The organism is Ruegeria sp. CDSC081 (assembly GCF_059610485.1).
Map to the genome: position 1 here is coordinate 57,672 of NZ_JBXWNS010000002.1, position 57,671 is coordinate 115,342.

The 57,671-nt window shown below is 57.1% G+C and carries 49 protein-coding genes and 1 pseudogene (2 of these 50 cut by a window edge); 20 read left to right on the forward strand and 30 right to left on the reverse strand.

Annotated features, from left to right (window positions below):
- The 12 genes from fdhF to AC2FH9_RS03325 form a co-directional block, all read right to left on the reverse strand.
- Nucleotides 1-724, reverse strand: partial view of a formate dehydrogenase subunit alpha gene (gene fdhF / locus AC2FH9_RS03270; RefSeq protein WP_496870758.1) — the beginning only. 2,060 nt of this gene lie to the left of the window's left edge; 724 of the gene's 2,784 nt are visible here — the first part of the coding sequence; it begins with the start codon at nt 722-724; its stop codon lies off the left edge, out of view.
- A gap of 13 nt (nt 725-737) precedes the next feature.
- On the reverse strand, nt 738-2,441 hold the full coding sequence (locus AC2FH9_RS03275) for an NAD(P)H-dependent oxidoreductase subunit E (RefSeq protein WP_496870763.1): 1,704 nt from the start codon (nt 2,439-2,441) through the stop codon (nt 738-740).
- A gap of 85 nt (nt 2,442-2,526) precedes the next feature.
- Nucleotides 2,527-3,408, reverse strand: a complete 882-nt coding sequence (locus tag AC2FH9_RS03280) for a LysR family transcriptional regulator (RefSeq protein WP_142640095.1) — start codon at nt 3,406-3,408, stop codon at nt 2,527-2,529.
- A gap of 282 nt (nt 3,409-3,690) precedes the next feature.
- Nucleotides 3,691-5,472 (reverse strand): thiamine pyrophosphate-binding protein, encoded by a 1,782-nt coding sequence (locus tag AC2FH9_RS03285; protein ID WP_496749198.1) that lies wholly within the window; start codon nt 5,470-5,472, stop codon nt 3,691-3,693.
- Complete coding sequence (locus AC2FH9_RS03290; protein ID WP_496870766.1) at nt 5,472-6,881, reverse strand: aldehyde dehydrogenase family protein; 1,410 nt, start codon at nt 6,879-6,881, stop codon at nt 5,472-5,474. Before AC2FH9_RS03290 ends, AC2FH9_RS03285 begins: the two co-directional genes overlap by 1 nt.
- Complete coding sequence (locus tag AC2FH9_RS03295) at nt 6,862-7,791, reverse strand: sugar phosphate isomerase/epimerase family protein (RefSeq protein WP_496870768.1); 930 nt, start codon at nt 7,789-7,791, stop codon at nt 6,862-6,864. The genes AC2FH9_RS03290 and AC2FH9_RS03295 overlap by 20 nt, the downstream gene beginning before the upstream one ends.
- A 435-nt stretch (nt 7,792-8,226) precedes the next feature.
- A complete protein-coding gene (locus tag AC2FH9_RS03300; protein ID WP_496749201.1) occupies nt 8,227-9,063 on the reverse strand; it encodes a citryl-CoA lyase in 837 nt (278 codons plus the stop codon).
- Nucleotides 9,060-10,952, reverse strand: coding sequence for a bifunctional sugar phosphate isomerase/epimerase/4-hydroxyphenylpyruvate dioxygenase family protein (locus AC2FH9_RS03305; RefSeq protein WP_496870770.1), 1,893 nt, complete (start codon nt 10,950-10,952; stop codon nt 9,060-9,062). Before AC2FH9_RS03305 ends, AC2FH9_RS03300 begins: the two co-directional genes overlap by 4 nt.
- Nucleotides 10,952-12,247, reverse strand: coding sequence for a TRAP transporter large permease (locus tag AC2FH9_RS03310; RefSeq protein ID WP_496870771.1), 1,296 nt, complete (start codon nt 12,245-12,247; stop codon nt 10,952-10,954). The genes AC2FH9_RS03305 and AC2FH9_RS03310 overlap by 1 nt, the downstream gene beginning before the upstream one ends.
- The gene (locus AC2FH9_RS03315; protein ID WP_496692302.1) at nt 12,244-12,819 is read right to left on the reverse strand and encodes a TRAP transporter small permease; all 576 of its coding nucleotides are present in this window, start codon (nt 12,817-12,819) and stop codon (nt 12,244-12,246) included. Before AC2FH9_RS03315 ends, AC2FH9_RS03310 begins: the two co-directional genes overlap by 4 nt.
- 30 nt (nt 12,820-12,849) lie before the next feature.
- Entirely contained in the window at nt 12,850-13,860 is a 1,011-nt protein-coding gene (dctP, locus tag AC2FH9_RS03320) for a TRAP transporter substrate-binding protein DctP (protein WP_496749203.1), read from the reverse strand.
- 100 nt (nt 13,861-13,960) lie between these two features.
- The gene (locus AC2FH9_RS03325; protein ID WP_496749204.1) at nt 13,961-15,043 is read right to left on the reverse strand and encodes a Gfo/Idh/MocA family protein; all 1,083 of its coding nucleotides are present in this window, start codon (nt 15,041-15,043) and stop codon (nt 13,961-13,963) included.
- Between the two features lie 209 nt (nt 15,044-15,252).
- Between AC2FH9_RS03325 and AC2FH9_RS03330 the strand changes: the two genes are divergently transcribed.
- Entirely contained in the window at nt 15,253-15,906 is a 654-nt protein-coding gene (locus AC2FH9_RS03330) for a GntR family transcriptional regulator (RefSeq protein ID WP_496692299.1), read from the forward strand.
- Between the two features lie 374 nt (nt 15,907-16,280).
- On the opposite strand, the gene AC2FH9_RS03335 is transcribed toward AC2FH9_RS03330, so the two are convergent.
- From AC2FH9_RS03335 to AC2FH9_RS03355, 5 genes are read right to left on the reverse strand one after another with little or no spacing between them, the layout of a single operon-like run.
- The gene (locus AC2FH9_RS03335) at nt 16,281-16,655 is read right to left on the reverse strand and encodes a nuclear transport factor 2 family protein (protein ID WP_142638874.1); all 375 of its coding nucleotides are present in this window, start codon (nt 16,653-16,655) and stop codon (nt 16,281-16,283) included.
- Nucleotides 16,652-17,548 carry an alpha/beta hydrolase gene (locus AC2FH9_RS03340; protein WP_496709668.1) on the reverse strand — a complete coding sequence of 299 codons (897 nt, stop codon included), beginning with the start codon at nt 17,546-17,548 and terminating at the stop codon, nt 16,652-16,654. Before AC2FH9_RS03340 ends, AC2FH9_RS03335 begins: the two co-directional genes overlap by 4 nt.
- Nucleotides 17,545-18,027 (reverse strand): flavin reductase family protein, encoded by a 483-nt coding sequence (locus tag AC2FH9_RS03345; protein ID WP_281973656.1) that lies wholly within the window; start codon nt 18,025-18,027, stop codon nt 17,545-17,547. The genes AC2FH9_RS03340 and AC2FH9_RS03345 overlap by 4 nt, the downstream gene beginning before the upstream one ends.
- Nucleotides 18,027-18,704: a glutathione S-transferase family protein gene (locus tag AC2FH9_RS03350; RefSeq protein ID WP_496870775.1), complete on the reverse strand. Its 678-nt coding sequence runs from the start codon at nt 18,702-18,704 to the stop codon at nt 18,027-18,029. The genes AC2FH9_RS03345 and AC2FH9_RS03350 overlap by 1 nt, the downstream gene beginning before the upstream one ends.
- Nucleotides 18,697-19,887, reverse strand: coding sequence for an LLM class flavin-dependent oxidoreductase (locus AC2FH9_RS03355; RefSeq protein WP_496692295.1), 1,191 nt, complete (start codon nt 19,885-19,887; stop codon nt 18,697-18,699). Before AC2FH9_RS03355 ends, AC2FH9_RS03350 begins: the two co-directional genes overlap by 8 nt.
- Before the next feature lie 101 nt (nt 19,888-19,988).
- Here AC2FH9_RS03355 and AC2FH9_RS03360 point away from each other — a divergent pair, with 101 nt between their 5' ends.
- Together AC2FH9_RS03360 and curA are read left to right on the forward strand one after the other, a co-directional pair.
- Nucleotides 19,989-20,606 carry a helix-turn-helix domain-containing protein gene (locus AC2FH9_RS03360; RefSeq protein ID WP_496692294.1) on the forward strand — a complete coding sequence of 206 codons (618 nt, stop codon included), beginning with the start codon at nt 19,989-19,991 and terminating at the stop codon, nt 20,604-20,606.
- A 658-nt stretch (nt 20,607-21,264) separates the two neighbouring features.
- Nucleotides 21,265-22,296, forward strand: coding sequence for an NADPH-dependent curcumin/dihydrocurcumin reductase (gene curA, locus AC2FH9_RS03365; RefSeq protein ID WP_496749205.1), 1,032 nt, complete (start codon nt 21,265-21,267; stop codon nt 22,294-22,296).
- A gap of 678 nt (nt 22,297-22,974) precedes the next feature.
- On the opposite strand, the gene AC2FH9_RS03370 is transcribed toward curA, so the two are convergent.
- Nucleotides 22,975-23,211: a hypothetical protein gene (locus AC2FH9_RS03370; RefSeq protein ID WP_496870777.1), complete on the reverse strand. Its 237-nt coding sequence runs from the start codon at nt 23,209-23,211 to the stop codon at nt 22,975-22,977.
- A gap of 321 nt (nt 23,212-23,532) precedes the next feature.
- On the opposite strand from AC2FH9_RS03370, the gene AC2FH9_RS03375 reads away from it, so the two are divergent.
- The 4 genes from AC2FH9_RS03375 (at nt 23,533) to AC2FH9_RS03390 (ending at nt 28,693) form a co-directional block, all read left to right on the forward strand.
- Nucleotides 23,533-25,164 carry an arylsulfatase gene (locus tag AC2FH9_RS03375; RefSeq protein ID WP_496679361.1) on the forward strand — a complete coding sequence of 544 codons (1,632 nt, stop codon included), beginning with the start codon at nt 23,533-23,535 and terminating at the stop codon, nt 25,162-25,164.
- A gap of 97 nt (nt 25,165-25,261) precedes the next feature.
- On the forward strand, nt 25,262-26,239 hold the full coding sequence (locus AC2FH9_RS03380; protein WP_496749207.1) for an HAD family hydrolase: 978 nt from the start codon (nt 25,262-25,264) through the stop codon (nt 26,237-26,239).
- A 56-nt stretch (nt 26,240-26,295) separates the two neighbouring features.
- Entirely contained in the window at nt 26,296-28,239 is a 1,944-nt protein-coding gene (locus AC2FH9_RS03385; RefSeq protein ID WP_496749208.1) for a cytochrome c3 family protein, read from the forward strand.
- Between the two features lie 145 nt (nt 28,240-28,384).
- Nucleotides 28,385-28,693, forward strand: coding sequence for a hypothetical protein (locus AC2FH9_RS03390; RefSeq protein ID WP_496749426.1), 309 nt, complete (start codon nt 28,385-28,387; stop codon nt 28,691-28,693).
- On the opposite strand, the pseudogene AC2FH9_RS03395 reads toward AC2FH9_RS03390, so the two are convergent.
- Both AC2FH9_RS03395 and AC2FH9_RS03400 read right to left on the reverse strand, forming a co-directional pair.
- Nucleotides 28,679-29,296 (reverse strand): annotated as a pseudogene (locus AC2FH9_RS03395) (tyrosine-type recombinase/integrase); the annotation flags it as partial. The gene AC2FH9_RS03390 and the pseudogene AC2FH9_RS03395 overlap by 15 nt on opposite strands.
- A gap of 340 nt (nt 29,297-29,636) precedes the next feature.
- Nucleotides 29,637-31,919: an adenosylcobalamin-dependent ribonucleoside-diphosphate reductase gene (locus tag AC2FH9_RS03400; protein ID WP_496870779.1), complete on the reverse strand. Its 2,283-nt coding sequence runs from the start codon at nt 31,917-31,919 to the stop codon at nt 29,637-29,639.
- Between the two features lie 128 nt (nt 31,920-32,047).
- On the opposite strand from AC2FH9_RS03400, the gene AC2FH9_RS03405 reads away from it, so the two are divergent.
- Nucleotides 32,048-32,479 (forward strand): DUF1489 family protein, encoded by a 432-nt coding sequence (locus AC2FH9_RS03405; protein WP_281973647.1) that lies wholly within the window; start codon nt 32,048-32,050, stop codon nt 32,477-32,479.
- Here AC2FH9_RS03405 and hisG read toward each other — a convergent pair whose 3' ends face one another.
- From hisG to hisS, 3 genes are read right to left on the reverse strand one after another with little or no spacing between them, the layout of a single operon-like run.
- Nucleotides 32,480-33,169, reverse strand: coding sequence for an ATP phosphoribosyltransferase (hisG, locus tag AC2FH9_RS03410; RefSeq protein ID WP_271952535.1), 690 nt, complete (start codon nt 33,167-33,169; stop codon nt 32,480-32,482).
- Complete coding sequence (locus tag AC2FH9_RS03415) at nt 33,166-34,254, reverse strand: ATP phosphoribosyltransferase regulatory subunit (RefSeq protein WP_496870780.1); 1,089 nt, start codon at nt 34,252-34,254, stop codon at nt 33,166-33,168. Before AC2FH9_RS03415 ends, hisG begins: the two co-directional genes overlap by 4 nt.
- A gap of 3 nt (nt 34,255-34,257) precedes the next feature.
- Nucleotides 34,258-35,745 (reverse strand): histidine--tRNA ligase, encoded by a 1,488-nt coding sequence (gene hisS, locus AC2FH9_RS03420; RefSeq protein WP_496870782.1) that lies wholly within the window; start codon nt 35,743-35,745, stop codon nt 34,258-34,260.
- Nucleotides 35,746-35,873: 128 nt separating this feature from the next.
- Between hisS and AC2FH9_RS03425 the strand changes: the two genes are divergently transcribed.
- The gene (locus AC2FH9_RS03425) at nt 35,874-36,068 is read left to right on the forward strand and encodes a SlyX family protein (RefSeq protein WP_142638896.1); all 195 of its coding nucleotides are present in this window, start codon (nt 35,874-35,876) and stop codon (nt 36,066-36,068) included.
- Between the two features lie 4 nt (nt 36,069-36,072).
- Here AC2FH9_RS03425 and AC2FH9_RS03430 read toward each other — a convergent pair whose 3' ends face one another.
- The 3 genes from AC2FH9_RS03430 to dnaE form a co-directional block, all read right to left on the reverse strand.
- A complete protein-coding gene (locus tag AC2FH9_RS03430; RefSeq protein WP_496870783.1) occupies nt 36,073-36,426 on the reverse strand; it encodes a hypothetical protein in 354 nt (117 codons plus the stop codon).
- 20 nt (nt 36,427-36,446) lie between these two features.
- Nucleotides 36,447-36,659, reverse strand: a complete 213-nt coding sequence (locus AC2FH9_RS03435) for a YMGG-like glycine zipper-containing protein (protein ID WP_496679382.1) — start codon at nt 36,657-36,659, stop codon at nt 36,447-36,449.
- An 89-nt stretch (nt 36,660-36,748) separates the two neighbouring features.
- Entirely contained in the window at nt 36,749-40,249 is a 3,501-nt protein-coding gene (gene dnaE, locus AC2FH9_RS03440) for a DNA polymerase III subunit alpha (RefSeq protein WP_496870785.1), read from the reverse strand.
- A gap of 343 nt (nt 40,250-40,592) precedes the next feature.
- Here dnaE and xdhA point away from each other — a divergent pair, with 343 nt between their 5' ends.
- From xdhA to AC2FH9_RS03480, 8 genes are all read left to right on the forward strand, one after another.
- The gene (xdhA, locus tag AC2FH9_RS03445; protein WP_496870786.1) at nt 40,593-41,954 is read left to right on the forward strand and encodes a xanthine dehydrogenase small subunit; all 1,362 of its coding nucleotides are present in this window, start codon (nt 40,593-40,595) and stop codon (nt 41,952-41,954) included.
- A complete protein-coding gene (gene xdhB / locus AC2FH9_RS03450; protein ID WP_496709678.1) occupies nt 41,951-44,275 on the forward strand; it encodes a xanthine dehydrogenase molybdopterin binding subunit in 2,325 nt (774 codons plus the stop codon). Before xdhA ends, xdhB begins: the two co-directional genes overlap by 4 nt.
- A complete protein-coding gene (xdhC, locus tag AC2FH9_RS03455; protein ID WP_496793080.1) occupies nt 44,275-45,210 on the forward strand; it encodes a xanthine dehydrogenase accessory protein XdhC in 936 nt (311 codons plus the stop codon). The genes xdhB and xdhC overlap by 1 nt, the downstream gene beginning before the upstream one ends.
- Nucleotides 45,207-46,724 (forward strand): ABC transporter ATP-binding protein, encoded by a 1,518-nt coding sequence (locus AC2FH9_RS03460; RefSeq protein WP_142638946.1) that lies wholly within the window; start codon nt 45,207-45,209, stop codon nt 46,722-46,724. Before xdhC ends, AC2FH9_RS03460 begins: the two co-directional genes overlap by 4 nt.
- A 35-nt stretch (nt 46,725-46,759) precedes the next feature.
- Entirely contained in the window at nt 46,760-47,842 is a 1,083-nt protein-coding gene (locus tag AC2FH9_RS03465) for an ABC transporter permease (RefSeq protein WP_142638948.1), read from the forward strand.
- Nucleotides 47,843-47,844: 2 nt separating this feature from the next.
- Entirely contained in the window at nt 47,845-48,765 is a 921-nt protein-coding gene (locus AC2FH9_RS03470) for an ABC transporter permease (RefSeq protein ID WP_142638949.1), read from the forward strand.
- A 34-nt stretch (nt 48,766-48,799) separates the two neighbouring features.
- Nucleotides 48,800-49,873, forward strand: a complete 1,074-nt coding sequence (locus tag AC2FH9_RS03475; protein ID WP_281973637.1) for a BMP family ABC transporter substrate-binding protein — start codon at nt 48,800-48,802, stop codon at nt 49,871-49,873.
- 145 nt (nt 49,874-50,018) lie between these two features.
- Nucleotides 50,019-50,777: a nuclear transport factor 2 family protein gene (locus tag AC2FH9_RS03480; protein WP_496870790.1), complete on the forward strand. Its 759-nt coding sequence runs from the start codon at nt 50,019-50,021 to the stop codon at nt 50,775-50,777.
- A gap of 15 nt (nt 50,778-50,792) precedes the next feature.
- Here the strand turns inward: AC2FH9_RS03480 and AC2FH9_RS03485 are convergent, their stop codons facing one another.
- Complete coding sequence (locus AC2FH9_RS03485) at nt 50,793-52,025, reverse strand: HlyD family secretion protein (protein WP_496870792.1); 1,233 nt, start codon at nt 52,023-52,025, stop codon at nt 50,793-50,795.
- Between the two features lie 3 nt (nt 52,026-52,028).
- Nucleotides 52,029-52,433: a hypothetical protein gene (locus AC2FH9_RS03490; protein ID WP_142638956.1), complete on the reverse strand. Its 405-nt coding sequence runs from the start codon at nt 52,431-52,433 to the stop codon at nt 52,029-52,031.
- Between the two features lie 145 nt (nt 52,434-52,578).
- Between AC2FH9_RS03490 and AC2FH9_RS03495 the strand changes: the two genes are divergently transcribed.
- The 3 genes from AC2FH9_RS03495 to AC2FH9_RS03505 all read left to right on the forward strand — a co-directional run bounded on the left by AC2FH9_RS03495 (nt 52,579) and on the right by AC2FH9_RS03505 (nt 54,700).
- Nucleotides 52,579-53,646, forward strand: a complete 1,068-nt coding sequence (locus AC2FH9_RS03495; protein WP_496870793.1) for an NAD(P)/FAD-dependent oxidoreductase — start codon at nt 52,579-52,581, stop codon at nt 53,644-53,646.
- Nucleotides 53,643-54,296 (forward strand): DUF938 domain-containing protein, encoded by a 654-nt coding sequence (locus tag AC2FH9_RS03500; protein WP_496870795.1) that lies wholly within the window; start codon nt 53,643-53,645, stop codon nt 54,294-54,296. Before AC2FH9_RS03495 ends, AC2FH9_RS03500 begins: the two co-directional genes overlap by 4 nt.
- Nucleotides 54,297-54,364: 68 nt before the next feature.
- On the forward strand, nt 54,365-54,700 hold the full coding sequence (locus tag AC2FH9_RS03505; RefSeq protein WP_496787506.1) for a carboxymuconolactone decarboxylase family protein: 336 nt from the start codon (nt 54,365-54,367) through the stop codon (nt 54,698-54,700).
- Between the two features lie 65 nt (nt 54,701-54,765).
- Here AC2FH9_RS03505 and AC2FH9_RS03510 read toward each other — a convergent pair whose 3' ends face one another.
- The gene (locus AC2FH9_RS03510) at nt 54,766-57,273 is read right to left on the reverse strand and encodes a GcvT family protein (protein WP_496870796.1); all 2,508 of its coding nucleotides are present in this window, start codon (nt 57,271-57,273) and stop codon (nt 54,766-54,768) included.
- A 141-nt stretch (nt 57,274-57,414) separates the two neighbouring features.
- Nucleotides 57,415-57,671 carry the 3' end of a hypothetical protein gene (locus AC2FH9_RS03515; protein WP_496870798.1) on the reverse strand. Its footprint extends 1,090 nt past the window's final position, so the window shows 257 of its 1,347 coding nt (coding positions 1,091-1,347); the start codon falls outside the window, past its right edge; it ends in the stop codon at nt 57,415-57,417.

Sequence of the window (57,671 nt, forward strand, 5' to 3'; positions counted from 1 at the left end):
CGCCGCAGAACGGGCAGACGCTTTCGGTCTCGGAATCATAATCCTTGCTGTCGCCCTGCTGCTTTTCGTCCAACACAGTGGCTGGCATCAATGCACCGGTCGGACAGGCCTGAACGCATTCACCACAGGCTACACAAGTAGAATCGCCCATCGGGTCGTTCTGATCGAACACCACCTGCGCAGTGTGACCACGCCCGGCCATCCCGATCACATCATTGACCTGCACATCCCGGCAGGCCCGGACGCAGAGGTTGCAGTTGATGCAAGCATCCAGATTAACCCGCATCGCGATATGGCTGTCATCCAGCAACGGGATTTTCCCAGGCTCTTTGGCCGGGAACCGGCTGTCGCTGACATCGTTCAGCGCGGCCATATCCCAGAAATGGCTCGAAGCATCATGCGCGACCTCAGGCTGATCAGCTACCAGCAGTTCCATGACCATTGCGCGCGATTTCTCGGCCCGGTCGCTGTCGGTCTTGACCACCATGCCCTCGGCGGCGGGGCGGATGCACGAGGCGACCAGAGTACGCTCCCCCTCGACCTCGACCATACAGGCGCGGCAGTTGCCGTCTGGTGTGTAACCCGGTGCAGGTTTGTGACACAGGTGCGGGATGATCAGGCCTTGGCCGTTGGCCGCGTCCCAGATCGTGGTGCCCTCGGGCACGGTGACGTCATCGCCGTTCAGATTGAAGGTGACGGTCTTGGTTGGGCTTGCATCAAGCATGGCTCTGTCTCCCTCAGATTTCGTCAGCGAAGTGTTTCATGACCAAGCGGATCGGGTTCGGGGCCGCCTGCCCCAGACCGCAGATCGAGGCATCGCCCATGACCTGACACAGGTCTTCCAGTAAATCCTGGTCCCACGTGTCAGCCTGCATCAGCTTAACCGCCTTTTCGCAGCCCGCCCGGCAGGGCGTGCACTGGCCACAGCTTTCATCTTCGAAGAACCGCAGCATGTTCAGCGCCGCATCGCGGGCAGTGTCCTGATCGGACAGAACCACCACGGCGGCGGATCCGATAAAGGTGCCATGTGGCTGCAGCGTGTCAAAATCCAATGGGATATCGTCCATCGACGCAGGCAGCAGACCCGAGGATGGACCGCCGGGCTGATACGCCTTGAAAGTCTGCCCTTCGACCATGCCACCAGCGGCCTCAATCACGTCCAAAATGGTCGAACCCGCCGGCAGCAGGTAAACACCCGGCTTGGCCACCCGCCCCGAGATTGAATAGCTGCGCAGGCCCTTGCGACCATTTTTTTCGACAGAGTTCAGAATCAGCGGCCCTTCGCGGCAGATTTTCGACACCCAATAGAGCGTCTCGACATTGTGCACCAAGGTCGGACGGTTAAAGACCCCAACCTGCGCCACAAACGGAGGCCGGTGACGCGGCAAGCCTTTCTTGCCTTCGATCGACTCGATCATCGCGGATTCTTCGCCGCATATATAGGCACCGGCACCCCGGCGCAGATCGATATATCCCTTTTCAACCAGGCCAGCTTGTTCCAGCTCGGCAATCTCGCGGCGTAGAATTTCCAGCACCGCCGGATATTCATCGCGCATGTAGATAAAGCAGGTCTCGGCCTCTACCGCCCAGGCAGCTATCAGCATGCCTTCAAGGAAGACATGCGGCGTGCGCTCGAGGTAGTAGCGATCTTTGAACGTGCCAGGCTCGCCTTCATCGCCATTCACGGCCAGATAGCGGGTGCCTTCGTTCATGCGAACGAAGCCCCATTTCTTGCCGGACGGGAAGCCAGCACCACCCAGACCGCGCAAGCCCGAGGACAGGATGTCTTCCTGTACTTTCTCCCAATCACCGCTCTCGCGCAGCTCTTTCAGCTTGGCATAGCCGCCGTTTGCTTCATATGCCGCAAAGGTTTCATAGGCGGGCAAATGGGCGTGGGTATCATCCGCAGCAATCGCAGCCTGCACCTTTTCAGGGGTGGCATGGTCGATATGGTTATGCCCGATCTCCAGCACAGGCGCAGTATCGCAACGACCCATGCAAGGCGCACGCAGGACACGGACGTTGGAAGGATCAAGACCGTCTTCCAACGCCTTTTGCAACTGCTGGGCACCGGCCATTTCGCAGGACAGGGAATCGCAGACGCGGATGGTCAGCGAGGGGGGCGGTGTTTCATCCTCTTTCACCACATCGAAATGGGCATAGAAGGTGGCGGTCTCGTAGATCTCGGCCTGACCGATGCGCATCTCGACGGCCAGCGCAGCAATATGATCGGCGCTGATATGGCCATGCGCATCCTGAATCAGATGCAGAAATTCGATCAGCAGGTCGCGGCGGCGGGGACGATCGCCCAGCAGGCGCGTGATCTCGGCCTGTGCCTCATCCGTGAACTGACGGCCTTTGGGCGTGTGCCGCCCCTTGCCTTTACCTGACTTCCAGACGCCCTTGGGTGCGCCTGATGGCTTGGTATCTAATGGTGCCATGATGCCCTCCGATTCAGGCCCCGTGTCTCATCAGACTAGCATATCGTCAAATCGCATATTTCAATCGCACGATAACGACACCTTATCACCGCAAAGACGTCACCACCGCGCGCAACGCTCCAACCGTTGGCAGTTCCGGATCGCGTGTCAAGGTCGCCAGACAGATAGGTTTGCTGACCACCGGATCGACCAAAGGCAGAACCTTTGTTCCCTTCAGATCCCCCAACGCCCGTACCAACACGCGTGGCACCACTGTGGCCGCCAATCCCTCACGCGCCATAACCATTGAGGCAGTGAACCCGCTGGTTTCCGCGACCACATGAGGATGCAGGCCCTGTTCGGCGAAAATCCGGTCTAATATGCGGCGGTTCTGCATCTGCGGTTCAAGTAGGCTGACCGGAAATTCGGCGACCCGCGCCCAGGGAATTGGCCCCGTTTCGTCTGTCATATGAGACGGGATCAACAGGACATAGGTTTCTTCATACAGCGACTGTACCTGCCGCAAATCGGTGCCGATACTGTCGCCATATGTGATGCCCGCATCCAGACTGCCTTCGTCCAGCCGATGTTGAATGGCCGTAGCCGACATCGTTTCGATCCGAGTGATGATGCGCGGATGCGCCTGCTGCAGACGCTTGATCAACCGGCCCGTAAAGGCGATTGCGGTCGGGATCACGCCCAGTATCAGAGTCCCCGTGATTTCCCCCTTTGCCGCCTGTACCTGCTGTTCCAAGGCCTTGGTGTCGTCCAGAATGCGCCGCGCCCGCTGGACGATCATCTCGCCCTCTTCGGTCAGGCCCTGAAACCGGTTGGCGCGGCGGACGATGGACACGCCCAACCGATCCTCTAGGTTGCGAATACGCATTGAAAACGCAGGCTGGGAAATCCCGCATTCCTCGGCTGCCTTTGCAAAATGCCGGTGCCGCGCCAAAGCGCTGAGCAGTTGCAGGTCGCGGATTTCGATCATGTGGCGGCATCACTCATATCAGGTCGGTGCCGACACTAGCGGAATTCCTTGGGATGAGGAAAGCAGGAGTTAAACCCGGCCCCTCAACTCCGCATTCAACATCATGCGCCAAACGTTGCCACGCAATGTTTGAAGGACCCCGGCGCTTTGGAGGTGTTCCTCTTTTTGTAGCCCGCTACTGGTGATGCTGTTTGATTTTTCTTCGCTCACCTCTGCGAGAATGAAACCACTGCAGGCCTGTTCGAGGCACACCCCCGGTGAGGCATTCCTCGAACAGGCTTTTCACGTCGCAACGTGGGATACATCTTTGTCTGGTGAGTATATGTCCAAGATGTTCCAATGTCCGGTCGTTGGTGTCGGGTTATTGATCATTGGGACATCAAGAACAGTGGGTTTGCCGCTGGCTATCGCCGCTTCCAATGCGGGCAACAGCTCGTCAGCAGCGCCCAGCCTGTGCCCCTCTGCGCCGTAGGCCCGTGCAATTTCTGCATAACCCGGTCCGTTGGCCGGCGCTTCGGCCGACCCTGGGAAGGTTGTACCATAGGTCAAACCGTAATGCGCCTTCTGAAGACCTGCGATCGTGCCGAAGGCGTTGTTGTTCATAACCAGCCAGATGATACCCAGATCAAGCTCGACCGCAGTCGCAAGCATCGACGGGTTTTGGCCGAAACCACCATCACCAACCAGGCTGATCACCACACGATCAGGTGCTGCCAGCTTCGCGCCGATCGCGCCCGGAGGGCCAAAACCCATTGTAGCAAAACCACCTGGGGTCAGGATCGAACCGGGTGTCAGGATATCGAATTGTTGTCCGACGCCGTTCTTATTCCATCCGACATCCGTTGTGATGATGGCATCCTCGGGCAGTGCCTTGCGGGTATCTGCCAGAATACGCTCGGGCATCATCGGAAACGCTGATGAGGTGGCCATTTCCACATTGCGTGCTTTGAAGCCCATCCGGAAATCAGCAATCTTTTGTTCAACGGCGGGGCGCTTGAAACCGCCCGGATACATTTTGCGGGCAACCCGGCTGAGGACGCGCAACGCAGCCTTGGCATCCGCAACAACGCCGATCTCGGTTGGATAGTTCCGGCCGATCTCTTGCGGTTCGATGTCGATATGAATGACCTTCGATCCGGGAATATTGAACGTGTAGCCAGGGTACCAACTTGAACAATCAGCCTCTTTGAACCGTGTTCCCACGGCAAAGATGTAGTCCGCGTTCAGGCAAGACTGATTAACCAACTCGGTGCCCCAAAACCCGGTCATTCCCAAAACAAGCGGATGGTCGTCCCGCAGGGCGCCTTTACCCATCAAGGAATGCGCGACGGGCAGTCCCATGTGTTCAACGAACTCGCGCAGTTCCTCGCTGGCCTGTGCCAGTAGGATACCACCTCCTACATATGCGACTGGGTTTTCGGCTTTAGCCAACGCTTCGACAATCTCGCGCGCTGTCTCGTCGTCAATCGACGGTTTCTTGAGCGCGCGCGTGTTGTCGCGGATACGGTCGAAACTGTCCGCGGGGATCACCTCTGAAAAAATGTCCATAGGGACATTGACCAGCACCGGCCCGGGCTGGCCACTTTCGGCCAGATGGAACGCCTTCTCCAGTATCTCAGCCATCAGGTCTGCGCGGTCCACCCGCCAGGCGCGTTTGACAAAGGGGCGATAAATCTCCCACTGGGCAGCGTCCGCGTGCAGGTTAACCTCCTGATGCGGATGCTTGCCATAGTAATGCGTAGGAATGTCACCCGCGATCACGACCATGGGGATACAATCCAACGCCGCATTGGCGACCCCGGTGGCGCAATTAGTTAGTCCCGGGGAGAGATGGGACAACACCACCGAAGCCTTGCCCGTCACGCGCGCATAAGCGTCCGCCGCGTGGCTGGCGATCTGTTCGTGCCGCACAGTTACGAAATCAATGGGACTTTCCGCCAGCGCGGCCAGAACCGCGATATTCGTGTGCCCGCACAGGCCGAATACGTGCTTGACCTCACGGCGTTCGAAAAAGTCAACGATATGTTCGGCAACGGTTTTGCTTTCCAGTTTCGCTCCGTCCATCACGCGACCTCCTGTCCGTAGAACTCACCGAACAGCTCCGGCTCCGAGGGGCGATCCTCAGGCGTAGGACGACTGACCCAAGTGTAGTTCATCATATGTTTCATGGTGACGTTTTCATTGGTGATGTTCCCGCCCCAGATGCCGCAGCCGAGGCTGCTGGTCATAGGCATGCCATTGGTCCAAGCACCAGCGTTGGCCTTGGACTGAGGCTGTCGAACCATCATGCGGCTGACCGGAGCCAGACGCGCCAACCGGTCGATGTGATCGTCATTATGGCTATAAATCCCGCAGGAATGGCCCTTACCTCCGGTGTTATAGATCTGGCTGACCGTTTCCAGCGCGTCATCGAATGTGTCGAAGTGATATAGCGCCATCAGCGTGGTCAGTTTTTCCTTGGAGAACTTGTGCTGCGGCCCGATTTGCCCCTGATTTTCAACCATCAGAAACTTGCGATCTTCTGGGATGTTAAAACCGGCGACTTTGGCCGTTTGCTGAGGCGGACAGGCGATGGTCGGGAACGTACGGTTACCCTTTTCATCCCACATGGCCGCTTCGAGCATGGCCTTCTCTACGCCAGAACAAAGATAACCACCTTCGGCTTCAAGCGCCTTGACCATATCATCGTAAACCGAGCGCTGGATGATAATGTTGCCATCTGCCGAACAACCAGACCCAAAGTCAGACGTCTTTGAAATCCGTGTATTTTGGGCAGCGATATCCAGATCCGCAGTTTCATCAATGACGATAGACGAATTGCCTGCGCCGACACCGTAAGCCGGACGCCCTGAACTATAGGCCGCTTTAACCATCGGCTTCCCACCTGTTGCCAGCGTCAGATCACAAATCTCCATCAGGTGCTGGGTAAGAGGGATCGAAGGTTTGCGGATCGATTGGAACAAGTCTTCCGGGGCTCCTGCTGCTCGACAGGCTGCGCGCATAACCTCGACCATTTCATAGGTCGTGACTGCTGTGCGTGGATGCGGGCTGAAGATGACCGCATTACGGGCGTTAGCGGCGGAAACACCGGTCACCGGTGGTGTCATCGCCGGGTTTGTCATTGGGATCAGGGATGCGATCACACCCGCAGGCTTGGCGTATTTCACCAGGCCTTTTTCCTCATCAACCTCGACGATCCCAGTCGACGGGGTGCGCAGGACATCGCGCAGTACCATGTGTATTTTGAACCGCTTTGCAGGGCGTCCTTCGCGGTCACCAATGCCGCTTTCGTCCACCCCCTGCTGAGCCAATCGCGTAAAGGTTTTTTCGTTCCCCGCGTACCACGCTGTGGCCTGAGACAGACGGTCCAGCCTGTCCTGTTCCCAATCCTCGATTTTGGCCATGGCCGCGCGGGCACGTTCCAACATATCAGCCGCCAGTCGGCGGTCGTCTTCAGTGAGCTCTTTGCCCATGATGATCCTCTTGGTGTTTTAGAATTGCTGCATTGGGCATGCGGCGCTGAGATCGCGCCTCACCGAATGTTCGCTTGGCGTGGCTCAGACAGCGACGCGCGTGCTCTTCGTATCCCAACTCGGCCACGCGGCTTTGGTTGGGCAGTTCAATGGAATAGTCGACAGGGGGCATCCGCTCGATGACGCCGGTGAAATCAATCCAACCTTCACCGGGATAAAGCCGCGCATCGCGGGCCAGTTGGATCATGCCCTCACGCGTATCCGCGATGCCTGGTAGACAGTCAGAGATATGCAGAAAGTGAAACAGGTCCGAAGGGACGTGCAGCAGTTCTCCCAGATCCACCCGACTTAGGTGCAGATAAAGCGTATCGACCAGAATACCGCCATTCGGCTGATCGGAGGCGCGGACAATATCCAGCGCCTCGTCCAGTGTACGCAGGCGTGAAAAGCTGGGGAACTCCAGATCGACCGTCAGCCCGTAGGGCGCGGCCAGTTCGCAGGTCTCGGAATAGACGTCAATCAGGAAGTCGCGATCATCGCGGGTGTTGGTCCACGCGCTCATGATCATGCGCTTTGCACCAAGCTCTCCGCCTATTTCCAAAGAGGGTTCAAAACTGCGCGGGTCGACATCTTCGGTGATGCGCGCAAGCTCGACATCAAGAACTTTCAAACCCGTAGTAGAAAGAGCGGTATTGGTGGCCTGCACCTGTGCCCTGTCGATCGGGGATTGAGTAAACTCACCGGGCACATGCATCGGAATGAAACGCGGGCTGACGGCATCGTAACCGGCCCGGGCAGCAATGTAGACTAGCTCGGGCGGCGTGCAGCCGATCAGCGTCAGATGCGCCAAGGAATAGAGAGAGGGGCATGAGCCGGCCTCTTCGGGTTTCACCATGAACGACAGCTCCATACGTCTGCGAATCTAATTTTTATCATACTTAGTAAAAAATATCTGATATTTTTTAAAATATCAACTCTTAGCGACGCGGCTTAAACTGAAACCACCGGACGGGCTCCCGGTCGGGTTTAATCATTTTTTTACAAAAGCTTATATGATGATCCAATCGCTCTGAACTGGCGAGGCCCCACAGAGGCATCGTGAAATCGGACGCGTCTGCGCCGTGATCATCACCGGGATAGGCAAGCCAATCAGCCGGAACCCTGGCGCCATCAAGGCGCGCAGGCTCTGGCGATGCCGTATTGATCGGCCTTGGTGCGGCTTTCTGAAGAATCGAGGCTGCCGCAGATCATGACTTTGGCATTGGGAATTATTGAATGTGGTTTTAGATCGACATCGTTTATACGACCAACGCCAACAGGGCCGGCCCGGAAAGATCTAGATGTCTCACATCTCATCATTCCTGTCTTCGTAGAGGGGTAAGTAATTCGGGGGCATAGGGCCTTTGTTCCGACCGCCCTGGTTCATCTGTTCCCAGGCGTGGGCAAGAATTCCAACCGAACGGGACAAGCAAAACAGCCCCCGCGACAGGGGCGCGGGAAAGCCAAGTTCGCAAAAGATCACGGCTGTCGCGCCATCGATGTTCATCGCAATCGGCCGACCGCCCCGTTGACGACCAAGTTCGGCCTGAACCCCTTCTCCGATGTCTGCAAAGCGACCTGAAACGGTGCCATCATTTGCCGCATTGCGAACGAGCTGCATCAGCCGGGGTGCACGCGGATCGACGGGCTTGTGAAACCGGTGTCCGAAACCTGAAACGATCTTGCCGTAAGTCTCGCGCCAACTGTCCAGACCATTCCGAACAGCATCATTCAGCGATGCCCCGGCATCTATGCGATCGGCGATATCATAATAAAGCTCGGCGCACTGCTCGCCTGCTCCGCCATGTACATCGCCCAGCATATTCACTGCAGTCGCGATCGCATTATTGAGACCTACTCCACAAGTAGCAGCCATACGCGCAGCCGCAATCGAGGGAGCCTGCGGGCCGTGATCCACACCTGCGACCAGAGCGGCCTCAAACAGGCGCGCCTGAGCATCGCCCGGCAGATCGCCTCGCACCATCATCCAGATCATCTGCGGAAAGGATACATTCCCGATCAGGTCCTCTATGGCGTTGCCACGAAATGCGATGTACCCGGGCTTCATATCGATGATGGAGGTGCGCCACCATTGGCGAACGGCGCGCTCATCACTTGTCATGTTTTCATCCAGCGCGCTCATGGCGTTTGCACCTCTTTCGCCGCCTGAGTTTTCCTTTGCGCGGCGAGGCGAATAGGGGCGTTGCGCGCGCCAAAACCTGCATAACCAGCGCGGCGTTCAACGATTTCAAAGAAAAAACCGTTGAAAACGGGACGGCTATAGATCTGAAAATACTCTGCTCCCCCCGCGCGATCATAGAGGATATTGCCCCCATGCAGTTGGGTGATCAGGTCGTCACTCACCCCAAAAGTCGCCTGCAGATCAGCATAATAGTTTTCTGGAATAGTCAGGCTGGGGAAACCAGACTTAAGCAGTTGAGCAGAGGTTTCAAAAATATCATCGGACTGGAAGGCGATATGTTGAACACCTGCCCCAAAGCCTTCTTCAAGGAACGATGCCGCCAGCGTTCGGCGACCGACGGCCCCGTTCAAGTTCAGACGCACTTCGCCTTCGGGGCTTTCGATGGCCTGGCTTTGCACGACGCCCGACGGGTCGGCCACGTTCACGATTGGCGACTTTGCCATGTCGAAGGTCGAGATGTAATACAGCAGCCAGCTTTGCATTTCATCGTGGCGCATTGTCTGTGCCAGATGGTCGATACGGCGCAATCCGGCGGGTTGCATGGCTTTGGTTTTGGCAACCGGTTCGAATTCGATATCCCATACCCGATGCAGATCGGATTTCTCATCGATGAAATGAACGACGTTGCCACCAACACCACGGATTGCAGGGATATCCAGCTCTCCTGTTCCCACCGGCTGTAAGAAATTCGGGGCGCCCAGCGCGGTTGCACGTTGAACCGTCTGATCCGCATCTTTGACACGCAATCCCATATCACAGACCGATGGGCCATGGCCCAGAAACGCCGAATGGGCAAAGCCTTCTTTTTCGGTATTCACAACGATGTTGATCGCGCCTTGCCGCCACAATTCGACAGACTTGGTGACGTGCTTTCGCTCCATTCGAAAACACATTGCTGACAGCAGGTCTGCCAGTTGTGCCCCGCTTGTTTCATCGGCTGCAAACTCTACGAATTCGAAGCCTGACGCATAAACGCGTTCTGGCAGGTTTGGGATGCCGAAATCGGTTCCCGGCTCGGTCCGGAATACCTCATCCAGGAGGTTCACCAGCGACCTGTAGCTGTCTCGGGCAAGTGTTCGGCCGCCGGGTTGAGGAGCTGCTTCGTTGACGCGCGCAATGGACCAATGCCCTTTGTATCCTGCTCTGGCCAGCACGCGCACAAAGCCTGCTAGGTTAAGTGATCCAAGCCCAGGTAGAAGCCCGAAGTGCCTTTTGAGTCTGCGAATATCCATCTCAAGCCGGGGCGCATCGGACAGTTGCACATGGAACAATCGCTCTCCGGGAATGTCCCTAAGGCGGGCGGGTTTGGAACCGTCAGCGAGCGAGAAGAAAGAGTTTAAAGCCAGTCCAAAGTAAGGGCTGTCAATCGCCTCGACGACGCGCAACGCCTGTTCGTCCGAGTGAATGAGATCGGACCACGGCAAACCCATATAAGCCAAGCGAAGCCCCATCCCTTTTGCAATCTCGGTCGCTTCGCTGAGGTCTGAGATCACCTGATCCTCGGTGGCAGCAGAGTCCACTTCGAATGCAGAGCCAATTAGCAGCAGATCCGTTCCCAATTCGCTCATCAGATCGAGTTTGCGCTTCAGCCGATCAAAGGCACGTTCCCGCTCGCTGTCGGCCTGGCCTTCAAGGTTATGGAAGGGTTGCAGCAGACAAATCTTTAGTCCGAGATCTGATGCAATGTCCCGAATTCGCGATGGTGGCCCGTCAAAAGCGGTCAAATCCGGTTCATGCAACTCGACACCGCTAAAGCCCGCATCAGCGATTGCACTTAGTTTTTCGGCCAGATCACCGGGGATCGACGTTGTCGAAACCGAGAGACACATTACCCCTGATACCCAAACATACGCGGCAACCACAGAACCAGATCGGGCATCAGCATCATGATCACCAAGGCGAAAATCAACACCGCCAAGAAGGCCCAAATCTCGGAAATGATTTCACGCAGTGGAATATCCGAAACAGCATTAATTACGAACAGCAGAATCCCGTAGGGCGGCGTGATCAGACCGATCATCGAATTCACGACGACCAGCACACCGAAATGCACCAGATCAATACCAAGCGCTTCGCAAGTCGGGATGAACAAGGGCACAATCACCAGAATGATCGTTGTCGCGTCCAAAACGCACCCCAGGGCAAGGATCAGCAGGTTGACGAGGATCAAGAAGACGATCGGACTGACATCCGAACCTTCCAGCAGCGCCGAGATAGACTGTGGGATTTGCTCCTGAATCACGATGAAGTTCAAAATGAACGCGCCACCAATGACAACTCCAACCGCTGCAGAAGAACGGGCGCTGTCAACGAAGACCTGATAAAGGCCACGGAACGACAAGGCGCGATAGAAGAACCCTGCCAGCAGCAGGGCATAGAGTGCGGCCACGGCCGCGGCCTCGGTCGGTGTCGTGACACCCCCGTAGATGCCATAGAGCAGGATGGCGGGCATTAGCAGCGCAGGAAACGCATTGGCGGTTTTGGCGGGCAATTCGCGCAACGGAACAGGTTCTTCCAAGGCAAAGTTCCGCTTTCCTGCCAGATAATAGTTCATCGCCATGAGGACGACGCCCATTATCAGTCCCGGCAGAATACCGGCCAGAAATAACGAACCGATAGAGGCCTTGGAAACAAGCGCGTACAATACCATCGGGATTGAGGGCGGAATGATAGGGCCGATTGTTGCCGAGGCCGCCGTGATTGCGGCTGCATAGCCTCGGTTATAGCGGCCATCTTTGGTCATCATCTCAATGATGATTTTACCAATTCCCGCCGCATCCGCGACAGCAGAACCGGACATGCCGGAAAAGATCAGAGATGCCACTACGTTTACGTGTCCGAGGCCACCCTTGAAACGCCCGACCGCCGCAACGCAGAAGTTCAGCAGTCGATCCGTGATCGACCCCGCATTCATGATATTGGCGGCGACAATAAACAAAGGCACGGCAAGCAGGATCGTGCTTTTGTAGAAGCCTTGTAGGATCTTCTCGCCCGCTAGGGCGACATCCAGTCCGGCCGTGCCTAAATACACCAATGAGGCTAAGAGGATGGAATACCCAATAGGTGTCCCAATGCCCGCCAGAAGAAAAAGAGCGAGCAGGCAGGAAAGAAGTTCGATACTCATTTATTTGCTTCCTCGTCGTCTACGACGTCGACACGGGGATGATCGTCAACCACGTTGTACCCAACGACCAGTTCCAACTCTGTTTTTGGAGGGCCATTGCGCAAGACGTCGAAGAATAACCACGCGTATCGCGCTGCTACGACCAGCATGAATACCGCATATATCGAAAACACAGTGCGCAACGGTATCTTCTCGCCCGAGAACGGATTGCGGACAGTCGCTGTCTTGCGGATTTTCATCCAGTCGATGTAGTCCCAGGTCGGCAGGAAGCTATAGAGCATCCCGATCACAATCGCTGCGGCCGCCAGCATTGCAAAGATCTGGCGAACGCGCGTCGGCACCGAAAGATAGATGATGTCGAACTTCACATGATCCCGTTCGCGCACGATAAAGGCGCAGCTGAAGAAGATCACCCAGACCCAAAGAATGCCGATCAATTCTAGCGTCCAACCGGCGGGTGTAAAAAAATACCGCAAGAGAATTTGCAGAAGGAAGATCAGGAAGATTGCCGCCAGCATCCCGCCGGCAATCGCTTCGGTCAGTCGGGAGAACCCCTTGATAAAGGCCTTCATTGCGGTTCTCCCTCTCTTGTCTTGCTGAACTTAGTTGCCCAGAGCGTTAATCCGATCCAGAATCCCCTCGGGCCAAGAGCCAGCGAATTCGCTGTCCAGATACATGGACTGTACCTGATTGCGGAACGCATCGAGATCAGGTTCGTAGATCTCCATCCCTTGCTCTTTCAGGAAGCTGACAAGGTCCTCTTCTTTCTGAAGCTGCTTTTGGCGACCAGATTCCGCGGCTGCGTCTGCGGCTTCCTGAACTTTAGCCTGCTGTTCCGGTGTCAGCCCGTCCCAGACACCCTTGCCAATGGCGATATAGTTAAGGTCCACCAGATGCGACGTCAGAACGATCTGATTGGTCACTTCATAGAACTTGGCGTCAACCACGGTCGGCAGTGGGTTGTCCTGACCGTCAACCGCACCTGTCGACAGAGCGGTGTAAACCTCTGAGAAGGCCATTGGCGTTGGGGCTGCACCCAGAGCCTTGCCTAGAAATTGCCATGCGTCAGTGCCCGGCATCCGAAGATTCACGCCGTCCAAGTCCGCTGGTGTCGTCACGGTCAGTTCATCTTTGGGCTGGCGCAGGTTCACCTGACGTCGGCCCAGATACATAACCGACAGGAGTTTAACACCCAGCTCTTCCTCAGCCTTTTGCTTGAACGCATCCATCAAGGGATCGGTAAAGACAGCCACCTGATGCGCGGCGTCCTGATGGACATAGCCTGCAGTAAAGATCGAAAACTCAGGGAAGAACTGTGCGAGTTCCTGCGCCGAGGTAATCGACATTTCCAGGTTGCCCCGGCTGATGGCGTCAAGTTCGGTGCCCTGTGCAAAGATTGTGCCGTTATAGCTGGGCTCATAATTTGCGAACTCGGCAACCATTGGCGCGAAGACATCTGCCATGGCGACCGAGCGCTGGTCGGTCTCCGATCCTGATGTTGCGAGGCGAAGTTGCACTTTGTCTTCCGCCAGCGCACCACTTGTTGCGCTAAACAGAACACCGGTTGCGACCAGGGCTGATACTGCAGCCCTACGGGTAAGTTTGGTAATCACTTTGCTCCTCCCTGAGACATCATGAAGCTTCTTTTTTGCGATTCAGAGTTTTGACCTATTTTGGACATTTTGCAAGATTTTTTACAAAATATCAGATATTTTATATTACAGATACATTTGCCTTTGGCGTATTTTGCAGGCTTTTTATCCTGACCTTCTCGCCCATTCTGCAGGAATTCTGTATAGCTTCAATGACTTGAAGTGTTCTGAAACCTTCCCATCCGGACACAATCGGATCTGCTTCGTGCCGAGCAACTTCAACAAAGTGCCTGAGTTGATTGACCAGCGGATCAGATGCACCCTTCTTCAACACGGTTGATGAGATTGGCGTCCACCAATCCCGTTGATCACCTTGGTAGTTCCATAGTCGAAGATCAGGTACGGACAACGATCCATAAGAACCACCGATCATGTAGCTACTCTCCGCTGTCGACGGATAGATTGGATATTCCTGAGACGTCATCTCCCAGCTCCACGGGGCGACGATGCTGTCGGACACGCTTATGGTCCCAATCGCTCCGCTTTCAAACGTCAACAGAGCCCCGGCGACATCTTCGTTGTCATAACCGCGTTGCGATGAAGCCGACTGCGCCTGTACCGCCACGACCTCTCCGGCCAGATACCGCAGAAGGTCCACATCATGGACAAGATTGACCGAAATGGGCCCTGCACCGGGTTTCTTTCGCCAGGGCGCGGCATCAAAATATTCGTCGGGCTTATAGAACCAGCAATTCGCGTGGACAGCACGAACATCCCCAATCCTCCCATCAACAATAGCTTCTTTGGCTGACTTGATCAGGGGGTTATGCCGACGATGATGTCCGACCATCAGAGGCACATTGGCCCTCTCCGCTTCCTGGACAAGCTCCAGTGCTGCGGCAGCTTCCACGGCGATCGGTTTTTCGACGAGAACAGGACACCCATGTCGCACACATGTAAGGCCTTGTTCGACATGAAGCGTCGTAGGGGTCGCAAGCACAGCGCCGTCCGGCGTCTGAGTTGCAAACATTTCCTCAAGGGTCTCGTAGCATGCCACCCCGTGCTCAACGGCGTAAGCACGGCCTTCGTCACTGGGATCGACGACCGCAACAAGGTCAACATGGCGCAACGCCCGGATAGCATCTGCGTGGCGGCGTCCAACAAGGCCAATGCCAACAATGGCAATGCGAAAGTTCTTAGACACTTTTGCTTCCTTCCGGATGGTTCGAAAAATCCCGAAACCGACATTTGCGACTGAGCTGCATTGCTCAATTTGGACATGAAGGTATTGGGGTTTTCGCGATTCCGCAATAATATATGATATTATTATTTTTACCATACATCAGTTGGGATTGCTGATGTCTCCGAAAAATGCTAATTGAACGAAGAAACTGAGAATATCGGGTGAAACGCATGGCGAAACAGCCGTCTACGATAGGTGCAAGCACCTATCAGCGCATCAAGCGGGATATCATCTTCGGGGCGCTGCAACCCGGTTCCAAACTGAAGCTGGACGCATTGAAGGAACGCTATGCGGCGAGCCTTTCGACACTTCGTGAAACCCTAAACAGGCTTGCCAGCGATGGGTTTGTCGAAGCTCCCGAACAACGGGGATTCCTGGTTGCGCCGGTCTCCCGAGAAGACCTGACCGAAATATCAGAGCTGCGTGTCCTGTTGGAATGCCACGCGTTGGAGTTGTCCATTGCGAACGGCGACACGGATTGGGAAGGCAACCTCGTTGCCGCACATCACAAACTGCACCTGATAGAACGGCAACTTCTCAAGGGCGACGAATCCGAGAAAGAAACCTGGAAACGTTATGATTGGGAGTTCCACCAAGCGATGATCGCGGCCTGCAACTCCAAGAACCTTCTGTCTCTGCACTCGATCATCTACGACAAATACTTACGTTATCAGATGCTCGTGCTGACCAATCGTGGCGAAGAAGCCATCAAGGAGCATAAGGGTATGTTCGATGCAGCATTGGCCAGAGACGCGAACACGGCAAAGAGGTTATTGGAAGACCACATTCGAAATGGCCTCGCGCATACCTTGGAGGCTATGTGACCTCTCCCCCCTTTACTGTGACACCGGTACTTTTAAGCTAAGAGCTGAATACGGTGATGCAGTGCTTCCGATGGCGTCTCAGGATCTAGTTAGAAATCTACATCTTCAGCGTGCCCCTGAGCAGCTTTTCATCATCCGATGATGGTAAAGCACTTCTTCTCGCTCTCTTCGACAATCCTGTGCAGTTCCTCGAACCGATCCTTGTTCCCATTGGTAATGCCAAGTTTGGGCCTTAGCTGTTTTCGCATCTTTTCATTACGCAATAACGGATTGCGCGAAACGGAGCTTGATTGCCGATGCAGCGGTTTGTCAAAGCGAGATAGGTTCCCTCTTACAAAACTGTTGCGTGCTTGGCTGCATCAAAGGCTGTCGGGTCAGCTTGTACGTTGCTTGTAATACGTGTCTTTGTGGACAATCAGCCCGTCTCGGTAGGTCAGGATGTCAACGCTTAGAAACTCTTCTTTTGAACCATCCTTGTGCACGGCTGTACGGCGATATTCGCAATAAGCCTTGTTGCCGGAAATAGCGCAGTCGAGCGTTTCCCAATGCACGTTCGCGACCTTTTCAAACAGGGCTGCAAAAGCACCACGAATGGTTTCGGCTCCTTCCAGACGCACGCCATGTTCTTCGGGGCCAACAGCGTGATCAAATGTAGCGTCGGTTGCGAAGTGTCTCATTACAGAATCAATGTCATTGGCGTTAAACGCGTCACCGACAGAGTCGACTAGGTCTCGGGTCAAAGCGGTCATGATTTCGGTCCTTTTCCTTGAAGCATATCGCAAGTGTGTTTGAAGAAGGGGCTCGTCGGGTCGACCAGCACATTCAGTTCGTCAAAGTGATCCACATCGGGCACGAAATAGAGACCCATCTTGCGGTCTGCTGTTTCGTATTTTTCGACATACATTCGTGCCTGCCTGTGGAACTCATCGGTTTCCGCGCCGCCGACGACGACCAGCTGAGGGGCATTGGTACCCGGAGGGTGCTTGGTCATCGGGCTTTCGGCCTGGGCTTCTGCCGGATCCATTTGGATGCCCGCATTCAAAGCCTCGGTCAGGCGGACCGGCTCAAGATAGCTGAGCGGTGAGACCGGAATGCCAGATTTAATCAGGTCTGTTGGCAAGTCATCGTCAAATGCCGGCCAATCGGTCGCCATCATCATCTGGGTAATATGGCCGCCAGCGGAATGGCCCATAACGCAGAGACGGTCTGGATTGATGCCCAATGCTCCCGCGTTGCGCCAGACAAAGGACATGGCCTCACGCGCTTCTCCTGAAATTCTCGTGATGGTCACAGACGGGCAAAGATCGTATCCGATGACAACAACATTGAACCCCGCCTCAACAAACGGCGGCGCAATGAAGCTGTAGATCGATTTGTCGCCACGCTGCCAATAGCCGCCGTGGAAATAGACCAATGTCGGTGCGGCGGTGTCCGCGCAGCGGAAGACATCCAGCTTTTGTTTTTCACCTTCTCCATAGCGGATATCTAGGCTGCAATCGGATGTTGCACGCGCGTGCGCGCTGTCGCGGCTCCACCCGGGAATGACGGTCACTTCATAGTCCGGCCGCCCAGCCCGCAAATTGTACTGCGCGTCGAATTCGTCAGGGCTGAACCGGGTGTGGAAAGTCAGGTGATCACTCATGATACTGCCTCCGATTGGGGCGCGGAAAAGAACGCGCCGCGACAAAAGACCAGCGGAGGAACGGGTGCATGGGCATAGTTCACGACACGTCCCAAGAGGATTTCATGATCACCCGCATCAACCCGGTTGTGCACGGTGCATTCCAGATGCGCAGATGCACCGGGGACCAAAGGCGTCTTGGCCCCAGGAGTCCATTCCGTATCGGCAAACCGGTTTTCCACATTGCTGGCAAAATGCAACGCCAAAGCTTTCTGATCCGCGGACAGGATGTTGACCGCGAAATGATCAGACCTGGACAGCGTCGGGAACACGCGACCCGATTTTGCGACACAGACAGAGATCACAGGCGGCTCGAGTGAGACCGAGGTGAAGGAGTTGGCGGTCAGGCCCCATGGCATGCCCTCGGGGTCATAAGTGGCCACGATTGTGACCCCTGTCGGAAAAGCGCCAAGCGCACGGCGAAAGTCACGCAAGTCCATCACAGAACTCCTTCACTGACACAGGCCTTTTCAAGGGCGGCCCACTCATCCGGGTTTGTGCCGAAATGACGCATGACGTGACCCCGGTATGCGGGGCGTTCCGCCAATCGTTCGTACCACGCTTCGACATTGGGCAACGGTGGGCGGTCGACCTCGACATTGAAATAGCGATACGCCACGCAACCCAGCGGAATATCCGCCATGGTAAAGCTGTCGCCACAGACATAGGCCTTATCCGCAAGGTGCTGATCCAGAATGGTCAGCGTTTCATGCGCCTCATCGCGAAGTTTGGCGATCTGTTCCTGGTCCCGTTGGTCGGATTGGGTGCGCACAGTTGCAAAAAACAGGTAAATCACCGGCCCGAAGGCGCGGCTGGCGGACCACTCCATCCATTGATCCGCGATGGCACGGGTCTGTAGGTCAGAGGGGCTAAACGTACCCGCGCCGTACCGGTCGCAGAGATACCGCACAATGGCGAGGCTTTCCCAAAGCGCGAAATCCCCATCGCGGATCGCCGGGATCATTTTGTTGGGATTGATCTGCGCGTACATATCAGTGTCGAGCTTGCCAAAGCTGCCCCCGGCCAGTTGCAGCGTATAGTCCAATCCCAACTCATTGGCTGTCCAAATCACCGGAATAACGTTTGATGAATAGGGCCGCCCCCAAATTTCAAGCATGCTCCAACATCCTTTTCTGCGCAATGGATTGTGTCCCGAATTTTGGAACGACATGCTCAAACAGTCGATGCCAACTGGACAGGATTTTCTCATAGGGAACGCCAGTGTATTGCTGCATCAACATGAGGTGGTCGAGGCCGATGGTTTCCTGCCGCTCGGCAAAACGATCCGCTACATATTCGGCGTCACCAACCACAATGATCCCGCGTTTATTGAGGAAATCGAACCAATCCATCTCTTCGTCCTCAGAAGTCATCTCTTCGCCGACATCAAGATAGCCATGTTTTGTCCACTCGCCCTTGGGGCGCGACCCGCCGAGGAATTCGTAATAGGCATTGATCGGGCCACGAATGGTGTTCACCGCCTCCTCCATGCTTTCACCGACATAGAACGCCGTGCAGACGCCAACGCCTTCCCCAGGTTTCACATTGCGCCCTTCACGTTTGGACAGCGCCTCGCGGTAGGGTTCCCAGCAGGCCAGTGTCGCCTTGGGTCCAGCGGCCATCGAGATCACACCCCACCCTTTTTCACCAGCAAGCTTGAATGTAGGAGGCGCATTCGACATGAGCCAGACCGGTGGGTGCGGATCAGAATACGGGCGTGGATGCACGTATATCGCTTTGTACTCGCCATTCTCGTCGTGATAGCGCGGGTCCAGCGGTTCAAAAAAACGGTTGGTTTCTTTCCAGCCTGGAACTGGGAACTCATAGAACTCACCTTGATGGGTGAAGGCGTCGTTGGTCCACGCCTTCAGAATAATATCCAGGCTCTCTTGATAGAGGCGCATCACCTTGGCGTTGTCGCGCCGATCCGCATCCGAGTTGAACTGGATGGTCGAGCGCTCATTGATGCCCTTGGCGACACCAAAATCGAACCGGCCCAGCGACATGTTATCCAGCATCGCCGCGTCTTCGGCCACGCGCAATGGGTGCCAGTCCGGCAAGATGATGGGCGCCGTTCCAACCCGCAGTTTTGTGCAATGAGCAGCCACATGCGTACCCATCTGGATCGGGTTGGGCGGCGCGTTCATATAGCCGTTATGGGCAAAGTGATGTTCTGTGAACCAGGCGGTCGTGAATCCAGCCTGCTCTGCCAGCGAACATTGTTCGAGGATCATCTCCAGTGTCCGGGTCCAGGGAATCGTCTCACCAGGACTGAAATTGGCAATCAAATCAAAGCGCATAGCGATCTCCCGGACAGATGTGGAAAGTTGAATTATTACCCAATTTTCAACTAAGTTGAATTTTACTCGAAAAATCAACAAAAATCTCTTATCCCGAATGCATGAATAGCAACGTTACTGATACTGACACTCAACGGCTTGGCAGCGAAATCCGCGAAGTGCGCAAGGCGCGTGGCCTGACGTTACAAGACCTTTCGGAAACGGTATCCTGCTCGACGGCGTATCTGAGCCGGATCGAGCTGGGATCAGCAAAAGCATCGGCGGAGCTTCTGCGAGAGATCAGTGAAGCGCTCTCGGTCGATCCCAACTGGTTCTTTCCCAAGCAATCGGGTGTCGGACCATTGGAACGCAAACATGTCGTACGCAAAGAAAATCGCAGGGCGCTTTCCAACATGTACACGCGAACAACCCAGGAGTTGGGATTCGAAGACGAACTGCTATCCAGCACACTATCCGGACAATGCTATCTGATCCTGTCACGGTTCCGCCCAGGAGCCGGTACACCGCCTGAACCCCAGGAAGGTTATTCTTTCGAGGGCGAGCAACATGCGATCGTCTTGAGTGGCGAAGTGGAGCTGCGCCTTGGTGAAGAAATCATAGTTCTTCGCAAAGGCGACAGCTTTTCCTACCCTTCAATGATCGCGCATCGGTTCCGCAACCGGACTGACAAAGAGGCCACAATGGTCTGGGCGATGTCGCCAATACGAATTACTTGGTGATTGTTGGCCAGCTATCACTATTGCGAGAATTGCTTTTGATACAAAGCAACGGATAATGGCATTCGGAAAAGCCCACAGATCTGACCTAACTGCTTGGGCCAAAACCAGTCATTTGGTCAATAGAGACAACAGTTGGCTTTGTCCTGCGATCTGTAAATTCGACCACTAATCGCCGCTACGGTCTGCATGAATGGTTATCCTTTCCGCTGAACAGCGGCACCAGATCCTCCACTCGCGCTGCATTTGAGACGCTGCGTGCGCTTGCAGCTAACCAACGCGATCTCGCTCTCTTCGATATGACCATCGACAGTAAATTGTGCGGCTGTGGCTTGGTCACGATTGAAGTCTATGATGTCATGGCTTCTGTTCAGATCCATGAGCAAGCTTCAGACCTGCAAAGCAAGACTCAGAGACCCCTCCACTTCGAGATTCATGAAGGAACCAGAACCTCAGTCGAGAGGTGAATGGAAGACGAACCAAAGGTCGGGTTTGATTACTTTTTAGCAGGGCGTTTCCATGAGCGTTTGGGCATTTCAATGCGCAGATCGTGCGTGATTGGGCCACGTCTATAGGTTTTTCGAACTCGTTGGTGCTGTCGTGTTGCTCTGCAGCGGAATTTGGTCTCTGTTGCAAGAAAGCCGTCTTATGAGAGGTCACAATGCCCCAAACATCCGCCACCAATCGTCGTATTGTTCTCGCCAATCGCCCAACCGGACAACCGGACGAGAATACACTGCGCCGCGAAACCACGAGCGTTCCTGAACCTGGACCAGACGAAATGCTGGTACGTACGGTGTACCTGTCGTTGGATCCTTACATGCGTGGCCGAATGAATGACGCAAAATCCTATGCCGAACCCGTTCCGATTGGCGGTGTTATGACGGCGCAGGTCGTCGGGCAGGTGGTCAAATCCAACATCGAAGGATACGAAGTCGGAGAGTATGTGCTCAATACAAGCGGGTGGCAGGATTTTGCTGTCTCAGACGGAACGCAGGTCGTTAAGTTGGGTAAATCTCCGGACAACCCGTCTTGGTCGCTCGGAATTCTCGGAATGCCAGGCTACACGGCTTATGCCGGGCTTCTGAAAATCGGGGAGCCAAAAGCCGGTGAAACAGTTGTTGTGGCTGCCGCAGCCGGCCCGGTAGGCGCAACAGTCGGTCAGATCGCAAAGCTAAAAGGATGTCGCGTAGTGGGCATCGCAGGCGGTTCTGAAAAATGTGCTCATGTAGTCGAAAACCTTGGATTTGACGCGTGTTTGGACCATCGATCTGATGATCTGGCGGCGCAACTGCGCGAGGCTTGTCCAAGTGGAATTGACGTGTATTTCGAAAACGTTGGCGGCAAAGTTCTCTATGCCGTATTGCCGCTCTTGAACCCGTTTGCACGGGTGCCCGTCTGCGGGATTGTATCCTGGTACAACCTGCCCGGCCTACCGGACGGCCCGGATATGGGCCCTGCGATCATGGGCACGATCCTGCGGATGAAAGTCAGAATGCAGGGTTTCATAATCTTCGACAACTTCGGTGCCGACGTGTATCAGGAGTTTGTCCGCGATATGACGGCTTGGCTCAAAAACGGTTCAATAAGCTACAAGGAACATATGGTTGAGGGGCTGGAAAATGCTCCGGAAGCATTCAATCAACTGCTGGCCGGCGGAAACTTTGGAAAGATGGTCGTAAAAGTTGGTTAGCCGGACACGCAGCCAGACATTGCATCGTTCTTTGGATGGTTCCATCGTCAAAGTAACGGCCCAAAGCTGCAGTTGAGCCAAAGGTTCGATCTTCTCGGCTGATCCCGAAATCTGCCATTCGGACTACTGGAAGGATGCGCCACTTTCAGAAGTTTAGTCGCCCGCCACGGCATTTGGATAACGCTCGACAGGGATTTTGCGTGGGGGCACATTGCTCTGGGAGGCGTATATGTCGCCAGCGGCGACGCAAATGCAGCCGTCGACGCTGTGCATCAGTCACTTATCCTCGAACCTAACGGATACGAGGCTAACCTCTTCATGGGTTTCTATCTCCAGTTTGCGGGGGACGCCGCAAGTGCCGTGGACTATCTGTTGATCGCCAAACGTCTTATTCCTGTGCAGACTTACGCGTAGACGCTGCCCTATGAATGTTCGCTCCAACAACCCGGTCTCTAGGTTGGTGCATCTCACCTTTGTGCAGACTGGGCTGATCGTGTTGAAAAACTCCGATTTTCGTGAAGATGGGTGAAATACTTGCCTGCAGGAGGCCTTTCCGAGAATTCGTCGAGGGGTCGGCCTAAAACTCGCGTTGACATTGTCCGGAGCTCTCAGGGCCCCTACCAAGCACAGGGTTTCAATTTAGCCGCCGTAACGGATTCTGGCGGAAAAATGCAGCCGTCAGATACTCGAGTTTTTCAACACAATCGGCTCATAGCGGCCATCGAAGCAAACGCAGCATCCTATGATATTGTAATACGTCAACGTCGGGTTGGCGCTGACGTCAGACATCTCGCATCCCTCTTCAGGCGGAATTTGTCCGGCACCTTGCATGTAAATTTTCTGCACCGGATCGCCATAGAAGCCGAGACGGAAGCCTAGTGAAACCGCCTGCGCCACTTCGCGGAGCGCATCCACAAAGGCCGGGTCTGTGTCCTGACTTTCATCCCGGAAAGCCTGCTGTGCGCGTGTGCCTCCGGCTTGTGCGCCAAGGACTCCGCTTGCAGGCTATGGCAGTTCCTGATGACGTGCCGGTCCGCAACGGCCTAGACACAATGGCCGACAACCGAAAGATTGCCCAAAAAAAAGAAAGTGTTGCGCCATACATTCAACTTATGGATAGTTGATCCCACTCGAAATGTTCTACGGGCGGACAAAGGCGAGCAAAGCCTCTCGCTTGGTGCTTGTCTGCGACCAACTCAAGTTTCACTGTTAGCGAATGTGAGGGAGTGACCGATTATGCCAGTTTCGTATTTGAACAGGGCCGTCGCGGCCGGGTTCCTGATTTTAAGCATTGGGATTGCGCCGGCGCTTGCCCAGGAAGGCAGCGCGGGCGGCAAGCCGAACGTTCTCGTCATTTGGGGCGACGACATCGGCCAGTCCAATATCTCCGCATACACAATGGGGTTGATGGGTTATCAGACGCCGAATATCGACCGGGTTGCCAGAGAAGGAATGATCTTCACCGACTACTACGGTGAACAATCCTGCACGGCTGGCCGGTCATCCTTTATCATGGGCCAGTCAGTCTTCCGTACCGGCCTTTCCAAGGTCGGCCTGCCCGGTGCTAAGGAAGGTATGCAGATCGAAGATCCCACCATTGCCGGCCTCCTCAAAGCCGAAGGCTATGCCACCGGTCAATTCGGCAAGAACCATCTGGGAGACCGGGATGAACACCTTCCGACGAACCACGGTTTCGATGTGTTTTTCGGAAATCTCTACCATCTGAACGCCGAAGAAGAGCCGGAAAACGAGGACTACCCGAAGGATATGGTGTTGGCAGACGGCACGACGTTCCTTGAACGGTTCGGTCCGCGTGGTGTTTTGAACGTGACCGCGACCTACGGCGAAAATGAAATCACCCAGAATATCGAGGATACCGGGGCACTGACCCGGAAGCGGATGGAGATTGTGGACGACGAGACATCAGATGCTGCAATTGCCTGGATGGAAGAACAGACCAACGCCGGCACCCCGTGGTTCCTGTGGTGGAGCGGCACACGGATGCATTTCCGTACCCACGTCAGCGAAGAGAACCGCGCGCTCGCGGATGAGTTATACAATGGGGAAAAAGCTGATGAATACACTGCCGGCATGATCGAACACGACATGGATATCGGCAAGTTCCTCGAAAAGCTTGACGAGCTCGGCATCGCCGATAATACCATCGTGTTCTATTCCACTGATAACGGCGTCCATATGAACACATGGCCGGATGCCGGAATGACCCCGTTCTGGGGCGAGAAGAACACCCAGTGGGAAGGCGCCTGGCGGGTGCCTGCTATGGTCCGCTGGCCCAGTAATATCGCGCCCGGAACGATCTCGAACGAGATCGTGCATCACATGGATTGGCTGCCAACATTCCTGGCCGCTGCAGGCAATGAAACCATCAAGGAAGATTTGCTCGAAGGCATCACCGTTCCGGAAATGGCAGGCCGCGAGTATCGCGTCCATCTCGACGGCTACAACCTATTGCCAATGCTCAAGGGTGACACGGACAAGAGCCCGCGTAATGAGATCTTCTACTTCACTGACGACGGCGACCTCGCGGCGATCCGGCTCAACAACTGGAAGATCACCTTCCTCGAGCAGAAGGCCTGGGGAACTCTCCGGGCCTGGATGGAACCGCTGACGCCGCTGCGCGTGCCGCTGATCTTCAACCTGCGCCGCGACCCTTATGAACGCGGTTACCGGACGTCGAACACCTATTACGACTGGCTGATGGACCACGCCTTCATGCTGGTGCCGGCCCAGGCTTATGTTGGGCAGTTCCTGGCAACCTTCGAAGAATACCCACCGCGGCAGGAGGCGGCTTCGTTCAGCCTCGACAAGGTAATGGAGAAGCTGTCGCAGCCGGGCGGCTCGCAGTAGACTCATCCCGCTTCGTCCCGACGGAGTATTCCGTCGGGGCGCCTAATTTTCCGGTTGCCTCGGCATCCCTTTCCCTGCACTTGCGGAGGTTGTCCCTATGCGTGCTCTGCTATTTTCAATTCCTTTGACAATTCTGTTTGCATCAGCTCCGCTCGCTGACCCTTTGCCGTCTTGGACGGACACGGCCACCAAGGATCGGATCATTGCGTTTGTCGAAGGCATAACGGACCCGGATTCACCTGATTATGTCACCCCGGCCGCGCGTATTGCGACCTTCGACAATGACGGCACGCTCTGGGCAGAACAACCGGTCTACTTTCAACTGCTATTTGCCATCGACCGATTGAAAGAAATGGCCGCCGCTGATCCCGGGGTGCTCACGTCTGACGTGCTGCGGGCCGCAGTCGAAGGCGACATGGAGACAGTGGCCGCCTCGGGCACTGAGGGACTTTTGGAAATCGTCTCCACCACCCACTCCGGCCTGACGGTGGACGAGTTCCAGGCCGCCGTGCGCAGCTGGCTGGACACGGCCAGGCATTCCGGCACAGGCCTGGCCTATGACCAAATGGTCTATCAACCCATGCTGGAGCTCTTGACCTATCTGCGCGATGAAGGCTTCCGTACCTACATCGCCTCAGGCGGCGGCCTGCATTTCATCCGGGTGTTCTCTGAAAGCGCCTATAACATTCCGCCCGAGCAGGTCATCGGATCCATCGGAAATGGCAGTTATTCCGCCGGGGACGGACCGCCGCGGGTGATGAAGGACCCCGGTTTATTCTTCATCGACGACAAGGCAGGTAAGCCCGTTGCTATCGAGGCCCGCATCGGGCGCCGGCCGGTGATCGCAGTGGGAAATTCCGATGGAGACTTCCAGATGCTTGAGTGGACTACTGCGGGCGATGGTGCGCGGCTGGGCATCCTGCTGCACCATACTGACAGCGAACGCGAATACGCTTACGGCCGTGAAAGCCATATCGGGCAGCTTGCACGCGGACTTGATGAAGCAGCCAGCCGCGGTTGGCTGGTAATCGACATGGCCCGTGATTGGGAGCGGATCTGGCCGAGCCGCGAATGAAGCCCTGCACCATCCCTGTGCATGAACGACCCAGAAAATCGGATGGCCCTCTGAAAATGCAGATTGTAGTCTTGATCCTTCTCTTGCTGCTGGGTCTGCCAGCGATGGCCCAGAGCCTTGACGGCTACTTGGGGTCGGATCGTTGCACCGGTTGCCATAAGGACAGTGCCGCAGGCTGGGCAGGATCGCATCACGCTCAGGCCTGGACAACGCCGTCGCGGGAGACGGTCGCAGGTGACTTCGGCGGAACGGCCTTTCACCATGACGGTATGACCGCCCGGTTTCAGACAGGAGCAGAGGGCGAATACTACGTCGAGGTGATCGAAAAGGATGGATCGCAAGCGGAATACAAAGTGCATTCGGTTGCGGGGATCGAACCGCTGCAGCAATATCTTCTCGAGACCGAACCGGGGCAGCTGCAGAGTTTTGACGTGGTCTGGGACACCGAAGAGGGGAAGTGGTTCCACCTTTATCCGGACCAGACCCTGCCTCCGTTGGATGGTCTGCATTGGACGGGTCCCTACAAGACCTGGAATGCGCGCTGTGCGGAGTGCCACGCCACCGGGTTCCGCAAAAACTACGACGCACGCCGTTTAAGCTATGCATCAACCCAGGTCGAAATAGGCGTTGGCTGCGAGGCTTGCCACGGACCGGGAAAGGACCACGTTGATTGGGCTGATACATGGGAAACGACAAGGACACCGCCGTCCGCAAACCATGGATTTCCTGTGGATTTCGCCGATCCTCGGCAGGCAGTCGAACAATGCGCGACGTGCCATTCCAGACGCGAAGCCAACTTGGACGGCAACCCGGTGCCAGGCACGCGTTTTCATGATGCCTACACGCTCGCACTTTTGCGCCCAGGACTTTACCACGCGGACGGGCAGATCCAGGACGAGGTCTATGTCTACGGCTCCTTTCTGCAATCTAAGATGCACGCTCGGGGCGTGACTTGCCTGAATTGCCACGGCGCACACAGTCTGGACCTGAAGGCAGAAGGCAACGGCCTTTGCACCCAATGCCACAGCCCGGCGGGCAATCCGGACTTCCCAACACTCACAGCAGCAGACTACGACAGCCCTGCACATCACTTCCACCCGGAAAGCAGCGCTGGAGCGAAGTGCCAGTCCTGCCACATGCCAGAACGCGTCTACATGGGCAACGACTGGCGCGCCGATCACTCCTTCCGCATTCCCCGGCCGGATCTTTCGCCGGTGACGGGAGCACCGGATGCCTGCACCGCCTGCCACCGCAGCCAGGACGCAGCCTGGGCAGCTGCACAGATTTCCGCTTGGTATCCGGACGACAGAAACCGTGGCCGGCATTACGGGGAGGTGCTGGCGCGGGGACGTGCCGATGCGGCAGCGGCGGCCGGCGACTTGACCGCGCTTGCGCAGAATACCAGCCAGCCGGGCATCGTGCGGGCCACTGCGCTCTGGCTTCTGGAGCAGTCCAACGACCCGCTGTTCGCCGCTAGGCTGACAGACCTGCTGCGGGACCCGGATCCGCTTGTCCGCGCTGCCGCGGCCTCTCTGCAGCGCCTTGCACCGCTTCAGGAAAGGGGCAAGCGCCTGGCCGCTGTCTTTGCCGACCCTGCCCGCAATGTGCGCATGGCCGCTGCCCGCGCGATGCTGGGTGATACGGAGAACCGCCTCCAGAATGGAACCGCTAGAGAGCTGCAAGCCGCCATGGCTGAATGGCAGGATGCCATGGCAAACCGGCTCGATTTTCCTGAAACCCACCTCCAACTGGGCGGTGTGGCACTGAGCATGCGCAACATGGGCATGGCCACATCCGCGTTCCGCGAGGTGGTGCGGCTGGATCCGCAACGGCTGGATGCATGGATGATGCTGGCCAGGATCACAGCGGCAACCCAAGGACGCGTTGCTGCCGCCGCGGTTGTGGCAGAAGCTCTGTCAGCCAATCCGGAACACCCCGCACTTCTGGCCGCACAGGCAGAGCTGGAAGGAAGACCTGCGCCGCAAGGAGATAGCGAGTGACTGCTCTTGCCAGAATCCGGAACCTCAGAGCGGACCGCTGAGCTGCTCAGCTTCTGCTATCCCTGAAGTCACCCTGCATACAATGAAACGTTAGCTCAATAGGCACTGCCTATGAAAACGATCTTGACCGCAATCGTGCCGGCAGTTGCCGGCATCCGGGCCCGCGTCTGCTCAGAATACTAACTGGAACTACGAGGCAACGATCTACCTGTTCGCGCCCGAGACCAAAACCGCAATCGATACACCCGCATGGCAGATCAAGGACGCACTCATGTTTGGCGACGCGCTTGAGAATCTGGACTTTGCCTTTATGGAAGCCTTTGCCGCCAGTAACGGGAAATGGAGCTTTCTCACCGACTATATGTACACGGACCTGTCCCTCGGCAACGACACGCCCGAGCCTGTGCGCTCGGAGTTGAGCACGTCGATGACGACCCAGATCCTGAACGGGTAGAGCATCTTCAAATTCGACGCCCAGATATCGAACAGTACTGTCGATTTTGGTGTGACCTAGCAGCAGCTGGGCAGCGCGGAGATTGCCAGTTTTTCGATAGATTTCCGCAGCCATTGTCCGGCGCAAAGAATGCATGCCGTACCCACTCGGCTCTAACACGATGGCCGTCACCCAATCGCGGACAATTCGACCGTACTGTCGCCTCGAAATGTGTTGGCGGTCGTGAAACCGGCTGGGAAACATGAAACGGCAGCGGATCATTTCCGGTGACGTGATCCAAGGGGCAATCGTATCGCGCGTGTTTTCAGGGAGTTCGAACTGAACGGGACGCCGAGTTTTGCTTTAGATAACGGACACCCTTTCGCGAACGCGATCATCCCTCACCAGGTCGGTGACGGCCAGTTTCACCAGATCGCACCCGCGAAGCTTGCTATCAATCGACACATTGAACAGCGCAAGATCGCGCAGGTTGTCCACCAGTTCGAGCCACGCGCGGATCGCCCAAACCTGTTTCGGAAGCAGCGGCCGTTTCTGGCCGACAATCCGGCCCATATTCCAGGCTTTTCGTTTCGGAGTGACGGCGGGAAGTTGGACTCTTGGCATGATTTGCCCTCCGATCCTCCCTCCATCCCCAGACATCAGCACCGCGCTGACGAAGTTATCGTACAAGCGGAGTGAATGCCTGCTCTCGGAAGTCGGCCGAGAACACCATTTCTGCCGATGCATTCGGCAGCTACGAGCCCCTTGCCAATTGCTATTGGCGTCCGCAGCGAATGACCGCTTCAGCCCAGCGACATCTCATTCGTTTGTCCCTGTCAGAGTTGCGAACGGCGCCAGAAGAAATCCGAGGCCGTTTACTCATTCCATCAACCAAAATGACCTATTGAAACGTTTAGGTCATGTCGTGTGACACGTCACATACAACAGAATCCACTACTTCAGCTCACCCGCATTTAGAGTGACCGCAGCTACGGCAGGTCATGCATCCTTCGATCATCACCATGTCGAACTGACCGCAGGACGGGCAGGCTTTGCCGCGGGGGCCGTCGAGGTTGACCACTTGCGCCTGAGGGTCGGATTTCAGCCCCATCCCTTCGCCCTCAAGGAAGCCGATATTGATCAGGTGCTGCTCGATCACTCCGCCAATCGCGGCCAGGATCGAGGGGATGTATTTGCCTTTCACCCAGGCCCCGCCGCGCGGGTCGAATACCGCCTTGAGTTCCTCGACCACAAAGGACACATCACCGCCCCGACGGAACACGGCCGAGATCATGCGGGTCAGCGCAAGCGTCCATGCGTAATGCTCCATGTTCTTGGAGTTGATGAATACCTCGAACGGACGCCGGCGGCCGCCAATGACAATGTCATTTATGGTTAGGTAAATCGCATGCTCGCTGTCGGGCCATTTCAACTTATATGTTGACCCCTCAAGCGATTGTGGGCGGTCCAGCGGTTCAGACATATAGATGACATCGCCGCCGTCAACCTCGTGCGGCGCATCCGCGCTTTCTCCAGGAGCTTTGTCGGCACTCTCTGATACAGTCAGGACCGACCCCGTCACATCGTTGGGGCGATAGGTCGTGCACCCTTTGCAGCCCTGATCCCAGGCCTGCATGTAGACATCTTTGAAAGCGTCAAAGCTGATATCCTCGGGGCAGTTGATCGTCTTGGAAATTGAGCTGTCGATCCATTTCTGTGCCGCCGCCTGCATCTTGACATGATCAGACGGAGGCAGCGTCTGCGCGTTGACGAAATAGTCGGGCAGGTCCTTATCACCAAACTTGTCGCGCCACATCTGAACGGCGTAATCCACGACTTCTTCTTCGGTGCGTGAGCCATCTTTTTGCAGGACCTTGCGCGTATACGCATAGGCAAAGACCGGCTCGATCCCCGAAGAGACGTTGCCCGCGTACAGGGAAATCGTCCCCGTCGGGGCAATCGACGTCAGCAGCGCGTTGCGGATGCCGTGTTCGCGGATCGCATCGCGTACGTCGTCATCCATCTGCAGCATTGTGCCGCTGGCCAGGTATTTCTCGGCTTCGAACAAGGGAAACGCCCCCTTTTCCTTTGCCAAATCGACCGACGCCAGATACGCGGCGCGGGCGATTGCGTGCAACCAGCGCTCGGTCTGACGCGCCGCCTCGTCAGAGCCATAGCGTAGACCCAGCATCAACAGTGCATCGGCCAGCCCGGTGACACCCAAACCAATGCGGCGTTTATCTTGCGCCTCGGCCTCTTGTTCGGCCAGCGGGAATTTCGAGGCGTCGACCACATTGTCCATCATGCGAACGGCGGTGGCGACCAGCTCTTGCAGCGCGGCCTCATCCAGATGTGCGGCATCCTCGAACGGTCCGGCCACCAGACGCGCCAGGTTGATCGAGCCCAGCAGGCAGGCGCCATAAGGCGGCAGGGGCTGTTCGCCGCAGGGGTTCGTCGCCGCGATGGTCTCGACATAGCTGAGGTTGTTGGCCGCATTGATCCGATCGATGAAGATCACACCTGGCTCGGCATAGTCGTAAGTGGCCTGCATGATCTTGTTCCATAGATCGCGGGCCTGGATGGAGTGATAGACCTTGCCATCAAACACCAGTTCCCACGGGCCATCGGCCTTGACTGCCTCCATGAACGGATCTGTCACCAGAACCGACATGTTGAACATGCGCAGACGGGCCGGGTCGGATTTGGCGGTGATGAACTGTTCGATATCGGGATGATCGCAGCGCATGGTCGCCATCATCGCCCCACGGCGCGACCCCGCAGACATGATCGTGCGGCACATCGCGTCCCACACATCCATAAAGCTCAGCGGCCCCGAGGCGTCCGCCGCCACCCCGTGTACATCCGCGCCACGTGGACGAATGGTTGAGAAATCATAGCCGATCCCCCCACCCTGCTGCATGGTCAGGGCGGCCTCTTTCAACATATCGAAAATACCGCCCATGCTGTCTGGTATGGTTCCCATGACAAAACAGTTGAACAGGGTCACCCGGCGTGCAGTGCCCGCACCGGCGGTGATGCGTCCGGCGGGCAGATATTTGAAATCCTCCAACGCCTCAAAGAACTTGTCTTCCCAATGAGCAGGGTCCTGTTCCACGCGGGCCAGATCGCGAGCGATACGGCGCCAGCTGTCTTCAACCGTTTGGTCGATGGGTGTTCCATCCGCCTGTTTAAAGCGGTATTTCATGTCCCAGATCTGCTCGGCGATGGGGGCGGCAAAGCGGCTCATTGGTGATTCCCTGTCTTGAAAGAGGTATCCAGATTAGCCCAATTCGCACCTTCACCACAACACCTTGATGAAGCGGTGCAGAAGGCTACAATATAAAGGTAGCCTTGGGACGACTCTGTGGGAAAGCTGTGGATAAGTACGTAAACCTCATAAAACTGTCCGTCGGATCAGAAAGCGTCGACACGCTGATCGCATGGCAGGAGAGTCGCATGCCTCTGTACGAGGACGGATTGCCGCGCCACGTGACACGCATGTGGCCCAAACGCGAAGCAGAGATTCTGAATGGCGGATCAATCTATTGGGTGATCAAAGGCGTTGTGCAATGCCGTCAGCGCATCCTACGAATGGACGAAGTGATCGGGGATGACGGCATTCGCCGCTGCGCCATTATTCTGGATCCTGAGGTTCATCGCACCCAGAACGCCCTGAAGCGCCCCTTTCAGGGGTGGCGTTATCTCAAGCCCGAGGACACCCCCGCCGATCTGCCAAAAACCCGCGCGCAGGACGATGCCCTGCCCGATGATCTGAACCGCGCGCTGGCGGATATCGGCGTGCTGTAATCAGGCCAGACGGTCGAGCACCTCAGTCAGAACATCCTTGTCTTCGTCCGTATACTTGGCCACCCGGCTGCGCCATAGGGTTGCTTGCGATTGCAGGATCAGCCCGTCTGTCAGGATTTTCAGGTGGTTGGCGCGCAGGGTTTCCCCCGTTGACGTGATATCGGCAATCGCTTCGGCGGTTTCATTCATTACCGTGCCTTCGGTCGCCCCCTGGCTGTCGACCAGCGTATAATCGGCCACGCCCGCATCTGTCAGAAATTCACGCACCAACCGGTGGTATTTGGTGGCAATCCGCAGGCGGTGGCCGTGGGTCTTGCGAAAAGCCGCTGCCGCCGCGTCAAGGTCATCAAGCGTGTCCACGTCGACCCAGCAGGCTGGCGTAGCGATGATCAGATCGGCCTTGCCAAACCCAAGCGGAGATACTTCTTCGACCTGCTGTTCCCAGCGCGGCAGTTTTTCATGCACCAGATCAATTCCGGTGACGCCAAGATGAATGCGACCAGCAGCCAATTCACGCGGAATTTCCCCCGCCGATAACAGGATCAGCGAGACACCCTCGATCCCTTCCACCTTACCGGCATATTCGCGGTCCGACCCACTGCGAGACAGGGTGATGCCGCGCTTTTCGAACCACGAAAAGGTCTTTTCCATCAACCGGCCCTTTGAAGGCACGCCCAGTTTCAGGCTCATTGGGCGTCCTCCTCAATCTCCAGCATCAGGTCCGGGCGCAGCACGCCGCCAACTGCGGGGATTTCTGCCCCTTTGCCCAAGTGGCGGGTCAGTGCATCATAGCGCCCCCCAGTGGCAATGGGCGGCAAATCCGGCCGGCCCTCGGCGTAGAAACCAAAGACAAACCCATCATAATACTCCATCGAGGTCCGGCCATAAGACGCTTCGAAGTCCAACCTGTCCACATCCACGCCGCGCGCTTGCAAGGCCGCGATCCGCGCCTCAAGCCGGTCCAGTGCCGGCGTGATCTGCGGCAAGTCCACCGCCACGTCGCGCAGCTGTTCAAGCGCAAAGGGCATGGTTTCTCGGACGTTCAGCAGGGTTTCCAACCCGGCCAGTTCGTTGTCGGAAATCGGTGGGGTATCACGATCCTCACGCAGGGCTTCGATCCGCGCCTGAATTTCAGAGGCGCGGCGCTTGCCGATCATAGGCGCGTCGGTTGCCAAAGGGTCAGTAGCCTCGAGTAAGGTCTTGCGTCCTTCAGGCCCCGGCTTGCGCCCAGCGAAACGGTCCAGCAAGACGCGAAAACGGCGGGGCCGCCACAGATGACGCATCAGGGCCGCCTTGCGCCGGTCGGAAGTCCTCAACCCCTGGACAGCAGCGGTCAGAATACCGATATCCCCGGTTGCCGCCCGCAGGGGCAACCCACGCAGTTGCAGCGCAAACAGCGAAAACACTTCGGCATCTGCACTGGCCGGATCGGTGCGATCAAACACCTCATACCCGACCTGGATATATTCATTCGCGCGATCCGGATCGTGTTCCTGCCGCCGAAACACCTCACCCGAATAGGTATAGCGCGCCGGTTCGGCACCGTCGGACATGTGCATTTGCACCACCGGCAGCGTAAAATCCGGGCGCAGCATTTGTTCACCATGCAACGCATCCGAGGTCACGTAAGCACGGGCACGAATGTCTTCCCCATAGAGGCCCAGCAACGTTTCAGCCGGTTGCAACAGAGGCGGATCAACAACCCGGGCACCTGCGGTCTCGAAACGCACCCGCATCATTGCTGCGCGCGTCTGTATCTGAGTACGGTTGGCCATGGCTCAGTCCTGATTGTCCAGAATTTCGCGCACCTTGGCGACCAGATCACCGCGCGGAACCTCGAACTGGCTTGGGCGTTCTTTCCATTCCTCAAGCGTGGCGCTTTCGGCGATCTTTGCACCAAGGATCAGGTCCTTGATCTGCACGATCCCATTCGCCTTTTCGTCGCCACCTTCGATGACCGCAATGGGTGAGTTCCGCTTGTCCGCATATTTCAGCTGATTGCCAAAATTCTTGGGGTTGCCTAGATACACCTCGGCCCGGATACCTGCATTGCGCAGCTCGGCCACCATGGCCTGATAATCCGCCATGCGGTCGCGATCCATCACGGTGACAACCACAGGTCCCTTGGCCTGTGCGCTGATCCGCCCCTTTTCGCGCAGAGCAGCCAACAGGCGGTCGACACCAATGGAGACACCAGTCGCTGGCACTTCCTGTCCAGTGAAACGCTTGACCAGATCGTCATAGCGCCCGCCGCCTGCGACAGAGCCGAACTGCCGCTTGCGGCCTTTCTCGTCAAAGATATCAAAGGTCAACTCGGCCTCATAGACCGGACCGGTGTAATAGCCCAACCCACGCACGACCGATGGGTCAATCTCGATCCGATCCGCGCCATAGCCGCCAGCTTCCAGCAAGGTCCCGATCTGTTCCAGTTCGCCAATGCCATCCGCACCGATTTGGCTGTCGCCCACGGCGGCACGCAGATTGGCCAACGTTCCTGTGGTATCTGCAGCTTTGGAGGTCAGGAAGGCGATGACCGGTTCTGCCTGATCATCGCTTAGACCCACGCCGTCGATGAAGGCACCTGACGCGTCCAAACGACCCTTGGTCAGCAATTCGCGCACGCCTGCTTTGCCCACCTTATCGAACTTGTCGATGGTGCGCAGCACGCTGTCACGGGCGGCGGCGTCTTCGCCCAGACCCATCGCCTCGAGCACGCCGTTCAGTACCTTGCGATTATTCACCCGCACCAGATAGTCACCGCGCGGGATGCCCACGGTTTCCAGCGTATCCGACAACATGGCGCAAATCTCGGCATCCGCCGCCATTGATGCGGTACCCACCGTATCCGCATCACATTGATAAAACTGACGAAACCGCCCCGGCCCGGGCTTTTCGTTACGCCAGACCGGACCCATCGCATAGCGGCGATAGGGTGTGGGCAGATCGTTGCGGTGCTGCGCGTAGACTCGGGCCAGAGGCGCGGTCAGGTCATAGCGCAGGGCCATCCAATCGCCCTTGTCGTTCTCATCGAATTCCTGCCAGGCAAAGACGCCTTCGTTCGGGCGATCCACGTCAGGCAGGAACTTGCCCAGCGCTTCGACCGTTTCGACCGCGCTGCTCTCCAAAGCATCAAAGCCATAGCGATGATAGACACCCGCGATAGTCCGCAGCATCTCGGTGCGCTGCGTGACTTCCTCGCCAAAATAGTCGCGAAACCCTTTCGGCGTCACGGCCTTGGGGCGGGGCTGTTTCTTGGGCTTGGCCATTTGGGGCGTCCTTGGGCGTTAAGTGTTCCGCGCGCGGTCTATCCCATGGCCCGTTTCGGGGCAAGGCGCGCTTTCGCTGGCCTTGCACAGCCGGTGCCGTTATGACCGGCCCGAGACAGGAGTTTCCAATGCAACATCTGGAAGAGCAGATCGCCCATCTGACCCGCACGGTCGAAGATCTGAACACAATCGTCACGCGCCAGCAGGATGAGATCGACAACTTGACCCGCCGGGTTGAGGTGCTGATGCGCCGCGAAGGTGAACGGGCACAAGAAGGATCAGGCGGCATCATCCTAGGAGACGAACGCCCACCGCATTACTGAGCGATTACAAGCCGAGCGTCGTTTTCACCGCATTGTCGACAACCCCACCCAACAGGGCATGCTGGTCCTCGGCGCAGCCCTCTCTCAATGCGGCTATGAAGGTCTCGCGCAGTTTCGCTTTGTCCTCGTTCGTGCTTGCGTGATCATTGATATCAATCTGGCGGTTATAGATCGACAGTGCTGTCATCTTCTCGACAACCGCAAAGATATAGGCCTCATCACCGTCCGACTCTTCAACCACCGTTGCACAGGTATGATACATGACGGGCAATGCGTCCTGAACCATTTGTTCAGCAGCTTCGTCGGCGATGGCCATGCCCGGAACGATCATGCACAGGCTTGCGAGAGCGGTTTTCATTTGGGTCAAACGCATCGTAGTCATTTCCAGTTATGTCCAATAAGGGCACCGGCCACGCCGCCGATTGCCGCGCCCTTGCCATCACCAATCAAAGCACCGACGCCCGCCCCGATCAACGCGCCTTCGATGGTGTTCTTTTTCTTCTTGTCGTCCGCCACCGCCGACCCGGCGGTGACCAAGGCCATCGACGCGGCCAATATCAATGTTCGAAAACCGAAATGTGGGATCGTCATATGGTTGCCCTCCTGTGGCATCACCAGAAAATCTCTTTCAGTCCTCAGCCTATCCGGCGGGCGAATGTCAGGCAACTTTTCCGGGGCGGTCAGATTTCCTCAACCGACATCACGCCGTCCAGCGACTTGATCGCCCCTTTGATCTGCGGGTTGATCGGGAATTCCTGGCCAAGGTCCATCTCGACATCTCCCGGCAGGCCAGGATCAAGCAGGCACAGATGGATAGGCCCTTTCGCAGCCCCCTTGGCTGCGCCAGCGGCATCTTCCAGAACTTTGGCAACTGTGGGCAGAACCTGCGGCTGATTAACAAAAATGCGCAGCCCGGTCGCCCCTGCCTCGGCCACGACCGCATCTACCGGCCCGACGGACCGGCCTAGAAGTTTGAGTTGATCGGCCTCCATCGTTGCTTCGGCGGTCAGCACCACCTGTGCACCGGTTTCCAGAAACTCACGGGATTTCTCCAGCGTTTCGGAAAACAGTGTGACCTCATAGGCACCTGTAGGGTCAGAAAGTTGGGCAAAGGCAAACCGGTTTCCGCGCGCAGATTTCCGTTCCTGCCGCCCAGCCACTACACCGGCCATCTTGGCGATCAGCGGACCCGAGCGTGCCTTTTCCATCACCTCATCCAGTGTCAGTACCTGCTTGCGTTTTAGGGCAGGCATATAATCATCCAGCGGGTGGCCGGACAGGTAAAATCCGATGGCCTTGAACTCTTCGCTCAAACGCTCGGCAGGCAACCAGTCCGGCGTCGGCGAAAGGCGTGGCTCGGGCAGGTCGTCGCCCGCCTCGCCGAACAGCGATACCTGGTTCGAGTTCTTCTGATCGTGGATCGCAGCTGAATATTGCACCAGTGGATCAAGGCTTTCGAAGACGCGGCGGCGGTTCTTGTCGAGTTCATCAAACGCGCCAGCACGCGCCAGCATTTCCAAGGGCCGCTTGCCGACCTTCTTCAGATCAACGCGGCGGGCAAAGTCGAAGAGGTTGACGAACGGTTTGCCTGCACGTCCTTCTACTACCAAATTCATCGCCTCAACGCCGACGTTTTTCAACGCGCCCAGCGCGTAAACCAGATGCTGATCCACCACGTCAAACGTGGATTGCGAGCGGTTCACGCAGGGCGGTATGTAAGGCAGTTCCAACCCTTTGCGGACTTCCTCGAAGTAAACCGCCAGCTTGTCAGTCAGATGGATATCGCAGTTCATGACCCCGGCCATGAACTCGACCGGGTGGTTCGCCTTCAACCAGCCGGTCTGATAGCTGACCACGGCATAGGCGGCAGCGTGGGATTTGTTGAAGCCATAGTTGGCGAATTTATCCAACAGGTTCCAGACCTCGGTCGCCTTAGCCTCGTCCACGTCATTCTCAGCAGCGCCTTTGAGGAACTTAGGCCGCTCGGCATCCATCGCCTCCTGAATTTTCTTACCCATCGCGCGGCGCAGCAAATCCGCTCCGCCAAGGCTATAGCCCGCCATTTCCTGAGCGATCTGCATAACCTGTTCCTGGTAGACGATAATGCCTTGGGTTTCGTCCAGGATATGGTCGATGGAAGGGTGCAGCGTGTCCCGTTCGCTCAGCTTGTTCTTGACCTCGCAGAACTTGGGGATGTTCTCCATCGGGCCCGGACGGTATAGCGCGACGAGGGCGATGATATCCTCGATACAATCCGGTTTCATCCGCTTGAGCGCATCCATCATGCCCGAGGATTCCACCTGGAACACCGCTACGGTCTTGGCCGCTGAGTAGAGTTTGTAAGTCGCTTCATCATCCAGCGGGATGGCGTTGATCTGGTTCGCGGCCCCCTCGGCGGCTTCGTACAGCTCGGTGCCATCAGCAGCGATGTGCAGGTCGCGCCCGGATTTGAAGATCAGATCCATCGCATTCTGGATCACGGTCAGGGTTTTCAGACCCAGAAAGTCGAATTTAACCAGACCGGCCTGTTCTACCCATTTCATGTTGAATTGGGTCGCAGGCATGTCGGAACGCGGATCCTGATACAGCGGCACCAGCGCATCCAGCGGACGGTCGCCAATCACCACACCAGCCGCGTGGGTCGACGCGTTTCGCAACAGCCCCTCGACCTGCTGGCCATAAGTCAGCAGACGGTCCACAACCTCCTCGTTACGCGCCTCTTCCCGCAGCCGGGGTTCATCTTTCAACGCCTTCTCGATGGAGACGGGTTTGACGCCTTCCACCGGGATCATCTTGGACAGGCGATCCACCTGCCCATATGGCATCTGCAAAACCCGCCCGATGTCACGCACGGCGGCCTTCGACAGCAGCGCGCCAAAAGTTATGATCTGCCCAACCTTGTCGCGCCCATATTTCTGCTGCACGTAGCGGATCACCTCTTCGCGGCGGTCCATGCAGAAGTCGATATCGAAGTCAGGCATCGATACCCGTTCGGGGTTCAGGAAACGTTCGAACAGCAGCGAATAACGCAACGGATCAAGGTCGGTGATCGTCAGCGCATAGGCCACCAGCGACCCCGCGCCCGAGCCCCGCCCCGGCCCAACCGGGATGTCCTGATCCTTTGACCATTGGATGAAATCGGCAACGATCAGGAAATAACCCGGAAACCCCATGCCCTCGATGATGTCCAGTTCGAAATCCAGCCGCTTCTGATACTCTTCAGGGGTTACCGCATGCGGGATCACGGCCAGACGTTTCTGCAGACCTTCATTGGCTATGCGGCGCAGCTCGGCCACCTCGTCATCGGCGAATTTCGGCAGGATCGGATCGCGGCGATAGGCCATGAACGCACAGCGCCTGGCGATCTCGACCGTGTTTTCGATTGCTTCGGGCAGATCGGCGAACAGGGTCGCCATTTCCTGCTGCGACTTGAAATAATGCTGTGCGGTCAGACGGCGGCGGCCATCCTGCTGATCGACATAAGCACCCTCGGCAATACAGATCAGCGCATCATGCGCTTCGTACATGTCCGTGGTCGGGAAGTAGACATCGTTGGTAGCCACCAGCGGCAGGTTCTTGGCATAGGCCATTTCAACATGGCCGCGCTCGGTCAGACGTTCGGCCTCGGGCTGACCACCCTCGCCTGGATGGCGCTGTAGTTCGACATACAGACGATCCGGGAACATGGTTGCAAGGCGATCCACCAAGACCTCGGCCGCTGGGCGCTGCCCTTGCTGCAACAAGCGACCCACCGGTCCGTCGGGGCCGCCAGACAGGCAGATCAGACCATCCGAGCGCTCTGCCAGTTCATCCAATGTCACCTGCGGCAACTGCCCGCCCTTGTCCACATACAGGCAAGAGCTGAGCTTCATTAGGTTTTCATACCCGACCTCTGACTGCGCCAGCAGCACCAGCGGCGCGGGGGCTTTCGCTTTCTCGCCCGGTTGCGCCTGCAGATAGGTCAGATCGACCTGGCACCCCATGATCGGCTGAACGCCCGCTCCGCTGGCGGTGACCGAAAACTCCAACGCAGAGAACATGCTGTTGGTGTCCGTGACGGCGACGGCGGGCATCTCAAGCTTTTCACACAGACCAGGCAGCTTTTTCAGCCGCACGGCGCCTTCCAGCAGGGAATATTCGGTGTGAACGCGGAGGTGGATGAATCGTGGAGTGCTGCTCATGCCGCCCACGCTATCGCAGCCGGTGATGGTACAAAAGCCTGAACCGTAGGTTCGGATTGCCAAAAAAACATGCGCTGATTGTTCGGGAAATCCATAAGGTGCTTCGGACTCTGAGGGTGAAATATACTGCAAAACCTTTTAATTTCAATGTGATGAGCATCGAAACCATATGAAACACAAGGATCGGACCAATGAAATGATACATCAGAAGCGCGGTTTTTCTTGCCAGATTGGCTGCGCTGTTTCTAACATCTAATGGCAAGCTATCCGCCCGCACTCTTTCTACGTCGCATCGAAGGAGAGCATTCAGAGGCGCAATTCGGTAACGCGACGGGTTTCACGAATGGATATCACGTTTCTTCTGAACGGAGAGACAGTGGAGTTGGCGAATGTCGATCCGACAGTCACCTTGTTGGATTGGCTGCGCGAGGATCGCTCTCTGACCGGCACCAAAGAGGGCTGCAACGAAGGTGATTGCGGTGCCTGCACTGTCATGGTGACGGATCAGGGGGGAGCCAAAGCTCTGAACTCCTGCATTCTGTTCCTGCCTCAGCTCCACGGCAAAGCGGTGCGCACCGTCGAAGGCGCCAGCAGCTCGGACGGGAAGGCCCACCCGGTTCAGCAGGCAATGGTTGATCTGCACGGGTCGCAATGTGGCTTTTGCACCCCCGGCTTTGTAATGTCGATGGTGGCCGGGCATGCGAATGGTGCAACCGATCACGACACACAGCTGGCCGGGAACCTGTGCCGCTGCACGGGCTATGCGCCGATTATCCGTGCCGCCAAAGCCGCCGAAAAGCACCCTGTTCCCGTCTGGGTCAAGGACAAGCCTGACGCAGCACCCGCCGCGTCTCCTATGCTGCCGCGGTCCTCGGACGAGCTTGCCGCCATTTATGCCGAACACCCAGAGGCCACCCTGGTCGCTGGCGCGACCGATGTAGGCCTTTGGGTCACCAAACAGTTGCGCGACCTGAAAACAGTAATCTTCATGAACGGTTGCGATGATCTGAAACAGATCACGGTTACTGACAATGAAATTCGTCTTGGTGCCATGGTCGATATGAACCGCATGGGCGAAGCGCTGGGGGATCTGCACCCCTCTTATGCTGAAATGATCCGCCGCTATGCCAGCGTACAGGTGCGGCACGCCGCAACCGTCGGCGGTAATATCGCCAATGGGTCACCAATCGGTGACAACCCACCTGCACTGATTGCCCTCGGCGCCAGCCTGCACCTGCGCAAAGGTGACACAAGGCGAACGCTGCCCTTGGAAGAGTTCTTCATCGACTATGGAAAACAGGATCGCGTACCCGGAGAATTCGTCGAAGCCGTAAGCTTCCCGCGCCAGGCGGATCGGTTGAAATGCTACAAGCTCAGCAAGCGGTTTGATCAGGATATCTCGGCCGTTTGTGGATGTTTCAACATTACCGTTGCAGAAGGTACCGTCACTCAGGCGCGAATCGCATTTGGCGGCATGGCGGGCGTACCGAAACGCGCCACTCAAGTCGAAGCTTCGTTGACCGGCAAGCCATGGACAGCTGCTACAGTTCAATCCGCTCTGACGATGTTTGCCGAGGATTACGCGCCAATGTCAGATATGCGCGCCTCGGCTCATTACCGCCTTGAGGCGGCAAAAGCGATGCTGGAACGTTATTTCCTTGAAGATCAGGGCCAGGTAACCAATGTGCTGGAGGTGTCGGCATGAGCGTGACAAAACCACTGCCTCATGACGCCGCGCCGCTACATGTCTCCGGTTCGGCCCGCTATGTGGACGATATCCCAACACCAAAAGGCACGTTGCATCTGGCCTTTGGTCTCAGTCCCATCGCCAAGGGCACAATCGCCGCGATTGACCTGTCTGCAGTCAAAGCCGCCGACGGTGTCGTCATGGTGATGACCGCCGAAGACCTGCCCTTTGCGAATGATGTTTCACCGTCCATTCACGATGAACCTTTGTTGTCGGACGGCTCTGTCCACTATATCGGGCAGCCCGTGTTTCTGGTTGTCGCCACCAGCCATCTGGCCGCGCGCAAAGCTGCACGACTGGGCAAGATCGACTATACTGAAGAAACACCAATTCTGACGATTGAAGAGGCGCTGGCCGCCGACAGTCGGTTCGAGGACGGCCCGCGCATCTACACCAAAGGTGATGCAGACGCCGCCATTGCAGGCGCGGCGCATGTGATCGAAGGCAGTTTTGAGCTTGGCGGGCAAGAGCATTTCTATCTGGAAGGTCAGGCTGCACTGGCGGTGCCGAATGAGGGTGCTGATATGCTGGTCCACAGTTCAACCCAGCACCCGACTGAGATTCAGCACAAAGTGGCAGAGGCTCTGGGCGTTCCCATGCATGCTGTGCGCGTTGAAACCCGGCGCATGGGCGGCGGGTTCGGGGGCAAGGAAAGCCAGGGCAACGCTCTGGCTGTTTCCTGCGCAGTGGCTGCGCGGGCAACCGGCACAGCCTGCAAGATGCGCTATGACCGCGATGACGACATGATCATCACCGGTAAGCGGCATGCCTTTCGCATTAGCTATAGGGCCGGGTTCGATCAGGATGGGCATATTCAGGGGGTATCCTTTCTGCACCACGCCATATGCGGATGGGCACAAGACCTGTCGCTGCCCGTCGCGGACCGGGCGATGCTGCATTCCGACAATGCGTATCTGCTGCCCAATGCGCGGATCGAAAGTCACCGGCTGAAAACCAACACCCAATCTGCCACCGCCTATCGGGGGTTTGGAGGCCCTCAGGGTATGGTTGGAATCGAACGCGTCATGGACCACGCCGCGCATGAGCTGGGTCTGGACCCGGTCGAACTGCGCCGCAGGAACTATTACGCTGCTCCGGCGGGTACCGATGACCATGCCCCTGATCGCAATGGCGGCGATACGCCAAACACCACCCCTTATGGCATGGAAGTCGAAGATTTCGAACTTCACGGCATGACCGAAGCCTTGTTGAATTCCAGCGACTATGCCGCGCGCAAGGCAGCAATTCAGAAATGGAATGCCGAGAACAGCGTGATCAAAAAGGGCATCGCCTTCTCTCCGGTCAAGTTCGGCATTTCCTTCACCCTGACCCATCTGAATCAGGCCGGCGCGCTGGTGCATGTGTACCAGGACGGGTCCGTGCACCTGAACCATGGCGGCACCGAGATGGGCCAGGGCCTGTTTCAAAAAGTGGCCCAGGTTGCCGCCTCACGCTTTGGTATTCCGCTAGAGATGGTGAAGATCACCGCCACAGACACGGCCAAAGTGCCGAACACCTCGGCAACGGCGGCATCCTCGGGAAGCGATCTCAACGGCATGGCGGTGAAAGCCGCCTGTGACACAATCCGCGACCGGATGGCAGAGTATCTGGCCGAGCGACATCAGGCCGACCCGTCGGCTGTCACCTTCGGGGATGGTCATGTATCGGTTGGTGAGGAACGCTATACCTTTGCCGAAGCGGCTGCGCTGACCTATCAGGGCCGCATCAGCCTTTCGGCCACCGGCTTCTATAAGACACCCAAGATCGAATGGGACCGGATCAAAGGCCAAGGTCGTCCGTTTTTCTACTTCGCCTATGGCGCCTCGATCACCGAAGTTGCCGTGGACACACTAACCGGTGAGAACCGCATCTTGCGCACGGATATCCTGCATGACGCGGGCGCGTCGCTGAACCCTGCGCTGGATATCGGTCAGGTCGAAGGTGGCTATGTGCAGGGCGCGGGTTGGTTGACGACCGAAGAACTCGTCTGGGATGGCACAGGCAATCTGCGCACCCATGCGCCATCGACCTACAAGATCCCGGCTTGTTCCGACCGCCCCGACATCTTCAACGTTGCGCTTTGGGAGGCTGAAAACCGTGAGGACACGATCTATCGCTCGAAAGCGGTAGGCGAACCTCCATTCATGCTTGGGATATCCGCTTGGCTGGCACTGTCGAATGCGGTGGCGGCCTGCGGAAACAGCTACCCCGCATTGGATGCCCCCGCCACGGCAGAAGAAGTCTGGCATGGTGTCCAAAGGATGAAGGGGGACGACTGATGGGATTTGACCTTGAGACTTTGAGGGAGGCGGTCAAAACCCATGGGCGCGTGATCCGGGTAGTCATCGCCGGGATCAAGGGCTCGTCCCCACGTGAGGTTGGTGCCGCAATGCTGGTCTGGCAGGACGGGCAATCCGGCACGATCGGCGGCGGCACACTTGAGTTTCAGGCAGCCGAAGCGGCGCGGATACAAACCGCCCAATCGCGCCTGACCCATCACGCGCTTGGCCCCGACATGGGCCAGTGCTGCGGTGGCGCTGTTTCCTTGCTAAGCGAGGTCTATGACCGCAACAACATCAACGATCTGGACGACAGCATCATCGCGCGACCAACATCGGGCCAGGACATGCCACTGTCGGTCAAACGCCTGTTGACCGAAGCCCGCGGACAGGGGATTGCACCAGAGGCACAGCTGATCGAAGGCTGGATGGTCGAGCCGGTCCACAAACCCGCGCGTACACTGTGGGTCTGGGGCGCGGGTCACGTCGGTCGCGCCTTGGTGGATGTCCTGTCACCGCTGCCCGATCTCGCAATCACCTGGGTCGATACAGGATCCAAGCGGTTTCCGGAAACCGTACCGAACGGAGTCACCGCCGTCCCTGCCGCGAAACCAGCGGAACTGGTTCGGCATGCGCCGCGTGATGCTGAACATCTGGTGCTGACTTATTCACACAATCTGGACTTGGAATTGTGCAACCGTCTGCTTTCGCACGATTTCCGCTTTGCGGGGCTGATCGGCTCGGCTACGAAATGGGCGCGGTTCCGGTCGCGGCTGGCGGCGCTGGGGCACTCGCCCGAGCGGATCAGCCGGATCACCTGCCCGATTGGCGACCCGGGCCTAGGCAAGCACCCGCAGATGATTGCCGTGGGCGTCGCAGCACAACTGCTGCGCCCGATCGGGCAAAACAATTTGAAGAAGGATCTGAGCGCGTGACCACTCCACTGCTAAGTTTGCAAGGACTGACCAAAGCCTATCCCGGCGTCGTGGCCAATGATCAGGTGTCCTTTGACATCGGTGAGGGCGAAGTTCATGCCCTGTTGGGCGAAAACGGCGCGGGGAAATCCACGCTGGTCAAAATGATCTATGGCTTGGTGAAGCCAGACAGCGGCACCATGCTGTTGCGTGGCCAACCCTTTGCTCCGCCCGAGCCGCGTGCCGCGCGTGCTGACGGAATCGCGATGGTATTTCAGCATTTTTCGCTGTTCGACGCGCTGAACGTGGCCGAGAACATCGCATTGGGGATGGAGAACCCGCCACCAATGGGCGACCTGGCCTCGCGCATTCGGGAAGTTTCGGAAACCTACGGCCTACCGCTGGACCCCTTTCGTACAGTCGGTGACCTGTCTGCGGGGGAACGCCAACGGGTTGAGATCATTCGCTGCCTTCTGCAGGATCCAAAGCTTTTGATCATGGATGAACCGACCAGTGTTCTGACTCCGCAAGAAGTCGATATCCTTTTCGAAACGCTGAATAAATTGCGGTCTGAAGGCACATCGATCCTGTATATCTCGCACAAGCTTGAAGAAATCCGCACCCTATGCGACCACGCTACGATCTTGCGTCTGGGCAAGAATGTGGGCGAATGCGTTCCGTCTGAAACCTCGGCCCGGGAGATGGCCGAGTTGATGGTCGGTTCAACCCTGCAAACACCTGAGCGCGGAGGCCGCGAGTTCGGCGAGGTCGCGCTGGATGTCAGCGGGCTTTCCGTGCCCTCACCGTCTGAATTCGGCACCGCGCTGAAGAATGTCCACATGACAGTTCGCAAGGGCGAAGTGCTGGGAATTGGCGGTGTTGCCGGCAACGGACAGGACGAACTGCTGGGTGTCCTGTCTGGCGAAATCCAGACAGCTGCCGATGCGATCAAATTCGATGGCCAGCCGATTGGCAAACTGGGCCCAACCGCACGGCGCAAGCTGGGCGTACTGACCGCCCCCGAAGAGCGGTTGGGACATGCAGCCGCCCCAGACATGAGCCTGACCGAAAACGCCCTGCTGACCGGATCGGTCCGCGAAGGGTTGGAAAGCAACGGGTTCTTGAAATGGGCAGATACCAAGAGCTTTGCTGAAAAGATCATCAGCGCCTTTGATGTGCGCACGCCGGGGCCCGAGAATGCGGCCCGGTCATTGTCAGGCGGCAACCTACAGAAATTCGTGATCGGACGCGAAGTGTTGCAGAACCCCGATGTGCTGGTCGTGAACCAACCCACATGGGGGGTGGACGCCGCTGCCGCTGCGTCGATCCGACAGGCCATTCTGGACCTTGCCGCCAAGGGCACGGCGGTGGTCTGCATCAGCCAGGATCTGGACGAATTGATGGAAATCTCGGACAGCTTTGCCGCCCTGAACGAAGGCAGGCTCAGCGCGCCACGCACAACCACGGGTCTGACCGTGGATGAGATCGGCCTGATGATGGGCGGTGCACATGGCATGGAGGTAGCCCATGTCTGATGCAAAACAAAATATGACGACGGGGGTGTGAGCAGATGATTGTATTGGAGAAACGGCCACAGCCGTCCAAGGCGTGGTCTTATGCGACCCCGCTTGTGGCGGTACTGGCGACGATGCTGTTTGGCGGCATATTGTTTGCCGTCCTGGGTAAAAACCCGGTTCAGGCCATCGGCACCATTTTCTGGGAGCCTCTGTTCGGTGAATTCGCCTTTTATTACCGCCCGCAGCTGTTGGTGAAGGGCGCGCCGTTGGTGCTGATTGCGATTGGCCTGTCGTTAGGCTTCCGCGCCGGTATCTGGAACATCGGCGCCGAGGGTCAGTATATCATGGGCGCCATCTTTGGCGCGGGGGCCGGGCTAGCCTTTTACCCGCTGGATGCCTGGTATGTCTTTCCGATCATGGTGATGGCAGGTGCGCTTGGCGGTTGGCTCTGGGCCTCTATTCCGGCCTTTCTGAAAGTGCGCTTTGGCACCAATGAAATTCTGGTCTCGCTGATGCTGGTCTATGTGGCTGAACAGATGATGGCCTCGGTCTCGCTGGGACTGCTGAAAAACCCCGAAGGGTTCGGTTTTCCGGGTTCCCGCAATCTGCAATCCTATGAGAGTGCGCATAATGCCGAGCTGATCGCAGGATCGGGGATGCATTGGGGCGTTGTGACCGCACTGATAGCCGTGATCTTTTCCTATATCCTGCTGAACCGGCACATGCTGGGCTTTCACATCCGCCTGACGGGTGAGGCCCCGCGCGCAGCCAAATTCGCCGGGGTAAACCCAGCACGGCTGATCCTGTTCTGCCTTGGCCTGTCAGGCGCACTGGCCGGGCTGGCGGGGATGTTCGAAGTCTCGGGCCCCTCGGGTGTTGTCAGCATCGACTTTAACGTCGGCTATGGCTTTACCGCGATCATCGTGGCCTTTCTGGGTCGCCTGCATCCGGTGGGCATCCTGCTAGCCGGTGGCCTAATGGCGTTGACCTATATCGGTGGTGAAATCGCGCAGTCCCAAATGGGTCTTCCTGCCGCGGCCATTCAAGTATTCCAGGGGATGCTGCTGTTCTTCCTGCTGGCCTTCGACCTTTTGACCAACTACCGCATCCGTGCGGCCCGTAGCGAGGTGGCGTAATCATGGACCTTGGTGAGATTAATCCCGTACTTCTGGTCGCGTCACTGATGGTGGCTGCAACTCCCCTGCTTCTGGCCGCGATCGGTGAATTGGTCGTCGAAAAAGCAGGAGTTCTGAACCTTGGCGTAGAGGGCATGATGATCGTTGGCGCGATCAGCGGTTTTGCGATCTCGGTCGAGACTGGGTCGCCCTGGCTGGGCTTTGTCGCCGCTGCCATAGGCGGTGCAGTACTGTCCCTGCTGTTTGTGCTGCTGACGCAGGTGGCGCTGGCCAATCAGGTTGCCAGTGGCCTGGCGCTTACTCTGTTTGGTTTAGGGTTCAGCGCCCTGCTCGGTCAAAGCTATGTGGGTGTCAAACCCCCCAGCATGGGCGATATCCATATCCCGGTGATCAGCGATATTCCGGTGATCGGCCCGATCCTGTTTCAGCATGACCCGATCCTTTATGTCGGCATCGCTTTGACAGCGGCCGTCTGGGCTACGCTTAAATACACTCGCGTCGGACTGATCCTGCGCGCGGTAGGTGAAAACCACGATGCGGCGCATGCGCTTGGCTATAAGGTGATCAAGATCCGCATCATGGCGATCCTGTTCGGCGGTGCCTGTGCCGGGCTGGGTGGGGCCTATATCAGCTTGATCCGGGTGCCACAGTGGACCGAGGGCATGACAGCCGGTGTCGGCTGGATCGCCCTGGCCTTGGTCGTCTTCGCCAGTTGGAAGCCATGGCGCGCCCTGCTGGGTGCCTATTTGTTCGGCGGTATCACCGTGTTGCAGCTGAATTTGCAGGCAGCGGGCGTTGCCATCCCGGTCGAGTATCTGGCAATGTCGCCCTACATCATCACGATCCTTGTGCTTGTGATCCTTTCCGCCGACAAAAGCAGCGCACCTGCCTCACTCGGCCGGATATTCCATGCCTCGCATTAGACGGGGACAACTGAACCAACTTGGGGAGTAACACATGAAAATTACTACATTTCTGGCAAGCGCCGCCATGGCGCTGGGTTTGGCAACTACTGCCATAGCCGAAGACAAAACCAAGGTCGGCTTTGTATTTGTCGGCCCGGTGGGCGACGGCGGCTGGACCTATGAACATAACAAGGGCCGTCTGGCGGTTGAAGAAGAGTTCGGCGACAAGGTCGAAACCGTGTTTGTTGAATCCGTGCCCGAAGGCCCGGATGCAGAGCGGGTGATGACCCAGATGGCGCTGGAAGGTGCAGACCTGATCTTTACCACCTCGTTCGGATACATGGATCCGACCATCAACGTTGCCAAGAAATTCCCGAACGTGAAGTTCGAACACGCGACCGGCTATAAAACAGCCGACAACGTTTCGGTTTATTCGGCACGTTTTTATGAAGGTCGTGCGGTACAGGGCCATATCGCGGGCAAGATGACCAAGTCGAACATTGTTGGCTATATCGGGTCCTATCCGATCCCCGAAGTGGTCCGCGGAATCAATTCGGCCTATATCCACGCCAAGAAGGTCAACCCGGATGTCGAGTTCAAGATCATCTGGGCCTACACTTGGTTCGATCCGGCGAAAGAAGCAGATGCCGCCACTGTTCTGATCGAACAGGGCGCGGACGTGATCCTGCAGCACACCGACTCGACCGCACCGCAAGCAGCTGCGCAAGAGGCGGGCAACGTCATCACTTTCGGCCAGGCCTCGGACATGAGCGAATACGCTCCGTACCCGCGCGTCTCGTCGATCATCGATGACTGGGCGCCTTACTATATTGCACGGACACAGGCCGTCATGGATGGCACATGGGAAAGCGCCAATACCTGGGATGGCATCCGCGAAGGCATGGTTGCAATCGGCGAAATCTCGGACGCGGTTCCCGCTGACGTCAAAGAAGAGGCACTGGCGCTGAAAGCGGCCATGGCCGCGGGTGAATACCACCCCTTCACCGGACCGCTGAAAAAGCAGGACGGTAGTGACTGGCTGGCCGAAGGCGAGACCGCAGACGACGGTACACTGGCCGGCATGAACTTCTATGTCGAAGGCTTGGAAGGTGAGATTCCGCAGTAAGGCGGCACAGGATAACGCAGAAAGGCCCGCCATGTGCGGGCCTTTTTTGATTTTGCCACCTGTTTTATGCCACTCTTGATCTTCGATAGCCCGAAACCAGCGCCAAGCACATTGATCCGCGGCTCTACCGATCAACGAGGACCAGATGAATTCAAAACGCGAATTGCTGCAGAAACTGTTGAAAGGTATCGAAACCGGGGAGGCCGAGGCTGCAACCGTCGTCAACGAAGAAAAATACATCCAGCACAATCCCCAGACCCATGAAGGCAGCGAGGGGCTGGCCACGTTGTTTGCCCGCCTGTCGAAAACAAATCCCAAGGTTAAATTTGTTCGCGTTTTTGAAGATGGCGAATTCGCTTTTGCCCATAACGAATATGATTTTGCCGAAGTTAAGGCCGCGTTCGAGGTCTTTCGGTTTGAAGACAGCAAAGCTGTTGAGCACTGGGATAACATTCAGCCCCTGCGCGGCCCAAACGCTTCGGGACGCGGCATGCTTGATGGGCCAACTGAAATCACGGATATTGACAGAACCGAACAGAACCGGGAATTGGTCGGCAACTTCTCGCAAACATTCCTGATAGACCGGCAAACCGAGCGGATGAAGGCGTTTGTTGATGCGAACCTGATACAACACGATCCCGATGGCGTTGACGGCATAGACGCCTATCGCATGGTGCTTGAAGCTAGATCAGACGCGGAGTTGATCGTTCAGTATCACCGCGTCCATCGTGTGCTGGCAGAAGGGAATTTCGTCCTGTGCATGAGCGAAGGTGCCAGTCACGGAAAACATACCAGCTTTTATGATCTGTTTCGGGTCGCAGACGGAGTGATCGTCGAGCAGTGGGGCACTATGGAAACCATAGCGCCCCGTAGCGAGTGGAAGAATGACAACGGCAAATTCTGATCTAAGTAAGGGCCGTTAATGCCCAGTCAGAACCAGCGTGTTCACCGGCATCAGGATCAAACGCAGGCGCAGACCCGCCGCATGAACCACGCCGATCGTGTCGACCACATGCAGGAAAGCAGAGTGCCAAAAGCCCAAATCTTCATGCTCCAGCCGCTCGTGGTTATCGGTGTAGACATTCGCCAGACAGTTGCTGCCGGGCGGGATATCATCCGTCATGCCCTTATAAAGCGGTTCAAAATAAACCAGGATCGAGCCCGGCACCTTGTTGGACTGCACGTCTCTCAGCTCGTCTGACGGGCGAATTTGTCCCGATGGGATCACATCCTGAACTTCGACCACCACAACCGGAATAACCGTGAACGGCTTGGTCATGCAGCCCAGCTCTCCGACCATGCCGGGCTTGATAACCTGCGCCGACATCTGATTGAACGCAGCCTGAAAGCGGTCATGCCCGGAATTTGACGGCACAAGAATACCTGCTGGACGCAGCAAAGGACTAACGTAATCGCCAACCTGAAGGCCGAACTGTTCGATCCTCCCCGTCACACCCGCGTTGATCACAGTCTTGTCCAGCTCGGTCAAAGCAGCATCCAGGTTCGCATTGGCGCTGGCCAGTTGGGCCGGGATCAGCTCTTCGATTTGCTGTACGACGGCAGCGCGTTGCGATTCAGCCGCAACCAGCTTGGCCTCTCGTTCAGCGACAAGGTTTTCCAGCCGGTCAATCTCGGCCAGGCGGACGGCGCTTGACCCTTCGTCCCGCAGGGTCGTATTGCGTTGCAAGTCCTCCAGCGCCTGATCCAGCGCCGCTTTTGCGCCCGCGATCCCGGCGGCGGCCTCGGCCAGATCGGTCTCCGCGACTTTCAGTGACGCCTGAACTTGCGCGATCTGCGCATGCGCTGCCTCAACCATTGCAGTCTGAGTAAAGTCCTCGATCCGGAAGATTGGCTGCCCAGCAACGACCTGTTGGTTGTTGGAGACATAGACCTCGGACACTCGCCCACCCAGTTGCGGCAAGATCGTTACCGTGCGGAAATACGACGCCGCAGTTTTGCTGGCCGGGTGAAAATAGAACAGAGTGGTGATCACGGTCAGCGCCATAATGGCACAGGTTGTCAGACCCCAGCGCAACTCGTACCACATGGTGAATAATGTGATCTCGTGCCCGATACGTTTTCCCTGCACAAAGCGGCGGAACAGATAATCAGGCAGCACTGTAACCAGCGCGCACATCAGTGTTTCAAGCATGTCCTATTGCTCCTGCTGCGCGACGGGTTCGGGGGATGGAACGGGATCGGGATCAGCAGGCGGTTGCGGCGCCAAAGATCGGATCGCATCGGCAATGGCACGCAAGGGCGCACCTATGTCGGGAAACTGGAATCCGGCGACCAGAATGGCTGCAATCCAGAACAATCCGTTATGAGTGAACAAAGCCAGCAGCGCAAGAATTCCCACAAGCTGAAACTGCGGGTGGTTGGATTCATGCGCGAGCTTTTCGGGGATCGAATGCAGGGTGAAATAGCCAACGCCGATCAGGATGATTACCACAACCGTGAAAATGAACATGACCGTCAAAAGAAAATCGCTGCCATCCGCCTGGGTCACGTAAGACGGAATGTGCCCCGTGGCCAATGGGTGTAAATCTGCTGTGCTCACCCTGCCCTCCTCTAATTGCTTTCCACTTCTTTGGATGGGTTGATGCGCAAATTCAACCCTGCTTAAAGTCTCAACTAGAATTCTACGGTCGTGCACGACGCATTCGACGTCAGAAAATCACGACTGCGGCCAGCAAAGGGGCGACATGATAGATTTCCTGATTATCGGCGGCGGTATTGCCGGGCTTAGCGCGGGCGCGCGGTTGTCAGAGCGCGGCCAGGTCACCGTGCTCGAAGGCGAAGAGGCGCTGGGCTATCACGCATCAGGCCGGTCCGCGGCTATGTTTGCACCCGCCTATGGTCCGCCTGCTGTTATTGCCCTCAACTTTGCCAGCACAGCACATTTTGAGACGAATGACTATCTGTCGCCACGCGGCTGGGTTCTGATCGGCGGGAAAGACCAACACGATGTGTTTCACCGGGATGCCGATCAACTTGGCGGCCGACAGATTTCCTTTGACGCGGCACAATCCCTTATCCCGATCCTGAACCCCGAAACCGTCGGGTTCGCGGCGCACAGCGACAGTGAACAAGATATAGATACCGACCGCATGACGCAGGATTTCGCCCGGACGATCCGTGGGAATGGTGGATCCGTTCTGACCCGGCAAAGCGTCACGGCAATTCGCAAACATAGGCACTGGATCGTCGAGGCCACCGAGAGCTTTGAGGCACGACACATCGTCAATGCAGCCGGCGCCTGGGTTGACGAAATCGCGGCGATGGCCGGTATCGCGCCGATTGGTATCCAGCCGCGCCGCCGCTCAATGGCCCGTATCCCGGCCCCCGGCGGGCATGACTTGCGCGCCTGGCCCATGATGTTGGGTGCGGGCGAAAGCTGGTATGCTAAACCCGACGCGGGCAAATTGCTGGTCTCACCTGCCGATGCCGATCCGACCGCTGCCCATGATGCATTTGCCGATGACATGGTTCTGGCCGAGGGCTTGGCCCGGTACGAGGCAATGGTCACCGAGCCTGTGACACGGGTCGAAACCAACTGGGCGGGCTTGCGCAGTTTCGCACCGGATGGCAGCCTGGTTTTGGGGCCCGATCCGACCGATCCTACGTTTATCTGGTCTGCCGGTCAGGGTGGTTACGGGTTTCAGACGGCCCCTGCTGCATCCCAACTGGTAGCGGATCTGACAGTCGGCAACCAATCAAGTCTGGACACGGCGACCATCGCCTCTCTGAGACCAGACAGGTTGCACAGATGAACAAGCGCCCGTTACCCTCCAACGCCAGCGTCGCGACTGTAGGAGAGAACGGTCAGTTGGTCGCTCCGGCAGCCAGCCGTAACGTTGGGGCTTTGTGCGATCTTCTGGACCGGTTCGCCCCTTTGACCGGACAAGCGCTGGAACTGGCAAGTGGCACCGGTCAGCACATCGCAGCCTTTGCCGAATGCCGCCCCGGCATGCATTGGCAACCCAGTGAGGTTGAATCCGAACGGCGGGCCAGCATCAATGCCTACACCGCGGGCCTGCCGAATGTGTCCAAAGCAGAAGCTCTGGATGCAACCATCGAGGGTTGGCATCAGCCGTTTGGCGGCAGGGATCTGATCGTTCTGATCAATCTCTTGCACCTGATCAGCTGGGCCGAAGTGGAAACGCTTGTCGGCGAGGCAGCGCAAGCACTGAACGCGAATGGCAGGTTGATCCTTTATGGTCCTTTCATGCGCAACAATCGCCTGACCAGCGTGGGGGATCAACGATTTCATACGGCTCTGGTCCAGCAGGATGCTGAAATCGGATATAAAAACGACGGAGACGTTTCTGAGCTTTTGGCCAATCACGACCTGAAAATCCTGGAAGTCGCGGCGATGCCTGCAAATAACCTGGCCTTCATCGTGGAAAAATCTAACACCTGATCCAGATCAAAGCCCGACCGAGGCCAACTAAACATATTCCAAATACACGATGTTAAATGGAATGTAGCATGCCCTGGCAGGAAAAGATCAACGACACGCGAAAAGGTCTTCGCAATTTGAACGGCGCAATCCCTGATACCGCCCGCGCCTTCGGTGCGCTTGGCGCGGCGGTCAAGCAAGGCGGAACGCTGGACTACAAGACCAAAGAATTCATCGCTCTTGGCATATCCATAGCGGACCGATGCGAACCCTGTATCATGCTGCACACCGAAGCTTTGATCAAAGCCGGCGCGTCACGTGACGAGATTTCGGACGTTCTGTCCATGGCGGTTCAGATGGGGGGCGGGCCGTCGATGATGTACGCCTCTAAGGCGCTGGACTGTTTCGACGAGCTGAGTGCATGAAAAAAGCCCGCGTGCTGCGGGCATTTGAAGGCGGCACCAAAAAGGTGCCGCCGTTCTTATCCAGATCAGCCGTCCTTGCGGATGACCTCGTTTTTCGGATCATAGGGGCTGTCGCAGGTGACGACCGCATCCCACAATTTGTCCTGAAGCTTGACCTTCAGCTTGGTGCCTTCGACCGCCAGGTCGGGTTTCACATAGCCCATGCCGATGGATTTCTCGAAGGCTACTGAATAGCCACCCGAAGTCAGACGACCGACGCGTTCACCTTCCGGCGTATACAACACTTCACGGCCCCACGGATCGGCATCCTCCGGTCCGTCGATCAGCAGGGTGCAGCATTTCACGCGCACGCCAGTCTCTTCCAGCTTGGCCTTGCCATAGAAGTCCTTGGACAGGTCAACAAAGCGCGGCAGGTCGGCTTCCAGCGGGGTCGCGTCGCGGCCCAGTTCGGTGCCGAAGGCGCGATAGGATTTCTCCTGACGCAGCCAGTTCTGGGCGCGTGCGCCGACCAGCTTCATGCCATGCTTCTCACCCGCTTTTTCCAGCAGGTCGAACAGGTAGTTCTGCATTTCAATCGGGTGGTGCAGTTCCCAACCCAGCTCACCGGTATAGGCCACACGGATCGCGTTGACCGGGCACATGCCCAGTTCGATCTGACGGGCCGACAACCATGGGAAGCGCTTGTTGGACAGTGCGGTTTCCGGATCGGCGTCTTTGATGACCTCTTTCAGAACGTCCCGCGATTTGGGTCCGGCGATGGCAAAAACGCCCCACTGAGTGGTCACATCCTGGATCTCGATGTAACCGAACTCCTCCATCTTGTCCTCGGCCGCCTTGCGCAGGTAATCGGCGTCGTACTCAGTCCAGGCACCGGCAGAGACGATGTAGTAGTTGTTCTCGCCGTTACGGACGATGGTGTATTCGGTGCGGGTGGTACCGTGCGAGGTCAGCGCGTAGGTCAGGTTGATACGACCGACCTTGGGCAGCTTGTTACAGGTGAACCAATCCAGGAACTGGGTCGCACCGGGGCCTTTGACGACATGCTTTGTGAAGGCCGATGCGTCAATCAGGCCAACGCCTTCGCGGATCGCCTTTGCTTCGTCAACGGCATGCTGCCACCAGCCACCGCGGCGGAACGAGCGGGCATCATGGTCGAAGTTTTCGGGTGCATCCAGCGGACCGAAGTAGTTCGGGCGCTCCCAGCCGTTAACCCAGCCAAACTGTGCGCCACGCGCTTTCTGACGGTCATAGGCCGGAACAGTCCGCAGCGGGCGGCAGGCAGCACGTTCTTCATCGGGGTGGTGCAGGATATAGACGTGCTCATAGCACTCTTCGTTCTTGCGCGCCGCGAACTCGGTGGTCATCCAGTTGCTGCTATAGCGTTTGGGGTCCAGCGAGGCCATGTCGATCTCGGCTTCTCCATCGACCATCATCTGGGCCAGATAATAACCGGTGCCACCCGCAGCGGTGATACCAAAGCTGAAGCCCTCGGCCAGCCACATATTGCGCAGACCCGGCGCGGGTCCAACCAGCGGGTTACCGTCGGGGGTGTAGCAGATCGGGCCGTTGAAATCGTCTTTCAGACCGGATTCAGCACAGGACGGCACACGTTCGGCCATCGCCATGTACTGATCCGCAATCCGGTCCAGATCGAGCGGGAATAAGTCTGCGCGGAAACTATCGGGCACGCCATGTTCAAACCGCGCAGGCGCGCCATGTTCATAGATACCCAAAATCCAGCCACCGCGTTCTTCGCGGGCATAGGATTCGTTGTCGGCATCACGCACAACAGGGTGTTCCGGGTTGCCCGCCTCGCGCCATTTGACCAACTCGGGGTCTTTGTCCATGACGATAAAGGTGTGTTCGACCGGGATCGCAGGCATCTTGATACCCAGCATCTTGGCGGTGCGCTGTGCGTGGTTGCCTGATGCGGTCACGACATGTTCGGCGGTGATCACAACCTGCTCGTCGCTTTCAACAAGGTTGCCGCCCTTCTCGACCATCTTGGTGCAGGTGACTTCCCAATGGGTGCCGGTCCAATGGAAGGCATCGGCCTGCAGCTTGCGAACGATCTCAACACCGCGTTGACGCGCACCCTTGGCCATCGCCTGTGTCACGTCTGCTGGGTTAATATAGCCGTCCTCGGTGTGATAGATCGCGCCCTTCAGGTCCGAGGTCTCGATCAGCGGCCAGCGTTCCTTAATCTGGTCCGGAGTCAGCCATTCATAGGCAACGTCACAGGTTTCGGCGGTGGACGCGTACAGCATGTATTCGTCCATGCGCTCCTGGGTCTGCGCCATGCGCAGGTTGCCAACCACGGCGAAACCCGCGTTCAGGCCGGTCTCATCTTCAAGCTGCTTGTAGAAATCGACCGAGTATTTGTGGATATGCGTGGTCGCATAGGACATGTTGAACAGCGGCAGCAAACCCGCCGCATGCCAGGTCGAGCCTGATGTCAGTTCATCCCGCTCGATCAGCATGACATCGTCCCAGCCTGCCTTGGCCAGATGATAGGCAATCGAAGTGCCGACGGCGCCGCCGCCAACGACCAGTGCTTTGACTTGGGTTTTCATAGCCGGGTGTCTCCCCTTGGAATCTGTTGCCACCATATGGCGCAATCAGCGCCCACCGCGCGACATTCATCCGACCAGTGATATAAAAAAAACGACCCTCAGACATCCGGGGGTCGTTTTTCCTAAAAGTTTTGAACTTTCTCAGCCGCCAGACAGCGAGCAGGTCTTGCGCGCATCTTTGAAGGCGCATTTGCCCGAAGACCCTGCTCCACCCTTGTTCACACGAATCTCGGATGCTTCGTTCACACGTTTCCCAGAAGCATCGGCGGTTTCTGAACCTTTAAAAAACGACTTCAGGCCGCCGAACAAACCGCCCGAGCTTTTCGGTTCGACCTCTTTTTCTTCCGACTCACCCGTTAGCTTCCCGAAGAGTCGCCCAAAAACACTGCCGCCAGAAC

Coding starts and splice junctions, on each gene's coding strand:
- AC2FH9_RS03425 (WP_142638896.1), top strand. CDS start 35,874: ATGCAACATCTGGAAGAGCAGATCGCCCATCTGACCCGCACGGTCGAA.
- hisS (WP_496870782.1), bottom strand. CDS start 35,745: ATGGCCAAGCCCAAGAAACAGCCCCGCCCCAAGGCCGTGACGCCGAAA.
- AC2FH9_RS03380 (WP_496749207.1), top strand. CDS start 25,262: ATGCGTGCTCTGCTATTTTCAATTCCTTTGACAATTCTGTTTGCATCA.
- AC2FH9_RS03385 (WP_496749208.1), top strand. CDS start 26,296: ATGCAGATTGTAGTCTTGATCCTTCTCTTGCTGCTGGGTCTGCCAGCG.
- AC2FH9_RS03465 (WP_142638948.1), top strand. CDS start 46,760: ATGATTGTATTGGAGAAACGGCCACAGCCGTCCAAGGCGTGGTCTTAT.
- AC2FH9_RS03275 (WP_496870763.1), bottom strand. CDS start 2,441: ATGGCACCATTAGATACCAAGCCATCAGGCGCACCCAAGGGCGTCTGG.
- AC2FH9_RS03295 (WP_496870768.1), bottom strand. CDS start 7,791: ATGGAGCTGTCGTTCATGGTGAAACCCGAAGAGGCCGGCTCATGCCCC.
- AC2FH9_RS03500 (WP_496870795.1), top strand. CDS start 53,643: ATGAACAAGCGCCCGTTACCCTCCAACGCCAGCGTCGCGACTGTAGGA.
- AC2FH9_RS03505 (WP_496787506.1), top strand. CDS start 54,365: ATGCCCTGGCAGGAAAAGATCAACGACACGCGAAAAGGTCTTCGCAAT.
- dnaE (WP_496870785.1), bottom strand. CDS start 40,249: ATGAGCAGCACTCCACGATTCATCCACCTCCGCGTTCACACCGAATAT.
- AC2FH9_RS03315 (WP_496692302.1), bottom strand. CDS start 12,819: ATGAAGGCCTTTATCAAGGGGTTCTCCCGACTGACCGAAGCGATTGCC.
- AC2FH9_RS03435 (WP_496679382.1), bottom strand. CDS start 36,659: ATGACGATCCCACATTTCGGTTTTCGAACATTGATATTGGCCGCGTCG.
- xdhC (WP_496793080.1), top strand. CDS start 44,275: ATGGGATTTGACCTTGAGACTTTGAGGGAGGCGGTCAAAACCCATGGG.
- AC2FH9_RS03335 (WP_142638874.1), bottom strand. CDS start 16,655: ATGACCGCTTTGACCCGAGACCTAGTCGACTCTGTCGGTGACGCGTTT.
- AC2FH9_RS03305 (WP_496870770.1), bottom strand. CDS start 10,952: ATGTGTCTCTCGGTTTCGACAACGTCGATCCCCGGTGATCTGGCCGAA.
- AC2FH9_RS03360 (WP_496692294.1), top strand. CDS start 19,989: ATGAATAGCAACGTTACTGATACTGACACTCAACGGCTTGGCAGCGAA.
- xdhA (WP_496870786.1), top strand. CDS start 40,593: ATGGATATCACGTTTCTTCTGAACGGAGAGACAGTGGAGTTGGCGAAT.
- AC2FH9_RS03340 (WP_496709668.1), bottom strand. CDS start 17,548: ATGAGTGATCACCTGACTTTCCACACCCGGTTCAGCCCTGACGAATTC.
- hisG (WP_271952535.1), bottom strand. CDS start 33,169: ATGAGCCTGAAACTGGGCGTGCCTTCAAAGGGCCGGTTGATGGAAAAG.
- AC2FH9_RS03280 (WP_142640095.1), bottom strand. CDS start 3,408: ATGATCGAAATCCGCGACCTGCAACTGCTCAGCGCTTTGGCGCGGCAC.
- AC2FH9_RS03330 (WP_496692299.1), top strand. CDS start 15,253: ATGGCGAAACAGCCGTCTACGATAGGTGCAAGCACCTATCAGCGCATC.
- xdhB (WP_496709678.1), top strand. CDS start 41,951: ATGAGCGTGACAAAACCACTGCCTCATGACGCCGCGCCGCTACATGTC.
- AC2FH9_RS03345 (WP_281973656.1), bottom strand. CDS start 18,027: ATGGACTTGCGTGACTTTCGCCGTGCGCTTGGCGCTTTTCCGACAGGG.
- AC2FH9_RS03495 (WP_496870793.1), top strand. CDS start 52,579: ATGATAGATTTCCTGATTATCGGCGGCGGTATTGCCGGGCTTAGCGCG.
- AC2FH9_RS03415 (WP_496870780.1), bottom strand. CDS start 34,254: ATGGCCAACCGTACTCAGATACAGACGCGCGCAGCAATGATGCGGGTG.
- AC2FH9_RS03480 (WP_496870790.1), top strand. CDS start 50,019: ATGAATTCAAAACGCGAATTGCTGCAGAAACTGTTGAAAGGTATCGAA.
- AC2FH9_RS03400 (WP_496870779.1), bottom strand. CDS start 31,919: ATGAGCCGCTTTGCCGCCCCCATCGCCGAGCAGATCTGGGACATGAAA.
- AC2FH9_RS03470 (WP_142638949.1), top strand. CDS start 47,845: ATGGACCTTGGTGAGATTAATCCCGTACTTCTGGTCGCGTCACTGATG.
- AC2FH9_RS03375 (WP_496679361.1), top strand. CDS start 23,533: ATGCCAGTTTCGTATTTGAACAGGGCCGTCGCGGCCGGGTTCCTGATT.
- AC2FH9_RS03350 (WP_496870775.1), bottom strand. CDS start 18,704: ATGCTTGAAATTTGGGGGCGGCCCTATTCATCAAACGTTATTCCGGTG.
- AC2FH9_RS03430 (WP_496870783.1), bottom strand. CDS start 36,426: ATGAAAACCGCTCTCGCAAGCCTGTGCATGATCGTTCCGGGCATGGCC.
- AC2FH9_RS03475 (WP_281973637.1), top strand. CDS start 48,800: ATGAAAATTACTACATTTCTGGCAAGCGCCGCCATGGCGCTGGGTTTG.
- AC2FH9_RS03310 (WP_496870771.1), bottom strand. CDS start 12,247: ATGAGTATCGAACTTCTTTCCTGCCTGCTCGCTCTTTTTCTTCTGGCG.
- AC2FH9_RS03355 (WP_496692295.1), bottom strand. CDS start 19,887: ATGCGCTTTGATTTGATTGCCAATTTCAGTCCTGGTGAGACGATTCCC.
- AC2FH9_RS03300 (WP_496749201.1), bottom strand. CDS start 9,063: ATGAGCGCGCTGGATGAAAACATGACAAGTGATGAGCGCGCCGTTCGC.
- AC2FH9_RS03290 (WP_496870766.1), bottom strand. CDS start 6,881: ATGGGCAAAGAGCTCACTGAAGACGACCGCCGACTGGCGGCTGATATG.
- AC2FH9_RS03510 (WP_496870796.1), bottom strand. CDS start 57,273: ATGAAAACCCAAGTCAAAGCACTGGTCGTTGGCGGCGGCGCCGTCGGC.
- AC2FH9_RS03285 (WP_496749198.1), bottom strand. CDS start 5,472: ATGGACGGAGCGAAACTGGAAAGCAAAACCGTTGCCGAACATATCGTT.
- AC2FH9_RS03485 (WP_496870792.1), bottom strand. CDS start 52,025: ATGCTTGAAACACTGATGTGCGCGCTGGTTACAGTGCTGCCTGATTAT.
- curA (WP_496749205.1), top strand. CDS start 21,265: ATGCCCCAAACATCCGCCACCAATCGTCGTATTGTTCTCGCCAATCGC.